Origin of the sequence: Neosynechococcus sphagnicola sy1 (assembly GCF_000775285.1) — a bacterium.
Lineage (GTDB): Bacteria > Cyanobacteriota > Cyanobacteriia > Neosynechococcales > Neosynechococcaceae > Neosynechococcus > Neosynechococcus sphagnicola.
This window is the reverse complement of sequence record NZ_JJML01000021.1, coordinates 1-56,782: the sequence shown is the minus strand read 5'-3', so window position 1 is coordinate 56,782 and position 56,782 is coordinate 1. Positions and strand designations below refer to the sequence as shown.

Sequence of the window (56,782 nt, the reverse complement as noted above, 5' to 3'; positions counted from 1 at the left end):
CCTCATCAATTAGTCCTAAGTTCGAGAGACACAGAGCAAGATGGTAATGAGCAAATAGAAAGTTTGGCTGTAGCTCGACTACCCGACGAAAAGTCTCAATTGCCTGATCTAAATGGCCTTGCTCTGCCAATACCTGTCCTACGCCGAATTTAGCCCAATATAAATCTGGTTGTAGCTCAATTGCTTGATTAAAATACTGGATTGCCTCTTCCCATCGATTCTGTTTAAGACTTAGCTCGCCTAGTTTATAGTAAACTACTGCAGAGGACGGATCAATTCGTAGTGCCTCGATATAGGCTGTAGCCGCCTGTGGATATTTTAAATCGACTAGAAGTTGGTCACCTCTTAAAATTAACCTGGCCAATAGTTCCTGATTTTTAGAGGTTGTCATCTGGATTTCTTGGTCTTTAATGGAATGACTCATTTCCCCTCCTTTAATCTCTATAATCTCCCTTAAGTCTTGCTATTTGATAATAGGTGTCCTTCTCCTAAACAGGTAATTATTTTCATTGTGAGTTGTGATTATTTGTAACTATCATTTTTTGTTTTTATCTAAAGTCATCTCACCGTTAAGTTACTACTCATCCAAACCGCATATTAGTAGGCTTGAAACCCTTATAGTAAGGTGATCAGATTGGAAAAGCGAATGCCAATTAGCTTCGTCGATTAGGGGTGTTTTGAATGTATTTCCTCTCTGACAAACTGAGAAAGTCTCTCTTCTTCTTTGAACAACGTGGTATTGAAATAATTTTGCCCTTTTTAAGGAGTCTCTAGGTGTTTCATCGAGGCATTATTTCACGAACTAAACCTGATCGATCTTCCACTATGGGTTGTCTTAAAATAATATCTCCCCTATTTTTTCCCCTTAGTTTTAGTCTTGATTTAAATTTCGTAAGACCAGATTTCCTGCTCTGGCAAAATAATTAGGTGGCTTGGAAGACGTTTAATCAGACCCTCCTGTTCAAATTGATTTAATGCCCTCGTGACAGTGACACGGGTAGTTCCCAATAGTTCAGCCAAATGTTGGTGAGTCAGTCGCAGATCAATTAACCGCCCCTCTTCCACAGCTCGACCAAACTTTTGTCCCAGCCATAGTAATATCTTAAGGATCATTTCATCAACTCGTTTGCTACTCCGAATTAACATTAATTCTTCTGTTTGCTGATGATGTGAAATCAGTCCCCCAATTTCCTGTGACCAATAATCGACGGTGAGTAATTCGACCTCAACAGCCGTCAAACATTCAATTTGATAGGGGTCAATTCTGGATAAGACATCGCCCACAATATCTCCAGCCGTCCATAACCCTAAGGTGATCACCGTACCGTCTTCTAACCATGTCAGTGTCCTGACCACTCCGACCTCGATTTTCCATAGTAAATTTGAGGGTAAAGCAGGTAATAAAGAACGACGAGCAAATCGACGATGCACCTTGCGATGCTCAGCCGCCAACAGGTTGGGCTGTCTTTCAGTCAGGGTGCTAGATTTAAATTCACCAACCATCTGTTTCAGTACCCTCGTGCCAAAGTTCTAGGTCTAGTTCATTTAGATAGATCAGTGCGTTTTTTAGTTGAGCTGATGTTCCTTGCAGGAGTAAGTCAAACCAGCCATCACCCCTCGCATTTGCACCTAATAATGCAGCTGTAATTGTTACTGTCAGATGGTAATCAGAAATCAGGCGTGATATCACGGGTTCGTGATGATATTCTTCTGCAATTCTCAGCCGAATCCGCTGTTGTGTTGGCCGCTGATCTTGTGCCTCAGTGAGGATAGATTCCCTGGGGGTAGAATACCGTTGCCAGTTGATAATTACATCGGGATGCTCCGCTTCAATCATGATAGACCTCCAGTCTTACATAACTTTTGTTTTTATCTGTGTGCGCCGTTCAATCACTTCTTTGATTGCCAAGGTAATGACAGCTAGCAATGCCAGGAGCACAGACGCAGAATAGGCCGCTTCAGTTTGATATTGTTTATAGGACTCTTCCACAAACAGGGGAAGACTTTGGGTTGTACCCGCAATGTTGCCCGATACAACGGAAACCGCTCCAAATTCCCCCATGGCTCTGGCATTGGTGAGAATAATTCCATACAGTAACCCCCAACGAATATTTGGAACGGTAACTCGCCAAAAAATTTGCCAGTCATTTGCCCCCAGGGTTTTAGCAGCTTCCTCTTGATCGGTACCCACTTCTTCTAGAACAGGGATCACCTCTCTGGCAACAAAGGGCATACTGACAAAGGCGGTTGCCAACAACATCCCTGGAAAGGCAAACACAATATTGATGTCATGGGCTTGCAACCACCCGCCAAACCAACCATTGCGACCGTAAAGCAACACAATCATTAATCCCGCAACCACAGGGGAAATCGAGAATGGCAGATCAATCAGGCTTAAGACAAACGTCTTCCCAGGAAATTGGTTACGGGCGATCGCCCAAGCGGCGCATAATCCAAAGATGGTATTGATGGGAACTGCAATTAACGCCAGTAGTAACGTTAACTTGACTGCGTGCAAGAAATCTGGCTCCGTTAGATTTTGGAAAAATGGCCCAACCCCTTTGTGAAAGGCTTGCACAAACACATTTAATGCCGGGATTAATAACACAACTCCGAGATATAGAACCCCAACCCCAATGAGTATCGTAGGCACCCAATTAGCTTGAACCTTTTCACCCTGCTGCTTTGGGCGATCTGTTGTGGTTTCCACCTTTAATTCAGTGCTCATCGTATCGTCTCCCCCAGGCTTGTAACAGGTTAATCACGAGTAGCATCAGAAGCGAAATTCCCAAGAGAACCACCCCAATGGTTGTGGCTCCCGCGTAGTCATACTGTTCCAACCGCTGGAAAATTAATACCGGAGCAATCAAATCTTCAAAGGGAATATTAGAGGCAATAATCACCGTTGAGCCATATTCCCCAACCGCCCGGGCAAAGCCGAGGGCAACCCCTGTCAAGATCGCTGGCATCAGGGGCGGGAAAATCACCCGCCAAAAGGTTTGCCACTGGGAGGCGCCTAAACACCAAGAGGCTTCTTCAATCTCCCGCTCCATCTCGGAAAGGACGGGTTGCACGGTTCTGACGACAAACGGCAGGGAGATAAATACCATTGCCACCCCAACTCCTAGGCGGGTAAAGGCAACTTTGATCCCTAAGGGAGCCAAGAGGGAGCCAATCCAGCCATTGTCGCTGTAGACCGTTGCCAGCGTTAAACCTGCAACGGCGGTGGGCAAGGCAAAGGGCAAATCAATAATTGCATCCATCAATCGTTTAAAGGGGAAGTCATAGCGCACCAAAATCCAAGCGAGGAGTGTGCCAAAGACACCATTAATCAGGGCGGCAATCAGGGAGGTGACAAAGGTAACGTCATAGGTTGATAGGGCCACGGGATCCGTTGCGATTTCCCAGAACTTATCCCAACCTTCAGTACTGGCTTTCAGCAGCATGGCTGCTAAGGGGAGGAGGAGCATGAAAGTGAGGTATCCCCAGGTAATGCGCCATGGCCAGGTAAATTTAGCCAGCCAGCGTTCTTGGGCTTGCAGCCGAGAAGCCTTTGGGGAATTGAGTGGAGTCGATGGAGACATATAAAACCGTCGGTTGCAATGGGAAAAGCAAGGGAGCCAAGGTCAGTCCCCCTTGCAGAGGAACTCTTCAGTCAGATGTCAGCCGGGCACAACGTTAACCCTTGCCCATTAAAATACAGTATACACATCAAGATACCGTATTTTGTCTTTATGGCTACGCATTTTTTCGAGATTACAGCGGATTCTCAGGTTAAATATATAAAAAAGCATCGGGATACCGTAGTTTAAATATCCCCATACCCTGTCCCCTTGACAGGATGCTGAACGTAGAAATAGAGTCCAGGAAACCAAAAACCTGTCTGGCGGTTTCTGGAAAACACCCTAGAAAATCAACCTTAGCCCCATTGAGAGGGCAACTCACGGAATTTCAATCAAAGAACTGGGGCGCTAGGATTCGAACCTAGGGATGGCGGGACCAAAACCCGCTGCCTTACCACTTGGCTACGCCCCAACAACTGAACGGTTACTATAGTAGCAGTTTCTAGCCCTAGACTGTCAAGAATCGAGTCCAGGAGAAATCCTTCACCTTGCTGGGCAATCATTCCCAGTAAAGTGAGCGGGGGGATTCAGTCTGTCGTAGGATGCAGCTAAACCTTTCTTTTACAAGTTGACTGTGGATTTGCTGTATCGGCTTGACCAAGTTCAACCCCAAGATCACCTGCTAATTGGAGATCATGCATACTATCTTAGCCAGGTAAAACAGCAGGGCTATCCAGTGGTGCCGGGATGGATTGTGCCCGCAACTGCCTTCCGGGAGTTTTTGGCCACCAGTCACTGGATCGAACCACTCTTTGCCGATCTCCCAGATTCTTCCTTACATTTAGATGTAAATAATTCCCGCCAACTACAGGCGATCGCGCAGCGGATGCGTCAAGAAATCACCGCAGCTCCCTTGATGGAGTTCTGGAGCCAGACCTTGATGGCGGAGGCTGAAGCAATGCCGACCGCGGCGCTGCTGCTGCAACCTTCCTTGACCCTCCCGGATGTGGATGCCACCCTTGGCCTTCAGATTTGCGAACTTTTGGCACCCCAGGTCTGTGCCTTGGAACCGATGGCAATCGCCCTGGCCATCAAACGGGTGTGGGCGGAGCTATTTCGGGCTCGGTGCCTCCTCTACTGGCAGCGGACTCAAACCCAGATGCAACAAATTCATCTGGCAATTTTGGTTCAACCCTTGCTACCAACCCTTGCGGCTGGGTCTGCCTGGGTGGATGGGAGAGGTTTAACCATCCACGGAACCTGGGGATTAGAACTCGCGATCGCTTGGGGCGAGGTAATTCCCGACCGATATCACTTTAACCCTCAGGGAGGGGTGGAGTCGCAGCAATTGGGGCACAAACCCATCGCCTACGAACTGGCAATGGTGCACTCCCAACCGCCCGACCTACCAAACACCCCCTCCCCTCAGGGACTGCACATTTACCAGCTTAGTGAGGCTCAGCAAAGTCAATATGCCCTTCAGTCCCCCTATCTGGAACAACTCGTGGAGATGGCGCAGGCCCTCTGGGTGGGTCAAAATCATCCCTGGCGATTGATGTGGACGCTGGTAGCTGGGCAGCCAACCCCTCCCCAACTATTATTGATGGGGACATATCCCACCACAGCCCTATCACCCAGGTTAGGGGGGCAGGATCGGAGTGTCACGGGTTCGTTCTCCCCAAAACCACCGCTCCAGACCACCGCTCCAGTGGCTAGGGGGGCGATCGCCCCCCCAACAGTGGCAGGGGCTCGCCGCTGCGGCAGGTCGCGTGGTGGCGAGAGCGAGTGTTACCCACCAGAGTCAAGTCATGCCCTCCCTGTTGTCTGCGGGAACTATCTTAGTGGCTCCCCAAATTGCCCCGGATTGGTTGCCATTGCTACGACAGGTCGTGGGGGTGGTCACGGAACAGGGCGGTATGACCAGCCACAGTGCAATCCTGGCAAGGGAATTGGGTATTCCTGCGGTGGTGGGGGTGACCGAGGCCACCCAAGATATTGAGTCAGGGGATTGGCTGTGTCTCGATGGTGATCGCGGTGAAGTTCGCCGCTTAGAAGCTGATCCTCAGCCAGACATCCCGGCAGATGCAGGAGCGACCGCTCCTCCCCAGAGCCAAACTCTACCCCATGCTTTCGAGGAGATAGTAATGGTTCCCAACGATGCCGTGGATCTGGTATCCACCCTGCCGCTGATTGCTACCCAACTCTGGGTCAACCTCAGCCAGCCGGAGGCCCTAGCCCGTGCCCTCACCATGCCTGTGGATGGCATCGGTCTGCTCCGGTCGGAGTTTATGCTGCTAGAGGTGTTGGAGCGTCAACACCCCCTGGTTTGGTTGCAACAGGGACGTCGTGAGGAATTGATTGAGCGGATGGCCGATTGTCTGACGCAGTTTGTCAGTGCCTTTCAGCCCCGTCCTGTCTGGTATCGTTCCCTGGACTTTCGCGCCCACGAACTGCAAAGCTTAGTGGGTGCTCCCACCGCCATTGGTCACCCGATGTTAGGAATGCGGGGAACCTTTAGCTATCAACAAGACGTCTCCTGGTTTGATCTGGAGCTAGCGGCGGTGCAGCGAGTGTGCCAGGCGGGCTACCAGAATCTGCATTTACTGCTGCCCTTTGTCCGCACCGTTGAGGAATTTATCTTCTGTCGTCAACGTCTAGAACAGATCGGCCTCACCCAGCAGCGATCGCTACAACTGTGGATCATGGCAGAAGTGCCGTCGGTGTTGTTTCTGCTGCCGGAGTACGTGCGAGCTGGAGTGCAGGGAATTGCCATTGGCACCAATGACTTGATTCAACTGCTCCTGGGGGTCGATCGCGACCATCCCCAATTGGCCGCTGCGTTCAATGAGCGCCACCCTGTGGTGATGCAAGCGATCGCTCACCTGATCCAGCAGGCACAACAGTTAGGGATTCCCTGCTCCATCTGTGGTCATGCCCCGGCGCAATCTCCGGAGTTGATTGATGCGCTGATTGCTGGGGGAATTACCGCCATCTCCGTTGATGTCAACGCGGTCGCCAGTACGTATCGAGCGATCGCCCGTGCGGAGCAGCGCCTGTTGCTGCGAGCTAGCCAAGATCAACTCAGTAAGTCGCTCCTGTCCCGGCTGTAGCCAGAGAGATTGGGCGTCGCTACTGTCCGATGCCGGACTGGCAAGCTATCTTTGATCCATAATCTGAATTCAGGGGCTGGGCGATGAAGATGCATCCGCTGCCAACGACCATCTTGATGCTGCTGACAGTGCTCTTGGGGTCGCAGTCCGTCAACGCTGAATCTACCAATGTCCAGCGGGTACGTCAGACCCTCTCTGAAACTGTGGCGGAGTCAGAGGGAGCGATCGCCCAATTACGTGCCCAAGGTGCGACGGGATTAACAGCATTTCTCCAGGTTTATGGCGGAGAACTCGCAACCCACAACCCTCACCTGCTCAGGGTTTTAGATGCTATTTGCCAACAGCGAGATTGTGAGGCTTCTCGGCTGTTCTGGTATACCGATTTTGCCCAGGCACGGGCAGCGGCGCAGGCGAGTGGTAAACCCATCCTCTCCCTGCGGCTCTTGGGTCAACTGGATGCAGACTTGAGTTGTGCCAATAGCCGCTTTTTTCGGGTGGCATTGTATCCCAATGTGCAGGTGGCTCAACTCCTGCGCGATCGCTTTATTCTCCACTGGCAGTCCCTGCGCCCGGTTCCCAAAGTCACCATTGATTTTGGCGATGGCCGCAAACTAGAGCGCACCCTCACTGGCAACAGTATTCATTACATTCTGGACTCCGATGGTAACCCCGTGGATGCCCTACCGGGACTCTACGGCCCCCAAGCTTTTTTGCGCCATCTGCAACGGGCTGAACAACTGGTACAGCACCTTCAGTCTCTGAGCGCAGCAGATCGGGTGACGGCTTTAGGCCAATTCCATCAAGCCCAACTGGCTACGATCCAAAATCAATGGGCAACGGACCTCGCCCAACTGGGGATTCCCAATCCGCCCCGCCTCGTGGGTACGCCCATCCGCCAAACTACCCCACCAACGGCGATCGCCGCTGCCCCCATTGCCTATGCTAAAGCACGGGTTGAAACACCTTTACTATCTGCAATCACCCCCAGTTCCAGCCCCCCGAGTAACGGTGACAGATGAGGCGACCTGGTTGGCGATCGCCCGCCTCCATGGCACCGATGCCCACCTCGATCGTCAAAGTCAAGCCCTGATGCGACGGAAGCTGCCCCCATCTCAGCCAACCGGAACCACCACCGATCCCTTGACGCCGATCCTGCGGCAGTTTGAAACTGCAATGGCCGTGGATACGGTACGCAATGAATACTTGCTGCACACCCAGATCCATCAGTGGTTTGTGAAGGTGCCGCTCCAAGACTTAACTGCCCTCAACGAGCGGATTTACGCCCAACTGTTTCTAACCCCCAGCTCCGATCCCTGGTTGGGGCTGTCTAACCAAGACGCTTTCTCTGCCTTGGATCGTACTGGTCGTCCCTAGCCAAGGGTGGTTAGGCACTCTTAATCTAATTTTCCAGCTCGATTTTGGAGGATCGGGCTACTCTGTAAAGGAACATGCAGCCCCCCGCATTCTTGCAGAGTGAGCAGAAATCCTATGGCACAACAAAGCTTTGGTGTAATCGGTCTAGCAGTCATGGGCGAAAATCTGGCGCTCAACGTCGAGCGCAATGGGTTCCCCATCTCCGTGTATAACCGCTCTCCCGAAAAAACCGATGCCTTTATGGCCGAACGCGCCCAGGGCAAGCAAGTCTATGCAGCTTATTCCATTCAAGATTTTGTCGCCTCCCTAGAGCGGCCCCGGAAAATCCTGATCATGGTGAAAGCTGGAGCCCCCGTGGATGCCATGATTGAGCAATTGAAACCCCTGCTGGATGAGGGTGACATTCTGATTGACGGTGGCAACTCTCTCTACACCGATACCGCTCGTCGGGCTCACGATCTGGAGTCGGCTCAGTTTACCTTTATTGGCATGGGTGTCAGCGGCGGCGAAGAAGGGGCACTGAACGGCCCCAGCCTCATGCCCGGAGGAACCAAGGTTGCCTACGAAGCCCTGGAACCCATTCTCACCAAGATAGCGGCGCAGGTCGATGACGGCCCCTGTGTGACCTATGTCGGCCCAGGGGGAGCCGGTCACTACGTCAAAATGGTACACAACGGCATTGAATACGGTGACATGCAGTTGATTGCTGAAGCCTATGACCTGTTGAACAATGTTTTGGGGCTGACGAGTTCTCAACTCCACGAAGTCTTTGCGGAGTGGAATACCACGGATGAACTCAATTCCTATTTGATTGAAATCACCGCTGATATCTTCAAGGTCATGGATCCCCCAACGGGCATCCCCCTGGTTGATCTGATTCTGGATGCCGCGGGACAAAAGGGGACGGGCCGTTGGACGGTGACTGATGCCCTGGATCTGGGGGTTGCCATCCCCACGATCACGGCGGCGGTGAACGCCCGGATTATGTCCTCGATTAAAGAAGAGCGGGTGGCCGCGTCTCAAACTCTGACGGGGCCTGGGACAACGTTTAACGGCGACTCAAAAGCCTTTATTACCCAAGTTCGGGATGCCCTCTACTGCTCCAAAATGTGTTCCTATGCCCAAGGGATGGCGTTGTTAAGTGCGGCTTCTAAGTTGTATGACTTCAATCTAAATTTGGGTGAATGTGCCCGCATCTGGAAAGGGGGGTGTATTATTCGGGCTGGCTTCTTAAACAAGATCAAGCACGCCTTTGATGAGAATCCTCATCTGGCAAACCTGCTCTTGGCTCCTGAGTTTAAGCAAACCATTCTCGATCGCCAGGGGGCTTGGCGGGAAGTGATCGCCCAAGCAGCCTACCTAGGAATTCCGGTCCCGGCCTTTAGTGCCTCCCTGGATTACTTCGACAGCTACCGTCGCGATCGCCTGCCCCAGAACCTCACCCAAGCACAGCGAGATTACTTTGGTGCCCACACCTATGAGCGCACGGATCAACCTCGTGGCAAGTTCTTCCACACCGAATGGATGGCCTAGGAGCTTTGACCATCGCCGCAGTTGGGGCTAGGGGATGAAACCCTATCAAAAAGTTCCCATTGAGGAGTGCGGGGAACCGATGATAGCGATTCTCCCTGATTTATTTGCCGTGGTGTCCCCCCATCCTTATCAAGTGTTGGGGGCACCCTACGGTGAGCAATCTCCCTATTTTTTACGGCAGCGGGTAGTGACCCAGTTGCTGGCAGCCCAGGAAGCTCTCCAGCAGGACTATCCAGGTTGGCGGCTGCAAATCTTTGATGCCTATCGCCCGGTTGCGGTGCAACAGTTTATGGTTGATCAAACCTTGGCTGACTTGGCGCGATCGCAAGGGTTGACGGTGGCTGCCTTAACACCTGACCAGCAGCAAACCTTGCGAGAGCAAGTCTACACATTCTGGGCACCGCCGAGTCTTGATCCAACGATGCCTCCCCCCCATAGCACCGGAGCGGCCCTGGATTTGACTTTGGTGGATGGCACCGGGCAGGTCGTCGACATGGGGTCTCCCATTGATGAATGTTCCCCCCGTTCCTACCCCGATTACTTTCAGATCAGCGATCGCCCCCTAGAGCGTCAATACCACCACCACCGCCAATTGCTGGCACGGGTGATGATTGCCGCTGGCTTTCAACGCCATCCCCAGGAATGGTGGCACTTTTCCTGGGGAGATCAACTGTGGGCTTGGTTAAGTCAGCAATCCGGAACCCCCGTAACTTCTGCCCATTATGGGCGTTACGAACTGATTCACGGAAACTGACTTGCAACCTCAATCTGGCCATTCGTGATGAAAAGGACACCCAGGGGACTGGGCTACCCGTTGCCAAGGTAAGGGGGCATAGAAAAAGTTCGGTTTCAGGATGCGATTGCCGTCAAACTGAGTGTGGAACACCGGTGTGGTTGAAGCCGAGAGGGGGGGAACCAAACAGCCCCAATCAGCTTGGACAAGACGGCCTGCCTGGTGCTCACTGTCGGCAAACTGCATAAAGGATTCGGTGAGGGTATGGTGATCGAGTAGTCTCACCTCCTGCTGGTGATAGGAAAAGAGCACTGCAATATTCAACTCCACTAGGGCGAGATCTCGCCAAAGGGTACTATTTTGGCTGCAATCTAAGCCCATCCGCTCCGCGATCACCGGGAGCATGTTGTAACGATGATGATCCCCAAAGTTGCGAGCCCCAATCTCAGCCCCCATATAAAACCCATTAAAGGGTGCAGCTGTATATTGAATGCCGCCGACATCAAAGACCATATTCGACACTGCCGGTAAGCCATACCATTTCAGCCGCAAGTCTCCGAACCAGTCATAGCGGGGATGGGTCAGTGGCACTTCCAGAATTAGCTGTGGGGGAATCTCAAACCACCGGGGTTCCTGTCCTGGAAGCTGAATGATCAGCGGCAGGTAGTCAAAGCGGGTCTGGGATTCTGGGTGCCAGCCCAGTCTCATTGCTTGATCCGTCAACTCCACATTGCCCGGATCTCCTAAGATCGAGCGATCGGGTTGGCGATAGCCAGCGTACTGAAAATATTGCGGATTCCAGAAGCGTCTGCCATCTGGCTTGAAGATGGTAATGGTAGCGCGGATCTCCCCACCATTGGTGGCAAATTGTATATGTTCCAGAATCGCTTGGAACATTTCAACTTCTGTTTCCAGATGCCGCATATCCCGAACATGCAAATTGTGCCAGAAGTTACGCCCTAAACAACGATTGCTGTTGCGCCATGCTAGCTTGGCTCCATAGACCAACTCATCGTAAGTTTGCTGATAGGTGCCCGTCTCCGCAATTTCTTCCTCCACGTCTTCCCAGCGATAGGGAAAAATTGGGGCAATGCCTTCATCGATGTAGCACTGTTTGAGAAAAACTTCGGCTTCAGCCTTGATTGAACCAATGGGTTGCACCTCAAACCCATCCTGCTCGATGGGGATAATGCCGCTTGCTAACTGAATCACAGGCTTCACGGGGCGTTTTTTTGCACCGTTCCGTCTTGGTTCAGGTGGGAGCCGAAGCGTTCCTGCCGAATTGCCGCCGCTGTCCACCCAGCCTGCAAGAGAGCCTCCTGGATCGCTGCCATGAAACTCTCGGGGCCGCAGAGCATGGCGATGGTTCCAGGACTGGGACGATAGTGTTGTTGAAGGTCTGCTGGCTGAAGTTTTCCCACCCGTCGAGTCGGCCGCAGGGTGATCCTCAACTGCGGGTGTTGTGCCGTCAACTGCTCTAATTCGGGCTGAAACACAAAGGATTCAGGGTAAGGAGCCGACCAGTCAAGGTGAAAGGTACGGTTATCGCCTCGCTGGGCTAGGGTGCGCATCATGGCGATCGCTGGGGTAACTCCAATGCCGCCCGCGAAGAAGACCACTGCTGGGAACCTCTCCTCCAGAACAAACTCACCCTGAGGCTCTGAAATCCGAAACAGAGATTCCTCATCGGCGCGATCGCACAACCAGCGAGAAAATTCCCCCGTTTCCTCGCGCTTGACCGTAATCTCATAGGCGTCAGTTTGGGCAGCGGGGGAGGTTAAGGTATAGGCACGGGTGACCCAATGATTGTGGATGCGTCCCTGCAACAAAATATGCTGCCCCGGCAAGGAAGCAGTCACCGGCTGGTTAACTGGACGAAATTGGAAGCGGGTGATCCCCAATCCCAAGGACTCTTTCTTGACCAGTTCCGCTACGGCTAAACTCGCAGAACCCAAAAGCTCTTCAATCAGAGGTTTGCAGCCCCCACACACCATCGTTACATGGGTGCGATCGGCTAACTGCTCCAGAGTCGTACATCCCTGACCCATCAGAGCTTGCAGCCGAGCACAGGTTGTTTGGGTGCAATTGCAGACAATATCGTCGGGGGCTCCAATGGCAGTGTTTTCAATTTGCAGTTCCCCCAGTTCTCGAAACAAGGCAACTTGCCAGCGGGGGTAGAGGCTGTTGACTCAATAACAGCAGACTGGCTAAGCGCAGCCCACTCCAGAGCCCACGCACTGATACCCCCACAAGGTGGCCGTTGCACAGGTGCAGTGCCCGTTGCCCCCGATCCTGAGCCGGGGCGTGGACAATTTGCACCGACGCAGGGTCGACATCCGCCCAGTGAATTTCCACAATTTGAAAATCCAAGGTGCGCTGACTGAGCAGGCGGCGACCATCGATATGTAAAATCCGAGAAAATAACGCTGGCCGACCCTCCAGGAGCCCTTCTTGACCCATGGTAATGCCGTATCCCGGCAAGACATGCACATTGATCCAATCCAGGGCATATTGCGATGCCCAATCGGCCAAAGAGAGGTTGCCCAACTCCCACCGATCTAGGGTTTCCTGGGGAGGCTGCGGCATGCCTTCGACGTTGAGGGACACTAGCAGTTCCATCCAAGCTCGGGCTGCCGACTCCGTCATGCCCTTGGCCATGGAATCATGCAGACCAGCTGAGGGAGAGAGGGGGACAAATTCCACGGTGGTGGGAACCTCCGTCAGCACAGTTGCCAGACGGTCTTCCAGTTTCTCGATAAATTCTGTGTAGTCAAGCCGCCCATCTGCATTGGTGTCCGCCTTTTGCAGTATTTCCTCGGCTTCCTCTCGGCTACAGCCAATCTGGATCAGGTAAGGCATCAACTCCTGAAGGTCTAGCTGCCCACTCCCATCGAGGTCAATACTGGTAAAGCGACGTTGGGCAAAGGTGCGACCATTTACCGTCTGATGTAGCACCTCCGAGAGGGTAGCAGCGATATCCGCTCCTGTTAAGGGAGCCGGCCCCACCAACAAGGACGGCACAGGCCCTTGGTTAGATAACCATTGGTAACACGCAGCAGCGATCGCTTCAGGAGCAAGCCAGGGCAAGGGGCGATGATCCAGGGGTAAAGAAAGGGTGCGGCGAAACTTGATCTCTGATTTGTGCCGGAGTAATTCTGAAAATAGGGGTGCATGGTGCAACCGTAGCGTTTCTTTGGGCACAGCACCGATGGAAGCTTCAGCCTCCTTTAACTGTCTGCCCACCTCACTGTCGCCAGCCGCAGCAGGAGCAATCCAGCCCAGTTTTTCGATGCCCATTTGGTTTGTCACCGCTACAAATCCCCGAGTCAGCGCCAGGGTCTGCGCCAAATCCGTGGGTTGGATAAATAACAGTGCTGCCTCATATCCTTGCAGGTGTTGAGTGCTGTCCTGAACCGCCATCCAATCCATTTGCACCCAATCGGCAGTCTGGAAGTGGCTGAGGGTGGTTGCAGGGTTGAGATAGCGAATTCCTTTGACCTGAAAGGATTCTGAGGAATTCGCCAGGATTCTCAGCAGCTGTTGCACCGGGGCATAGTCCGGCAAGGATGCAAAGATAGCGACTTTACGCTCTACCATGGTTGCCTTCATGCTGTGGATGGATGGGAGAAGTCTACGTCCCAGGAACAGGCACAATTGCAATCTAAATTCTAATGGACGATCGCCATCAGCCCTAGAATCTGGCTTCAGTAAACTTTCACCTTAGTGGGATTGCTTGACTGACAGATCTTTTCCCCTCATCCCTAAGTCCCTTCTCCCACAAGGGGAGAAGGGACTTCAGACCCAGAACTGGTTCAAAAGCCCCTCTCCCGCTCTGGGAGAGGGGTTGGGGTGAGGGCGGATTGAGTTCTGTCAGTCAATCAGTTAGTGGGATGAGCATTGAAGGAAAGACATTTCATCCTGATTTTATTTTTATGTGAAACACTCAAGTTGATGAAATACCCAAAAAATGGGCTACATCAGGTGTCATTTCTGATCTTGATGGGCTTGATGCTCGAGTTCGCTAGAGCCTTGAGAATCAGTTAGTTCGTCCTCTTATCAGTGCTTAGGATAAAATTATGAAGCGAATTGCTTTAAAACTAAAGCTTTTGGGGTTCATAGCGTTAGCTGTCACTGCCTGTGGACTTGCAATGCCCGCTAACTCTGCCAAAAATCAAGGAATTTTTCAGCGGCAAACCCCTAGCCCGACCGCAACCATCGCCGGAAACCCATTGATGGATCACGGCAATATGGGTAGCATGAACCACACGATGGGTATGGACTTAGGGCCAGGGGATGCAGAATTTGACCTCCGCTTCATTGATGCCATGATTCCCCACCATCAAGGAGGCGTGGAGATGGCAATACAAGCGCAACAGAAATCTCGACGACCCGAAATTCTCAAGTTGGCAGCGGCGATCATTAAAGCTCAGGACAAAGAAATTGTTCAGATGCAGCGGTGGCGTCAAGCGTGGTACTCGACAGTCAGTTCAATTCCGATTGCTTATAACGCCCAAATGGGCCACGCGATGCCGATGTCCCAAGAACAACGGGCAAGCATGATGATGACCATGGATTTAGGCGCAGCCGACGCAGAATTTGACCTCCGCTTCATGGATGCCATGATTCCCCACCATGAGGGTGCCGTGGTAATGGCAAAGGATGCCTTGCAGAAGTCGAAGCGGCCTGAAATTCAAACACTGGCGCGGGACATTATTCGTTCTCAGACAACCGAAATCAATCAGATGAAACAGTGGCAACAAGCCTGGTACAAGCAGTAGAGAGGCTACCATTGGCCTTTTGCTTGCATTGGTTCGCACCATCACGATTAGATCACTGCCCTCATCAAGGAATCCCCCGATGACTCGGACTCGAAAGCAGTTCTGCTCTCCCACGATCGTTCGTCGCCTCTTTGGAAGTCTCCTCAGCCTGTTACTACTCACCCTGCCCTTCCGAAGCATGGCTCATGGGGGACATGGCAATGAGTTCGGTGGTCAAGCGACTCAAGCGGCGGGAGCAGTTCAGGTTGATGCAGAGACGGCAAAACGCATGGGCTTGAAGGTGGAGCCTGTGGCTCGTCAGCGGTTAGCGTTTGGCATCAAAACGACTGGCAAGATTGAGGCACTACCCAACCAGCAAGTCGAAGTCACAACGCCGGTAACGGGCACGGTGATTAAGCTGCTGGTGAATCCGGGCGATCGCGTTAAGGCAGGGCAGCCTGTAGCAGTCATGACCACACCAGAGTTAGCTGACTTACGCACCACCGCACTGGATCGTCGGGCTGATGCGATCGGATCGGTGCAGCAAGCCGACGCTGATTTGCGCTTGGCGCAGCAAAATCTGACCCAACAACGCACGATCGTTGCAGCAGGCATTAAGGCAGCTCGCACCGAAGTCAGCTTCGCACAAGAGCGTTACGACAAAGACCGGGAACTGATGATGCAGGGAGCCATTCCCCGCCGCACTTTTTTGGAATCGGAGACCAAGCTGGCAGAGGCAAAGGCAACCTTATCAAAAGCGGAAAGTGCCCTGGAGATCGCTCAAGCGCAGGCGCAACTGCAACGTGCCCATTCTGCGGTATCGGTCGCTCAGGCAAAGGTGTCTCTGAGCGGTGAGACTTATCAAGCGCGCCTGCGGCAACTGGGCGCTAGCCCCAATGCCGATGGCACCATCACCTTAACGGCTCCGATCGCAGGCGTGGTTACTGATCGGGAGACGACGCAAGGCGAATCGGGTCAAGATGCCGGCAAAAAAGTGATGTCAATCGTCAATAGCCGCATTGTGCAAGTGTCAGGAAATATTTATGAGAAAGACCTCGATCGCGTGCAAACAGGGCAAGGCGTACGAGTGAACGCCAATGAAAAGGTATTCAAAGGGCGCATCGGCGTGATTGGCGCAGTGGTGGAAGGGGAAACCCGTGTGGTGCCGATCAAAGCGGAGTTGGATAATCCCAATGGATCACTGAAACCAGGGATGTTTGTGGATTTGGAAGTGTTGACAGATCGGACACCTGCTGCCGTTTTAGCGATTCCTAAATCGGCACTGGTAGAAACGAACGACAAAAAGACGATCGTCTTTGTCCAAAATGGCAGTGCGTTCCAGCCCTCTGATATCACCCTCGGCAGGGAGTCGGGCGAATTTGTCGAAGTCAAAGATGGATTGTTTGATGGGGATATGGTTGTAACTCAGCGAGCCACTCAACTCTATGCCCAGTCGCTCAGAGGTGGAGCGAAGCCGGAAGATGATCATGGGGCAACAACTCCAACCGCTACAGTGAGTCAGAATGGGCAGTTACTGTGGTGGATTGCGATTCCCACTGGGGGAGTAATTGCCTCTGGCACCTTCTGGGCTGGAACATACTGGGCTAACCGTCGGCATCGGAAAGTCTTGATCTCGCTGAGGACTGGGAATGGGTTCGATGGGCAAAACCGACTCCAATGGCTCTTCTGCCAACCTAACAGCCCATCACAGTTCGATCGAGGCTTCAGCCCAACACGATTCATTGGAAGCTGAATCCCGATCTCCTCATCAACCGCATTAAGGTGAATAGTCATGCTTGATGCCATTATTAAATGGGCGATCGCCCGTCGCTGGTTGGTGATTTCTGGTGCCTTGATTTTGACCGTCTGGATACTCCAAGCTGTCAGCCAAATGCCACTGGATGTCTTCCCCAGTTTCGCTCCCCCACAAGTTGAGATTCAAACCGAAGCCCCAGGACTGGCACCGGAAGAAGTTGAATCCCTGGTCACCCTACCCATTGAGAGCGGCATTAACGGCACGCCAGGAGTCACGACCGTGAGATCGTCCTCGGCGGCTGGGTTGTCCGTCGTCAAAGTAATTTTCAGATGGGATACAGAGATTTATCGAGCACGCCAACTGGTAACGGAACGCTTGCAGCAGGCGCGGAGTAAGCTACCTGAAGGGGTTGAAACGCCTCAACTTTCACCCATTACCTCACCCATTAGTACCGTTTTGATGGTTGGGCTGACGGTCGGAGATCAGAAGACTGTGGGCAGTACTTCCTTGATGGATTTGCGGCGGATGGTGGACTGGCAAATCACGAACCGTCTGTTAGCGGTTCCGGGTGTGGCTCAGGTGGTGGCTTATGGGGGAGATGTCTGGCAGTATCAAGTTCTCGTTAATCCGGCCAAGCTACAAGCCTTTAATGTCACATTACAGCAAGTTACAGAAGCAGTGGAAGCTGCCAACGTGAATGCACCAGGGGGCTTCTTAATTACCCCCGATCGCGAACGTTTAATTCGGGGTGTGGGGCGTATTGAATCGATCGCAGATTTGGGGCATTCGGTCATTACAGCACGAGACGGCAAACCTGTTCGGCTGGCTGATGTGGCTGACATAAAAATTGGAGCCGCGATTAAACGAGGGGATGGCAGTCTAGACGGCAAAGCCGCGATCGTTCTACTCATTAACAAACAACCTCAAGCAGATACCCCAACAGTGACTCGGGCTATTGAAGCCGCGCTGGAAGAGGTTAAAACAGGGCTGCCCAAAGATGTCGCAACAACCGTGACCTTCCGTCAAGAAGACTACATTGATGCGTCGATCGAGAATGTTCGCGAGGCTTTAGTGGAAGGCAGCATTATCGTTGCACTGATCCTGATTCCATTTTTAATGAACTGGCGCAACCTGATGATTTGTTTGGTTGCTCTGCCATTGTCACTGTTGATTGGAGTGGCAATGCTCAATTGGATGGGGCAGGGGTTGAACACCATGACCTTAGGCGGGCTGGCTGTAGCCATCGGTTCTGCGGTAGACGATGCGATCGTCGATGCCGAAAACGTCTATCGTTCCCTACGAGAAAATAAACATTCTGCTCATCCTCGCCCGTTATTAGAAGTCGTGTATGACGGCTGTCAGGAAGTGCGGGATTCTGTGTTTGGGGCAACTGTGATTACGATCGTCGTCTTTGCCCCGATTTTTGCCCTCAGTGGGGTTGAAGGTAGCATCTTCATCCCCATGGGACTCGGTTACATGGCAGCCGTCATTGCCTCTAGTTTGACGGCTCTCACCATCACTCCAGCCCTTTGTGCAATTTTGCTTCCCCAGGGTCATCTGCCAGAAACGGAACCCTGGGTGGCACGTTTCTTCAAGCGGCTTTATCTGCCCTGGTTAAATTTCTCGATGCAGCGTTCTGGCATTATCTTAGCGGCATCCGCTGCCATGCTCATTGCCACCCTGATCATCGTGCCCTCCTTTGGACGCATCTTTCTCCCAGAGTTTCAGGAGCGATCGCTGGTCAATGCCATGATGCTCTATCCGGGTGTCTCTCTTGAATCCACAAACGCTGCTGGGTTTGTGATGCAGGATGCCTTAAAGGGTGACAAGCGCTTTCAACATGTGCAGATGAGATCGGGACGAGCACCCGGAGATGCGGATGCGGCGGGCGTGAATGGTGCCCATCTGGATGTGGAACTGAGCGAAGCAGGTATGCAAGACCGCAAAGGCAGTATTGCCAAATTGCGACAGGAGTTTTCCAGATTACCAGGGGTGGCACCCAATATTGGTGGTTTTATTTCTCACCGCATGGATGAAGTACTGTCGGGAGTGCGGAGCGCGATCGCCGTCAAGGTGTTTGGGCCTGACTTGGCAGAACTGCGTCATATCGGAGCAGAAGTCACCACTGCCATGCAATCTGTGAATGGGATTGTGGATTTACAACCAGAACTCCAGGTTCCTGTGCCTCAAGTCCAAATCATTTTTGATCGTGTGGCGGCCAGTCGTTACGGTTTGACCGTCGGAGAACTAGCCAAAACGATTCAAACAGCTCTGAATGGGCGGGTTGTATCGCAGGTGCTAGAACAACAGCAAACCTTTGATCTGCTGGTCTGGTTGCAGCCAGAAGCTCGCAATAGTGCAACCACGATCGCCAACCTGTTAGTTGATACTCCCAACGGCCAGAAAGTTCCCTTGGCACAGGTGGCACAAATCCGAGAGGCGACAGGTCCAAACACGATTAGTCGAGAAAACGTCTCTCGTTTGCTGGCAGTGTCTGCCAACGTGAGTGGGCGAGATTTGCGGTCGGTTGTCAATGAAATTCAGGCGAAAGTCAAACAGCAAGTCCAACTGCCATCAGGGTACTTCATTCAATATGGTGGACAGTTTGAGGCTGAAGAACGATCCACCCAAAGCATCTTGCTCTATAGTGCGATCGCCTTTGTCGTCATCACCGTCATCATGTATCTGTCCGTCAAATCCATCCCCTCCACCGCGATGATCATGATTAATTTGCCTCTGGCATTAGTCGGAGGTGCGATCGCAGTGGCACTCACAGGAGGCATCTTATCGATTGCTTCGCTGGTGGGATTTGTCACCTTATTTGGCGTTGCGACCCGGAATGGCTTGCTCCTAGTAGACAACTACAACACCAAGTTTGCCGAAGGCATGCTACTGCAAGATTTACTCGTCAAAGGCTCCATGGAACGGCTGAATGCCATTTTAATGACTGCCTTTACTTCAGCCTTGGGGTTAGCGCCATTAGTCATTGCCGGTGGAGCCGGAAAGGAAATTCTGCAACCTCTGTCGATCGTTGTGTTGGGTGGACTTGTCACTTCCACAGCCCTGACCTTGATTGTGTTACCGGCTCTCTATGCCCGCTTTGGTAAGTACCTGTTCCCGCAGCAGCGAGGGAGTAAAGCCAGAAGTGGCAAGGTTTCCAGCTTGAGTATGACAAAGGAGCACAGCAATGTTTAATTGGCTCAACACGCTTGTTAAATGGTCGATCGCCCAACGCTGGCTCGTGGTCATTGCTTCGCTTCTGATTAGCCTTTGGGGCATTCGCGTGATTACCCAAATGCCGCTGGATGTGTTTCCATCGTTTGCGCCACCGCAGGTGGAAATTCAAACCGAAGCACCGGGGCTGGCACCGGAAGAAGTAGAAGCGCTCGTGACCCGTCCCATTGAAAGCGCCATGAACGGCACTCCTGGCGCAGAAACGGTGCGATCGTCCTCAGCCGTGGGCATTTCGGTGATCAGAATGACCTTTAACTGGGGCACCGACATTTATCGCGCCCGTCAGCTTGTCACCGAACGCTTGCAGCAAGCTCAAGGTCAGCTTCCCAGTAGCGTTTTAACACCCCAAATTACCCCGACCAGTTCTCCCATCGGCGAAATCGTCAAATATGCGTTCACAGTAGAGCAGCAGAATGCCAGAGAGGCAACCCAATCCAAAATCGACCTGATGGAGGTGCGGCGGATTGTAGACTGGCAAGTCAAAAACCGTCTGTTAGCTGTTCCTGGAATTGCTCAAGTTGTGATTTTTGGTGGGGATGTCCGTCAGTATCAAGTACTGGTAGACCCGAATAAGTTGAGCGCCTTAGATGTCACTTTAAAGGATGTCACAGAGGCGGCGGAGAAGGCAAATGTGCAAACGGCGATCTCTCCCCTCAACAAGCCAAGTCAGGCCAAAATTGCCACAGCTTGAGGACTTTTTTCAACGTCTTTTCCAGGAGAAATAGTCATGCGTTCATACCAGACCCTTTTGATCTCCGTAAGCAGTGTCGGACTCCTATTTTTAGTGGCTTGTAGCAGTGGGAAGCAAACTGCAAACACGGCGAGCAGCCCTGCTGCAAGTCCATCAGTTACAGCTTCTATACCTACTAATCAAACCATCGGGAAATTAGATGCAGATAGAGAAGATAAGGATCATGGCGAAGCTAGACATAACGGACAGGTAATTGAGACTGGGGATTACCATCTAGAGTTTGTGCCAGAGAAAGAAGACAACGCCATACACCTTGACTTTTATCTACTCCAGGATGAAAACCACGACCCGATCAAAAATGCCAAGGTGACAGCTCAAGTTCAACTCCCTGATGGCAGCCAAAAGGCAATTGATCTCAAATACGATGCCCAGGACAAGCACTACACCGGAATTCTACCGGAAACTGCATCCGGAGATTACAAAGTAACCATTCTGTCAGATATCAATGGTGAGAAGGTCAACGGTCGGTTTAGCTTTAAGCGGTAAGGGTTACATCGCTGTAGAGCAGCATTTCATCTTAGTTTTATAATCGCTTGCCACTCTGTTAATAGAGGACTCTTTGAGTTCGATATTAACAGAGAACATGAAATGAAACGCTTACTGACTGCCGTTGCCATTCTACTGATTGCCACCGCCCTGCCTATAAATGCGAAGGAGGTAACCTGCCGAGGGGAAATTTATCGTTCTACTCCCCCCGTTCCCAATCACCCGGCCAACGTTCGCAACGTGATTTGGCGAAATGCCCAGACACGGCGAGATGCTTGCAGGAAAAACGCAGAGACAAGTAAAAAAACGCTGCTTCAAGAATAAAGTATATCACCTCAATCAGTTTCTCTCGAAGGGGCTAAAAATGGTGATATCCAAGAAACAGTTTTGAGCAGGACTGTAATGGCACATTCAATAAGGCTCAAATCAACGACTTTGCATTACGTTCTATAACGGGTTTATAGAAATCATCTCAATAGCTAAAACATACTCATGTAAGGCCAAAATAGTATATGTATCTAATCAATCGTCGTAAGTTTATCTTTCTGAGTGCAGCTACAGCGGGAGCTATATTGCTGCCCCAGTGTGCTAATGGAACCCTTTCAACCCCATCCAAGATTGCAACTACCCAAACAACCAGCATCAACGGTCACCTCGATATCGACTTAGAAGCACGGCCTGCTACCCTCAACCTAGGGCAGCAGCAAGCGCACCTGATCACCTACAACGGGCAAATTCCTGGACCGCGATTGGAAGCTAAACCTGGAGATACGGTACGCATCCGCTTCACGAACCGTCTGACCCAGGCAACCAATCTTCACTTTCATGGTCTGCATATCCCCCCTACGGGCACTGCTGACAACATCTTTCTCAGGGTTCCGCCCGGTGGAACTCAGACCTACGAATTTACCCTGCCCAAAAATCATCCTGCCGGAACTTTTTATTACCATCCCCATTTGCATGAACTGGTTGCAGCACAGGTGTTTGGTGGCTTAGGCGGTATTTTTGTTGTTCGCGGCGCATTGGACGACATTCCAGAAATCCGCGCCGCTCAAGAAGAGTTCCTGTTTTTGAAAGACTTTGCCCTCAATGCCAATGGGCAAATTCCGGTGCCTGGGCACATGGATTTGATGCGGGGGCGAGAAGGGTCAATTCTGACGGTCAATGGGCAGGTGAATCCCACTTTTGCCTTACCATCGGGAGGCCTGTTGCGGTTTCGGATTGTCAATGCTTCCACCTCACGGTTTTACCGACTGACCTTGGAGGATCATCCCTTTTACTTGATGGCTACGGATGGGGGTGCGATCGCCGCCCCCGTGGAACTGCAAGAACTGTTACTCTCTCCCGGTGAACGGGCAGAGGTACTGATCCAGGGAAATCGCCCCCCTGGAGAGTACCGCTTGCTGAGCCTGCCCTACGATCGCGGAGGCATGGGCAGTGGCATGATGCATGGCGGCAGGATGGGGGGTGGGATGATGGGGGGAATCACTCATTCATCCAACACAACTCAGCCGATCGCGATCGTCACCTACCAGGATGCAGTAGCTCAACCATTGCCCCTCCCTCACACGCTAATTCCGGTTGAGACCTTACCCCAACCAAGTCAAACTCGTCGCATCGAGATGTCAATGGCCATGGGGATGGGAAATGGCATGGGCATGGAACTGGCATTTCTGTTCAATAATCAAACCTTTGATATGAATCGAGTGGATGCGGTGGTGAAACTGGGAACGGTAGAAGATTGGGAGCTGGTAAACCTTGACCCCGATGGCATGGAACATTCCTTTCACCTGCACACCAACCCTTTTCAAGTCATCAGCCGCAATGGCAAGCCCGATCCCTACCAGGCATGGGAAGACACCCTCCGAGTTCGTGCCAATGAAACGGTGCGGATTCGCATTCCCTTCCGCGACTTTGCCGGGAAAACCGTCTATCACTGCCATGTACTCGACCATGAAGATCTCGGCATGATGGGAATGGTAGAAATACAAGGTTAGGCGCATGCGCATTCTGCTCGTCGAGGATGAACCTGATCTGGGAGTGGCAATTCAGCAGAGTTTGAGTCGTGAGAAGTACATTGTGGACTGGTTTCAGGATGGCGCAGTAGCCTGGGATTATCTGGATAGTCGGCAGATCCATTACACTGTGGCAATCTTCGACTGGTTGTTGCCGGGGGTGTCGGGTCTGGAACTCTGCCAGCGAGTCCGATCCCGAAATGACGCGCTACCGATTTTGATCTTGACTGCAAAAGATCGGATCGAAGATCGGGTGACGGGATTGGATGCTGGTGCCGATGATTACCTGATCAAACCCTTTGGCATCGCCGAATTAAAGGCACGACTCCGGGCACTGAATCGGCGATCGCCCCATCTCCAACCCCAACAGCTACAGGTCGGTAACCTGAGACTCGATTATGGAACTTCCACGATCTCCGTGCAAACCCCAAAAGGTGAGCAATTGGTTCAATTGACGGCTAAGGAATTTCAACTGCTGGAGTATTTTATGCAGCACCCTAACCAGCTTTTAAGCCGCGATCAACTGATGACGCAAGTCTGGGAAATTGAGTCTGATCCAATCAGTAATGTTGTTCCTGCCCAAATTCGACTGCTGCGTCGCAAGCTTGCTGACTACGGCTGTGATGAGTTGTTGGAAACCGTTTATGGGTTAGGATACCGCCTCTCCCTGGCCCATGCATCAAAGTAAGCTCTTTAATCTCACCCGCTGGCGTCTGACGAGTTGTTATGTCGGCGTTATGGGAATCATTCTGACTCTTTGTGGAGCCGCCTTCTATGGCATGATGGCTCAGGCTCACTGGCATGCCCTCCACCGAGAGCTAGAATCGGTTGCCGGAACCTTACATGATGGCTTGGAACCCAATCTCAGAGAACCGGGACAGATTGAGGCACGGGTACAGCAGATTGTTCCAGGACTTTGTTGGGTAGGCTCTTCCTGTCCCAATCAACCAGCGCAACGACACATTTTAGGTACGGTTCAACAGGCAGGATATTATGCTCGTTTCCTCACGCGATCAGGACAATTGATCGCTACCATTGGCCAGCAACCAGAGCACCTGATCTTTGTGAATGACAACGAACTCTGGCAAACCTTACAGGATCACAACGGTCAGCGGTATCACCATATTTCCTTACTGCTGACAACAGCCAATCATCAGCCCTGGGGCTATATGCAGGTTGGGCGATCGCTGAAAGAATTTGACCACCACCTCTCAACAACCCGTTGGCTACTTTTAGCTGCCCTGACAATCACCATGCTGCTGGTAACGGTTGCCAGTTGGGGGTTAGCAGGGGTAGCCATGGAGCCAGTTTATCAGTCCTACCGACAAATTCAACAGTTCACAGCGGATGTTGCTCACGAACTCCGAACCCCTTTAGCTGCAACCAAAGCCACCATTGAGTCGGCTCTAGAAATAGCACCCTTAACAACCGCTGAGGCTCACAGTACCTTACAGACAATTGAACGACAAAGTAATCGCTTGATCCAACTGGTTCAGGATTTGCTACTCCTCTCCCGTATGGATCTGCAAGTGCTGCCCCTCAAGCGTCAAGCTGTGAAGCTCAATTCCCTGATTGCAGATGTAGTGGATGAGTTTGAAGCCCTAGCGATCGCGGCAAATTTGCAATTACACACAGAGATTGTCAGTCATCAACCCGTTACTGTTTTAGGCGATGAAGAGCAGATCTATCGTCTGGTTGCCAATCTGGTGACCAATGCCATTCAATACACCCCCAAGGGGGGGAAGGTGACCATCCGGCTCCATAGGGAGGAACGGCAGGCTTTGATTCAAGTTCAAGATACCGGGATCGGAATTCCTGAGCAGGAGCAACTTTGGATCTTTGATCGCTTTTACCGCGTCAACAGCGATCGCTCTCGTCAAACTGGCGGTGCAGGCTTAGGTTTGGCAATTGCCAGAGCGATTACCCAGACACTCTGTGGTTCCCTCGAAGTTCATAGCGAGGTGGGTAAAGGGAGTATTTTTACCCTTCATCTGCCCTTAGAACTTGTTTGAAAAATTAGAGTCACTCTACCCAGCTTGAGTTTTGGATTTTAATCGACGAATTCATATTTCACCCTCCCCAGCCTTCCCTCATACGCGGCTGCTCATCTTTTCAAACAGTTTCTGAGAACGAACGCTGGCTCCCGTTTACTTCACGCAAGTACTGCTATTGCCATCCTGGCAAGCATTTCACCGATCTTGAATCAACCTTTTGTCAGTCAATCAGCCCGGTTTCTCTCCTGGCCTGGTTTATCGGTAAACTACGGAAGGACTGTCAAGGAGTAGGGATAGTGATATGGCTCAGGCAACAATTGGCATCATTGGCGGTAGCGGTCTGTATAAAATGGAAGCGCTGCAAGATGTCCAGGAGATTCAAGTTGACACTCCGTTTGGCAAGCCGTCCGATGCCTTGATATTAGGAACCCTGGAAGGCACACAGGTGGCCTTTCTGGCGCGTCATGGTCGCCACCACCACCTATTACCCACGGAACTCCCCTTTCGCGCCAATGTCTATGCCATGAAAAGCCTCGGGGTTCAGTATTTGATCTCCGCCTCCGCTGTCGGCTCTTTAAAGGCAGAAGTTAAACCTTTAGATATGGTCGTACCGGATCAGTTTATTGACCGAACTCGGAATCGAGTTTCTAGCTTTTTTGGCGAGGGAATTGCTGCCCACATTGCCTTTGGTGATCCGATCTGCCCAAAACTAGCAGCTATTTTAGCTGAGAGCGTTGCCAGTCTGAACCTTCCAGAGGTGACACTCCACCATGGTGGCACCTACATTTGTATGGAAGGGCCTGCCTTTTCAACTAAGGCAGAATCCCATCTGTACCGTAGTTGGGGCGCAACCATCATTGGGATGACGAACTTACCAGAAGCTAAATTAGCACGGGAAGCCGAGATGGCCTACGCAACCCTGGCGTTGGTTACAGACTATGACTGCTGGCACCCGGATCACGACCAGGTGTCCGTCGAGATGGTGGTGGGGAATTTGCACCGCAATGCCAGCAACGCCCAGAAAGTCATTCAGGAGGCTGTGCGGCGACTTAGCCAAAATCCCCCTAGCTCCGATGCCCACTCGGCGCTGAAGTATGCTATTTTAACCCCCCGTCGCCCATGTCCCTGATACGGCAAAAGCAAAACTAAAACTGTTGCTGAGCAAGTATCTTTAACCCCCGATGGGTTCACGATCCGATGGAAAACTTTGACCGCCATTCACCGTCACTGCCACGAACGGATACACGGTGGAATAGGCAAACCCTCGACTCAGCTTAGTACCCATGTCAAGGGTCAATCTGGAGACGAGCCGGATGAGCGGCAACTCTCACGTCCGGTTCTGAAGCCGAGCATGGGGGGCGACCTCCATGCTTAGGTTAACGGCTTTAGCTCGTTATTCGGTAAGCCATGCCGTTGCCGACATATTGGTGAGCCACAGAGCCATCATAGTAGTGGGCAGGAATCCAGCGGCCAGAAGCTGCGTAGTGGCCAGGAATCAAGATCAGAGCAGCGGCGATACCCGCGAAGACCGTTGCTTTGGCAGTTAGTTGAGTGTTCATGATCGCCTCCCATTGAGTTGATAGTTTCACTTTAGGGGGCGCAAATGACAGACTTGGGGAGCAACTGTGAATCTTCTGTAACAACCTGTGGGGTTGAGTTCAGGGGGGGCAACGGGGGTATGATAATTAACCTGTGTCCTACCCAACCTGTGAATTCTGACCTATGACCCAGCAGCATTACCGGATCACCGTTATTACCGGGGGATGGCATTGGCCCGGAAATCATGGCCGTTGCCGTAGACGTGCTACAGGGGCTAGGTCAACAGCTACATCTCCAGTTTGAATTTCAAGAAGCCTTGATTCGGGGGGGCGGCCATTGATGCCATGGGGGAACCGCTACCTGCTGCTACCTTGGAAGCCTGTCGCCAAAGCGATGCGGTGCTGTTAGCGGCCATCGGGGGATATCAGTGGGATACCCTTCCCCGTCACCTGCGACCTGAGACAGGGTTGTTAGGGTTGAGATCGGGGTTAGGCTTGTTTGCGAATTTGCGCCCCGCCAAAATCTTGCCCCAATTAATTGATGCCTCCACCCTGAAGCGGGAGGTGATTGAGGGGGTGGACATTATGGTGGTGCGGGAACTGACAGGAGGTGTCTACTTCGGCAAGCCCAAGGGGATTTTTACCACCGAATTAGGAGAGCAACGGGGTGTAAACACAATGGCCTACACGGTATCGGAGATTGATCGCATTGGTCGGGTGGCCTTTGAGGTTGCCCAAAAACGCCGGGGGCAGTTGTGTTCGGTGGACAAGGCCAATGTGCTGGAGGTGTCACAACTCTGGCGCGATCGCATCACTCTGTTGGCCGCAGACTACCCGGAGGTGCAGTTGTCACACCTGTATGTCGATAATGCCGCCATGCAACTGGTGCGGGCTCCCAAACAGTTCGATACAATTGTTACCAGTAACTTATTTGGGGATATCCTCTCCGACGAAGCGGCGATGCTCACAGGCAGCATTGGCATGTTGCCCTCGGCCAGTCTTGGATCGGATGGCCTTGGAGTGTTTGAGCCAGTCCACGGTTCGGCTCCTGATATTGCGGGACAGGACAAAGCCAATCCCCTTGCCCACGTCTTGAGCGCTGCCATGATGTTGCGCTATGGGTTGCATCAGCCCCAGGCGGCTGATCGTTTGGAGCAAGCGGTGCTGACGGTTTTAGATCAGGGTTTCCGGACTGGCGATATTATGTCCGATGGCATGACCCTGGTGGGATGTCGAGAGATGGGAGCAGCACTGATGCAGGCTTTAGCTACTGCCCAGGGGTAAGGGTTCTCTGCACTGATGACTGCCCGATCTAGCTGGTGGTTTTTGGCAATAATGTCCGGCTGGATGAATTAACCTAGTTATAGCCAAAAGTCTTAGGAATCGAATCGCCCAATTTGAGAACTGAGAGGTCCCAGCGATGTCCGCGGAACAGCCCCCCGATAAAGATCATTTTTTATATCCTCGCAGTCGCTATCGTGGCGAGTTTACCCCTGAGAATCTGGCATTCAATGCCAACTTGCAGGAGTTTGCCCAAAAGATTGGCTACATTTGTGCCCTGGAAACCGGAGGTAAAATGCCCTCCAAAGAAGCATATCAACGGATTAAAGAGCTGTGGAAGGAATTGAAGTTAAGTAAGCATGGACTGGGAATTGGGGAGAATCAGCCGGATGGGGATTCCCCTTGATTGATACCTGGATGATGGCTAGAAAATCTGGTGCGATAGGGACTTCGCCACAACCGTAATCCGACTTTTTCCGACCCATCACTCTAGAACCGCCGACTTTGACCGACTGACCTCTGCCAGAAGTGCCGATTATGGTCATGGATGATCCTTCATCCTCACCTTGGCAGCCATGGAACTCACAAAGCTTGATGATCTCGCTGGACGGCTTTACCTCCGTCCCCAACCCTGGCAGACGCGATCGCGCCTCCATGTTTTGGTGAACCATTACCTGGACTTTGCCCAACTCCGCGATCGCCTGGAAGATCTACCCACCCAGTTTGATCATCCCCGCCCCCGCCCCTGGGCTGAGATTAATTTGCAACAGATTCACCCCAACCAGGTAATTGGGTTACGGCTAGAGGTATTTCTGGGGGCAATTTCAGGGGCGATCGCCGTTGAATCTCCGATCCGGGGCTATACCGGGGTCAGTTGGCAGTACCTGCAACAACTCCATCCCCCCATGGCAACCTTTGTCGGGGGGGAGCTTTGATCGGCAGGGGAATCTGCTGGAGCTAGGACTGTGGGAAAAGGAAGAACGGCGACATACCCCCGCCCTGGGGAAAATCTATCAACAGCTGAGCGGCCATAAATGGGAGGGAAGGGTCAAACCTGTCAAACCCTACCAACCCTCGGAGAACCCCCGAGAAGATCTTTACCGCCACGGGCTGCATCGGGTGATCACCGAGTACGGAGCTGCGGGACTCTATCTCTGGTTAATGGCCCATGCCACCGGAGCTTTACAGCAAGTCCTGCACGAACTCTTGCAGGATGAAATTAATCACATGGCCAAGTTCTGGGGATTTGGCCTCTGGGCATTTCCTGACCACTACGGCCACCGCCTCCAGCGATCGCTACGCCAATGGCTAGAACCCAATAGCCCCGCCAAGGAAGCGAGTCACCTTCGCTCCACTCAGGACTTGGTGCGTACCTTCCGGCATTTCATGGATTTGGTGGACTGGTCGAGTTGGTCTTGGCTCAACCGTGGGGAAATATTCTACACCTTTGGGCTGATGCTGGTGCAACTCCTGCGCTGGAGCCAAACCCTGAGTCCCGCATACCTGGAGGAACTCCTCGGTAGCGATCGGGGGCCACTATCCCCCCCACCCATCACCCACCGCTAGGACTCTGTGAATCTTTCGTTGATGGCTAAAGAGTTTATGGCGGGAGAAGAATTTCACCCATCTAAACATTCTGAACAGACCACGAGTACGCTTGACCTTGATGGCAATCACTATGAATGTTTTACAGCCGCAGATCCCGCTTTCAGACTGGCAATTGCTGCCGCCCGATCTAGATCCTCAACGGCTGCCCAACCATGTCGCCGTGATTATGGATGGTAACGGACGCTGGGCACAGCAGCGGGGATTCCCTCGGATGATGGGACATCGCCGGGGGGTCAGAACCCTGAAGGCACTGGTGCGTTGTTGCCAGGATTGGGGGATTCCCTCCCTGACGGTCTATGCCTTTTCCACGGAGAACTGGCAACGCCCCTTAGAGGAAGTCAATTTTCTGATGCAACTGTTTGAGCAAATGCTCTGGCAGGAACTGGCAGTGATGCATCAGCAGGGGGTGCACTTGCAATTCATCGGCGATAATTCCAGCCTCCCCCCGTCCCTCCAGGCAATTATGGACTACGCCCGTCAAACCACCGCCGGGAACCGCTCGTTCTATCTGAATGTGGCTCTCAACTATGGGAGTCGCCAGGAAATTGTTCGCGCCTGTCAGGCAATGGGTCGCCAGATTCAGGGAGGGCAGTTGAACCCAGACGAAATTACTGAAAACTCTTTTGCCCAACATCTAGATACCGCTGCGATTGCTGACCCTGATCTGCTGATCCGCACCAGTGGGGAGCTGCGATTGAGTAATTTTCTGCTCTGGCAGTTGGCCTACGCTGAAATCTACAGCACACCAATACTCTGGCCTGACTTTGACCGGGTAGAATTTTATCGAGCTTTGCTGGCTTACCAACGCCGCGATCGCCGCTTTGGCAGACTCTCATCAAGCTGAGGATGGAGCGGGACACAGCGTCAATCCCAGTGACATCATCCCCAGCTTCGCCGCTATCCTCGGCGGCGATTGTTGAAGCGGTGTAAGATCGACTGAAAAGTGACGACTAAGGCTGCCATTTTCAGGATTTACTGAGCGTGCTGCGGGTGCCAGGATAGTTGGCTGGGGAACCCGCAGCAAATCTTCCATGAAATTCTTGATTGTTCTCTAATGCAGTTAGAGAGGGTGGCCTGAGAAGCAGATGCTTTGGGATCACAGAACTCACTGAGGCGGCTACTGAAGATGCGAAACTCCATAGACGCTAGGGGATCGCTTCTCTTTAACATCCCCCTCAGATGGGTACTCATGGTGCCGTTTTTGGTGCAAGTGATCGCAGCCGTAGGCCTGGTTGGGTATCTGTCATACCGGAGTGGGCACCAGGCAGTGCAGGCACTAGCCAGTCGGCTGATGGTAGAAACTGGCGATCGCGTTGAACAACATCTCAATAGTTATTTACAGGCTCCCCAACGTCTCAATCAAATTAATTTAGCAGCCATTAAGGTTGGATTCATCAATCCCAACGACTTTCAACGGTTGGGGAAATATTTTTGGCAGCAATTAAAAACCTATGATTTCACCTACATGACCTATGGGAATCTTCAGAATGATTTCTTGGGGGCGGGTTATGCCTATGGTCAGTTGGAAATCGCTGAAGTCACCCAGCAGACGGGTGGAACTATTTACAGCTATATTCCAGACGCCCAGGGAAATCGCACCTATCCCCCGAAAATTTTCAAAGAACCGAATCCAAACACCGATGACTGGTTCACAAAGACGATCGTTGCAGGCAAACCAATCTGGACTCCTATTTACATCTGGGCAGGGAATACGGGGGAAATTTCGATCTCCGCCAGTGCCCCCATTTTTGACGACTCCCACCGGCTGACAGGTGTGATTGGCATCGATCTGAGTCTGACTAAAATTAGTAATTTTTTAGAGAGTCTCAGAGTCGGTAATTCAGGAAAAATTTTCATCGTTGACCGTTCTGGATTGCTCGTGGCTGACTCCAGTTCTCGGCCTGCTTACAAGCTGATTCACGGGAAACCCCAGCGACTGCGACCGCAGGAACTTTCTGATCCCATGATTCAGTCAACGGCTCAACAATTAATTGCCAACTTTGGTAGTTTTAAGCAGATCCAAGCCCGTCAACAACTGCATGTTGAGATCACCGATGAAGCCGTATTTATTCAAGTCATTCCCTATCGGGATCAATATGGCATTGATTGGCTGATTGTCGTCACCGTGCCAGAGTCTGACTTTATGGCAGAAATCCAAGCGAATGCCCACTGGACAATTCTGTTATGCGGCCTTACCTTGCTGGTGGCGACGGGGATAGGCATCCTCACTACTAGTTGGATTATTCGCCCAATTTTGCGCATCCATCATGCCAGTCAGGCGATCGCGCGGGGGGAGTGGCAGGGGACCTTATCAGAGGAAACGGCGATCGCCGAACTCAAGACCCTGGCGGCCTCCTTTAACTGGATGTCCATGCAATTGAGGCAATCCTTTGATCGAGTCAAAGCATCGCTACAAGAGTCAAAAGAGAAATATCAAACCCTCTTTCAAACGTTGCCCCTGGGGGTGGCGATCACAGATCCCCATGGCAGGATCATTGAAGCTAATCCGGCTGCCGAACAGATCTTAGAAATTCATGCCCAAACTCAAACTGAACGGAGCTACTTTACACCTGACTGGCAGGGGGTGAAAAAACCCGGATGGTTCCCCTCTGGCCGCCGATGAATATCCGAGTGTGCGGGCCTTACAAGAACATCGCTTTATCCATGATGTCGAAATGGGGGTGGTGAGATCGGATGGTACGATTCGCTGGCTGAGTGTCAGTGCGGCTCCCATGCCTTTAGTGCAGTATGGTGTGGTCATTGCCTATATCGATATTAGCGATCGCAAGCACGCCGAAGCGGAAGCGAAAGAAAGTGAAGAACGCTTTCGCTTACTAGCAGAAATTAGCCCGGTGGGAATTTTTCACAATGACGCTCAAGGAAATTGCAATTATGCCAACGAGAAAATTCAGCAAATTACCGGACTGCCCCTCGAACAGATTTTAGGCGATGGTTGGGGCAGGTATTTACATCCAGATGATTTGGAATGGATGTATACAGTTTGGTCTAATTTTGTTGAAGCATCAAAGCGAGGTCATGAGGCAACCTACAAAGTTGAACATCGTTATCTTCATCCCGACGGTACGCTGATCTGGGGGTTGGCTCAGGCAGTGACAGAGCGGAACGAAGCCGGGGAAGTCATTGGATTTATTGGCTCGGTAACCGATATCACCGAAGCGAAGCGAGAGGAAATTGTTCGCAAGCAAACCGAAGCCGTCCTCCGTCAGTATGAGCGGATTATTGCTACCACCCCCGATGGAATTTTGCTACTAGATCGCAACTATATTTATCAGGTCGTCAACCAATCCTATCTGGCATGGCATCAAAAGTCCTTAGCGGATTTTATCGGACAATCCTGTGCTCAGCATGTCGATGCCGATGTGTTTGAGTCTGAGGTAAAACCGGGTTTAGATCGATGCCTCAATGGAGAGATTGTCCATTACGAGCGCTGGTACGACTATCAGAGTGGTGGGCGCTTTGTCAGCGTCACCTATGTCCCCTATACCGAGCTTGATGGCACCATATCTGGGGTGGTTGTCAATGTACGTGATATTAGCGAACGTAAACGCAGCGAAGCTGAACGCAAGCAAGCAGAAATAGCCTTACAAGAAAGTGAAAAGAATTTGCAGATTGCTCAGCGGGTCGCCCATCTGGGTAGTTGGCAATACGATCCGGCCACTCAGAAAATCAATTGGTCAGAGGAACTATTCAGGATTTATGGACTTGACCCCAGCCAACCTGAACCCAGTTATGAAGACTATCTACAGCTAATTTATCCTCAGGATCTGGCTCAACTAACTCAGATGGTTGAACAGGCAATCATCACAGGAACTCCCTACGAAATCGAGCATCGACTCATCCATCCTGATGGCTACGTGAGGTGGCTTCTCGGGCGAGGAGAGGCCGAACTGGATGACGAGGGACGGGTGATCAAACTTTTTGGAACCGCCTTAGATATCACCGATCGCAAAGAAGCAGAGATCGCCCTCGCTCAGGCAAAGGAAATTGCCGAGGCAGCAACCCGTGCCAAGAGTGAGTTTCTAGCCAACATGAGTCACGAAATTCGTACCCCGATGAATGGGGTGAATGGGATGGCACAATTACTCTCTACCACAACCCTCACAACCGAACAACAGGACTATGTACAAGCGATTCGGGAAAGTGGTGATGCCCTATTGACCATTATTAATGATATTCTTGACTTCTCTAAAATTGAGTCTGGGAATTTAGAGCTAGAAGCAAGCACTTTTGTGCTGGAAGATATGATCAAATCCGTGTGTAATCTCCTGAGAAAGCAAGCCTTAGACAAGGAAATTGATCTCCAATATTTTAATTCTCCTGACACCCCTGCTGTGGTAGTTGGAGATAGTTCTCGGCTACGACAAATACTTCTAAACCTCGTTGGCAATGCAATTAAATTTACTGAAAATGGCCGTGTTTTAGTCTCAGTGAGTCATCGCGTTATCGCCGATGAACAGCCGCAAAAATATGAATTCATATTTGCGATTAAAGATACAGGGATTGGGATTCGGAGCGATCAGCTGCATAAGTTATTTCAACCCTTCACTCAAGCCGATGCTTCCATTAGTCGCAAGTATGGTGGTACCGGCCTGGGTTTAACGATTTGCAAGCGGTTGGTAGCGTTAATGGGAGGCACCATCTGGGTTGAAAGCCTCGGACATCTAGGGGGTGATCCGCCTGTGGATTGGGTTTCTGAGCCAGACTGTGGGTTTCTTCAAGGTTCCAGCTTTTACTTCACCCTGACCATGGCCGCCGCTTCTGTCAATGAACTCAGCCCACAAACTTCTTCCTATTCAGGGACTCAAGCCACAACTTTGCTTGCCAGGGAATCGTCCCTGCGAATTCTGCTGGCGGAAGATAATCGCGTCAATCAAAAAGTTGCCATTCAAGTTCTCAAGCGGTTGGGATATGGGGCAGATATTGCCACCAATGGAGTAGAAGTCTTAGCAGCGTTGGAACGTCAACCCTATGAACTGATTCTCATGGATGTGCAGATGCCACAAATGGATGGCATGGAAGCCACCGCTCGAATTTGTAGGCTCTACCCGGAAAATATTCGCCCTTACATCATTGCTATGACAGCGAATGCCATGGTGAGCGATCGCGAAGCCTGTCTCGCCGTGGGCATGAATGATTTCGTCAGCAAGCCGATTCAGATCGCAGAACTGATTGCGGCATTGAAAAAATGCAGCGCTTTTATTGCTAGGAGAGCCTTTTGCTCAAACCACTAGGGGACGGCCACTGTCCCCAACTCCAGGGGAGAGAGATGGGAATGGACAATTTCACCATCCCGAAACCAAACCACGCGGCGGGTACAACGAGCCACATCCACTTCATGGGTAACAATAATCACCGTGATGCCGCTGGCATTTAACTCCCCAAAGATATCCATGACTTCTTGTGTGGTGTGGGAATCCAAGGCTCCAGTCGGTTCATCGGCTAACAGGACGACGGGACGATTGACAATGGCGCGGGCGATCGCCACCCGTTGTTGTTGTCCTCCCGACAGTTGATTTGGGCGATTGGAGAGACGATGCCCCAACCCCACACGCTTCAGAGCCGACAGCGCCCGTTGCTGGCGTTCATCGGCGGCAACATTGGCATAGACCATGGGCAGCATGACATTTTCCAGGGCCGTCAGCTGCGGCAGGAGATGGAATTGCTGGAACACAAACCCAAGTTTGAGGTTACGGATATGGGCGAGGTCGCGATCTCCCAACTGAGCCACATCCATGCCATCCAGGTAATAGTGACCACTGGTGGGGCGATCAAGGCAGCCAATCATGTTCATCAACGTTGACTTACCGGAACCAGAGGCTCCCATAATGGCGCAGTATTCCCCTTGCTCAATCGTGAGGTTGATCTCACTTAACGCCCGTACCTGGGTTTCGCCCTCGCCATAGACTTTCGATAGATCCTCCAGGCGAATGATGGTGGATTGTGTCATTGGATCTGCTCTCGCTTGTGGTCTATCACGAATTTTGTGAACGGTTAAAACCTAAAAAAACTATCTCCTTGAATACGCTTAAGGATCTAAAAAATTGCCAGGGTCTTAATTACTCCGTAAGGCCACGATGGGATCAAGTTGTGCTGCTTGACGAGCGGGTACGACTCCAAAGAACAGGCCAATGCCCCCTGAGACTCCCACTGCTAGAGCCACCGCCACCGGAGCGATCGTCGCTTTTAAGGGGGTGATGGCTGCCACCAACAGCACTCCACCAGAGCCGATGAGGGTTCCAATCAACCCACCCGCCGCCGAGAGAATCACGGCTTCGATCATGAACTGCACCAAAATATCCTGCTGAGAAGCGCCAATAGCCTTGCGGAGACCAATTTCCTGGGTGCGTTCCGTCACCGATACCAGCATGATGTTCATAATCCCAATGCCGCCCACGAGGAGGGAAATTCCAGCGATCGCCGCTAGCATCAGAGTTAGCGCCCCGGTGATGGTACCGACAATGCTGAGGATGTCTTTTTGAGTATCGACGGCAAAATCGTCTTCATTCGTGATTTTATGGCGCTGCCGTAGCAGGTTAGAAATCTGAAACACAGCAGCACCAATACTCTCAGGATTCTGGGCAGAAACAGAAATAAAGGTTAACTCTAAACCGTAGGGAGAGGTACGACCCACCACCCGGTTCGCCATGGTGGAAATCGGTACGTAGGCAACATCATCCTGGTTACTGCCCAAAAAGGCTCCTTTAGGACGCATCACCCCAATTACATTAAAGGCAACATTTTTAATCCGAATTGTCTGGCCGATGGGATTAGCCCCTCGAAATAAACTGGTGGCTAAATCCGGGCCTAAGATCACCACCTGGTTATTGCGTTCAATATCTAGATTCGTAATAAACCGACCCCTGGCAACATCGAAGCTGCGAACTGGCAGAAATTGTGGCGTCGTCCCGACTACCAAGTTGGTAATATTTCGCCCCCGATAGGTAATAGTCAGTTGACTTTGCAGTTGGGGGGCAACGCCTTTGACTGAGGGCACCTGAGCGGCGATCGCCTCAGCATCGGCCAGCACCAAGGTCTTTGGGATTTCAAAGGTGCGATTGCGCGCCTGACGGGTGCCAGGAACCACAAACAGCACATTGGGGCCAAGGGCTTCAAACTGTTCGGCTGCCAAACGCTGGGCACCCTGACCAATGCCAATCACGGCGATCACCGAGGCATTGCCAATGATCATCCCCAGCATGGTGAGGGAACTGCGAAGTTTGTTGGCGGTCAAGGTTTTGACTGCCATGCGGATGCTTTCAACTGTATCCATGCCCTTGCCGCCCCTACTATTCCAGTTGTTTGGTTTTGGTGAAATCTTCCAGTTTCTTGCCCGCAGGTAATTCAACAAACACCCGCTCTCCCGCTTGAATTCCCCCCAATAGTTGAATTTGGTTGCCAATGTTGGGGCCAGTGGTGACGGGCTTGAACTCAGGTTGATCATCCCGACCCGGCACCAGGACGCCGAGTTGCCCCGCCTGGGTAACTACGGCTACGGTCGGCACTACCAAAGCATTTTTTAGGCGATCGCCCAAAAAGCTCATGTCCACATTCATCCCGGAACGCAACTGTTGCCGCCCAGTTTGAATGTCGATGCGCACTTGAAAGGAGGTGACATTCTGCTCAACAACTGCCTCCGGTGCAATCAGCCGCACCACGCCCTTAAACACCTGGGTGGGATAGGCATCTGCTGAAATTTCGACAGGTTGGCCGACGCGAATTTGACTGATGTCTACTTCCGGCACTTTGGCTAACACTTCTAGACCACTGGCTAAGGCCACGATCGAGGAGGAGGTAGCCGATGCGGTACTAGAGGCTGAGGTGGTGGGAGTGACAAAATCACCGGGGTCTGCATAGCGTTGGGTAATCACACCGTCAAAGGGGGCGCGGATCACCGTATCTTCCATTTGCACTTCAATGGCCTGTAAGCGGCCTCTGGCTTCTGCAACCAGGGCTTGAGCTTGGTCGATCTGTTCCCGGCGGTTGCCTACCTCTGTCTGGTCTAGGCGCTCTTGGGTTTCCTTGACCCGTGCTTGGGCCAAATCGAGACCCGCCTGGGCATTGCGCGATTCATTTAATACTTCATCTAAGCGATCGCGGGCGATCGCCCCTTCAGCGGCTAATAGTTTATTTCGTCGCACCCGCTCCATGGCTAAATTTAGACGAGAGGCGGCCTCTCGTACCTGGGCTTGGGCTTGCTGCACCGCGGCCTGGGCTTGGGCAATTTCCTCGGAACGGCTCCCGGCTTTGATCTCGGCTAAATGGGCCATGGCATTGGCAAAGCTACCTTTGGTTTGAGCCAGCAGCGCTGCCGCATCTTCATTGTCCATCTGGGCAATGATCTGCCCCTGGCGGACACTATCGCCTTGCTCCACATACAGTTTCGCCAGCCGTCCCGACGTTTTGGGGCTGAGATTCACCGTCTGTCGCGGCACGACGGTACCGCTGGCTGAGATCCGTACTGTCAGATCTTGGGCGACAACGGGCACTGTCAGTTTGGCGAGGTCAAGTTTCGGCGCACTGTGGCGGAAAATTACGAGTCCCATCACTCCCACTGAAATCACCCCAGCTGCTACCAACCCAGCAACCCAGGGAAGCGGATGATTCACTTTGCCAATCAGGGGAAGTTGCATCTGCTTTACCTATCACTAGCGTCAACGTATATAGACGGTCTACCCCTTGGCTTAGAAACTTTTACGTTTCTTTACTTTAACAAATCAAGCCGTGGCTGAGGAGGTTGATCAGAGAGGGGGAGATGTCATGGCGGCGATCGCAGGTAACCTTGATGCTGATCAGCGACAGATCAGGTTCACGGATTGCCCACATTGAGGGCGATGAAGGTGAAATCTTGGTAAACCTGGGATCTCTGCCCATCCATTTTTTACACTTTAGGCATAACTTGAAGATAGTAGGATCAACATGATCTAACTCGTTAAAACTGCAACCTGCTGCCATCGGTATGGAGCCATCAAGGTATCGTCACCGACTCCAGGTGAAGCGACTTGGATAGCGATGGCCAAAGGTCGGTCGAAGACCATCGGTTCTCCTACTCAGAGAGTTGGTTCCCGGAATGCCGAGGTTCAGGGGGGCGGTTGTGCAGAGGCAGACTTGGGATTGGCTGAGAGGGACAGCCTCAGCATGGGTAAGCAGAGTCAGCATCATCACTAGCACTGGCTGATATATATGAACCAAAGACAGGTCAGCAGACTCTTGCTACCGATTTTAGTCGGTTGTGGCATCGGGGCAGCCTCCTCAGCCATGTGGTGGGAATTGGAGCACCAAGAAACGAATCGATTGCACAGCTTGGTGCGCTTGGAAACCACTACCCTCAAGAATGATATATCCGTACATATCTCCAATCGGATTCTGGCCTTGGCGCGCATGGGTAAGCGTTGGGAGGCGAGAGGTGGCATGCCTAGGGATCTGTGGAAATTAGAAGCAGCCTCTTTTATCAAAGATCTAGGAGGCTATCAGGCAATCCTGTGGGCCGATGGCAGTCGGCAGGTGCGTTGGGTGCATCCCCTTGTAGGGAATGAAAAACTCAACAACCTGAACCTGAATTGGCAGGGGCACCGCCGTACTCAATTGGACACCATTCAAAAGACCCGACAGATTACTGTCTTCGAAGCGATGGATTTTGTGCCAGAGGGGTGGGGATTTCTAGCGCTGGTTCCCCTGTTTCAAGATCGGACATCCCAGGGGTTTATTGTTGGCGTCTTCCGCATCGAAGCTTTAATCAATGGGTTGCTCGACTCGACAACCCTGCAAGACTATCAGATTCTGCTTTTAGAGGATCAGCAGATCATCTATAGCTACAATTTGGGGCGACAAACCCGACGGATAGGCTGGCAGGAAATTAGCCCGATTGCTCTCTATGGGGCGCAATGGCAACTGCGCGTCTCACCGACGGATCACTTCTTTGCCCACAATCACTCCCCACTGCCCACCGTTGTGTTGGCCAGTGGTTGGTTAATCGCTGGGGTGTTGGCGATCGCCGTCTACTTTGCCCAAACCGCCCGCTTACGAACGCGCCAACTAGAAGCTGAAATGGTTGAGCGTCAACAGGCAGAACTTGCCCTGCAATGGATTGCTAACTTTCAGCAACTGCTCCTCGACAGTGCCACCTATAGCATCATTGCCGTTACAGAAGATGGGATCATCTGTGTTTTTAATGCTGCGGCTGAACGGCTTTTAGGCTATAAAGCCACCGAAGTCATCGGTCAAGTGACCCCCGCCATTATCCATGACCCCGCTGAAATTCAGCAGCGGGCACGGGAGTTATCGGCAGAATTAGGGGTAGACGTGACACCCGGATTCGAGGTCTTCGTGGCTAAAGCCCGACAGGGCATCGTTGATGAACGGGAATGGACCTACGTGCGCAAGGATGGGTCTCGATTCCCCGTACTGTTGACGATCACAGCCCAACGCGATGCCAGTGGAACCATTGTGGGCTACATGGGCATTGCCAATGATATTACGGAGCGTAAACAAGCAGAGGAAGCCCTCCGCCTCAGAGACCGGGCGATCGCAGGGAGCAGTAACGGCATTGTCATTGTCGATCTGCGACAACCCCATCATCCGATCACCTACGTCAACCCAGCGTTTGAGCAGATCACGGGTTATGCCGCCGCCGACGTGATTGGGCGTAACTGTCGGTTTCTTCAGGGAACAGACACAAGCCAACCCGCATTAGAGGAACTGCGAGCAGCCCTGCGCCAGGGGAAAAGTTGTCAAGTCACGCTGCGAAACTATCGTCAAGACGGGACACCGTTTTGGAATCAGCTCAATATCTCGCCGATTTATGATGCCGGCGGCACCTTGACCCACTACGTGGGGATTCAAACGGATATTAGCGAGTCTAAACAACGCGAAGCCGAGCGCCTGCAAGCTGAAGCCACCTTGAAGCTGCAATTTCAACAGGCGTTGCTGCAGCGGCAGATCACCGAAGCGATTCGCGGCAGTCTCAATTCTCAGCGGATTTTTACCACTGCTGCTACCCAGATTGGTCAGGCATTGGCCACCAGTCGTTGCCTGATCCATACCTACATCGCCGAGCCACACCCCAGCATTCCGTTGGCCGCCGAGTATCTGGCAGATGGTTCTACGTCGATCAGCGATCTCGAAATCCCTGTTTTTCAGAACCCCCACGCCCTCAAAGTCCTCAGCCAGGACCAGGCGGTGGTCTCCCCTGATGTCTATCGGGAACCGCTGTTAGAAAAGGCTCAGACCCTCTGTGAGCAGATGGGGTTGAAATCCATGCTGACGGTGCGTACCTCTTACCAGGGGATTCCCAATGGCATCATTGGCTTGCATCAGTGCGATCGCTACCGTCAGTGGTCAGGCGACGAGATCAACCTCCTGGAGATGATTGCTGCCCAGATGGGCATTGCCCTCGCCCAAGCGCAGCTCTTAGAGCAAGAAACGCGCCGTCAGCAGGAACTCCTAGAAAAAACCATCGCCCTAGAGCAGGCCAAGCAGGAGGCGGAAGCTGCCAATCGTGCTAAAAGTGACTTTCTGGCGATGATGAGCCATGAAATCCGCACTCCCATGAACGCAGTGATCGGCATGACCGGGTTACTGCTGGATATGGAGCTGACACCCCAGCAACAGGACTTTGTGGAGACGATTCGCAGTAGTGGCGATGCCCTCTTGGCGATTATCAACGACATCCTTGACTTCTCAAAAATTGAGTCTGGGAAGCTGGATCTAGAGGAGCAGCCCTTTGATTTGCGACTCTGCCTTGAAGCAGCCATTGATCTTTTGGTTCCCCAGGCCGCTACCAAAGGCATTGAGTTGGCCTATTTGATCCATCCCCAGGTGCCAGCGTCCTTGATGGGGGATGCCACCCGGCTGCGGCAAATTCTGGTGAATCTGATCAGCAATGCCGTCAAATTTACGTCGGTGGGGGAAGTGGTGATTACGGTAGATGCGACTCCCTTAGGGGATGCTGCCGACCTACCGCACTACAAACTGCAATTTATCGTCCGAGATACGGGAATTGGCATTTCCCCCGATCGCCTGCATCGGCTCTTCAAACCCTTCAGTCAGGCTGACTCCTCCACTACTCGCCAGTACGGAGGCACGGGACTCGGACTGGCAATTAGTACACGCCTCAGTCAAATGATGGGGGGGCATTTGTGGGTGATCAGTCAAGGACAGGTTGGCGGTAACCCTCCCCCAGATTGGGTGGCAGACCAGAGCGAGACCCCCCTCGTCTCAGAGGGGGGGAGTGGCTCCACGTTTTATTTCACCGTGGTGCTCAGATCGCCCACCGATGGCGTGACCACGATTCATAGCCAATACCTCCCCCAACTGACTGGTAAACGGCTGTTAATTGTGGATGACAATGCCACCAATCGCCGGATTCTGCGTTTACAAGCGCAATCCTGGGAGATGCAAGCCCAGGTGGTAGCCTCAGGGAGTGAAGCGCTGGAGTGCCTCCACCAAGGGGAACGATTTGATCTGGCAATTCTCGACATGCAGATGCCAGAAATGGATGGCTTGACCCTGGCAGCCCAGATCCGTCAGTACTCTGGTTATCAGCAATTACCCTTGGTGCTCCTGAGTTCTCTGGGGAAACCGGAGATGACGACCGCCGCCCTAGACTACTTTGCAGCCTGCTTAACCAAACCCGTTAAACAGTCCCATCTTTATGAAGTGTTGACGCGGGTGTTAGGCTCACAACCGATCAAAGCCCGGTTGGAGCGTGCCAATAAGGGGCTGCTGGACGCGGATTTAGCAGATCGACTGCCCCTGCGAATTTTGCTGGCAGAAGATAATGTTGTCAACCAGAAGGTTGCCCTTTCCATGTTTCAGCGGTTGGGGTATCGAGCTGATGTTGTCGGCAATGGGCTAGAGGTTCTAGATGCCTTACATCGTCAAACCTATGATGTGGTGTTGATGGATGTCCAAATGCCCGAGATGGATGGACTGACTGCCACCCGCCAGGTTTGTCAGACTTGGGCTGCGGCCTCTCGCCCCCGGATTATTGCCATGACTGCAAATGCAATGCAGGGCGATCGGGAAGAATGTTTGGCCGCTGGCATGGATGATTACCTCAGCAAACCAATTCGGATGGAGGAACTAGCCGCGGCTCTGAGACAGTGTCAACCCAGTCAGCCTCCAACGATGATGGGCATTATCGCTCCTGCGGCCAACACGCTACCCACTAACCTAGCCACAGTTCCGGAGCGACCGCAGCCCAGGGTTGCTGTTTTAGACCCACAGGTACTGGAGGAAATGCGCAGTTTGGATGGTACGAATCCCGATGGATTTCTCCTCGAACTGCTCGATACTTACCAAGAAAATGCACCGGAATTACTCCAAACCCTGCAAACAGCCCTGAAAAATCAGGATGCCAAGCAGCTCCACTATGCTGCCCACACCTTCAAATCTACCAGTGCCTCCGTGGGGGCAACCCTGCTGTCATCGTTGTGTCAACAATTAGAGATCATTGCCCTATCGGGGAATTTGCTCGTTGATCCTCAACTGATGGAGCAGTTAGAGACAGCCTATGAATCAACCAGCGTTGCTGTGGAGGAAGTACGTGCCTCCGCTCTGGCAGCGATCGCGGGAGAGGAGATTCTATGAAGCCGCCGGATGATCAGGCTCCGCTGATTCTGATTGCGGATGACGAGCCGATGATCCGACTCCAACTCCGGCGAGCAATGGAGCAAGAGGGCTATCGGGTTGCAGAAGCTAAAAATGGTGAAGAATGTCTGGCAGCCTATCTCCAATTCCATCCTGACATTGTGCTCCTCGATGCGATCATGCCCTCCATGGACGGATTTACCTGTTGCCACCAGCTCCAGCAACTATCAACAGCCCAACCTGTTCCCGTACTGATGATCACAGGACTGGAAGACAAGCAGTCGGTTGACCGCGCCTTTGCCGTCGGAGCGGTCGATTATGTCACCAAGCCAATTCATTGGGCTGTCCTCTTGCAGCGAGTGCGGCGCTTAATTCATCAATCCCATCTCTATGAACAACTAGCCCTAGCGAACCAAGAACTTCAGTGTCTGGCAAATCTGGATGGGTTAACAGGAGTGGCGAATCGGCGGCGCTTTGATGAATACCTGAACAAAGAATGGCGACGCCTGACACGAGAGCAACGTCCTCTCTCTTTAATTCTGTGTGACATTGACTTTTTTAAGAGCTACAACGATGCCTATGGTCATCAAGCCGGAGATCTCTGTCTGCAACAGGTAGCGCGAACCATTGCCCAAACAGTCAAACGCCCATCAGATTTAGTGTGTCGCTATGGTGGGGAAGAGTTTGTCGTCATCCTTCCCTGTACCGATGCAGCAGGAGCCAGCCACATTGCCCAAGAGATTCAATCACAACTGCGATCGCTACAACTATTACATAATCAATCTTCGGTTGATGCCTTTGTCACATTGAGTCTGGGGATTGCCACCACTATCCCCGATTTTCAATTGAGTCCGAAGGATTTAATTCGCACCGCCGATCAGGCACTTTACGCAGCCAAGGCCGGAGGTCGTAATCGTATTGAGATGTTACCTGTGATTGTCAAGGATTAAGATTTCCCATCGACATCTGGAGTGATTCATTTTGGAAAACCTCTCCAAACCGATTCTTGTCTGACTTCATACCTTGCTACTTCTGCCAATGAGTAAGTCCTAATACCAGCATTCAAAAAAATCTGCAAAGTTGTTGCTACCCGGAAGCATTTTTGCAGGGGTGGTTGCTTAAGCTGTAGCTACATCAACCTGATAAATCCTATGTCACGCCACCTGGAAAGGCTACTGCAACTAGATGCCCTCCTGAGATTGCCCCTTCGTCAAACAGCGGAGAATCTAGCGGAAGCACTGGAAGTCAGCGAACGAACAGTTCGGAATGACTTGAATTTCCTGCGCGATCGTTACTTTGCTCCTTTGGAGTGGAGTAAGGCTAAGGGCTATCACTACACGGATTCGGATTGGCGGTTGCCGACCATTACGCTGAGCAAGGGGGAACTGTTTGCCCTAACGCTGGGAGCCAGGATGTTGGAGGCGTATGCTGGTTCAGCCTATGTGGGGGAGTTGCGCTCGGCGATCGCCCGTCTGGGGGAACGATTGCCTGAACAGACCTGGGTGGATCTGCAACAAATTGCGGATGAGCGGATTTTGTTTCGATCCGGGGCAGAAATCAATCTAGACCCCAATGTCTGGCATCAGCTAGAGGATGCCTGTCAAACCCATAAGACAGTTCAAATGACCTACTACACGGCAGGTCGTAATGCTACCTCTGATCGCCAGATCGACCCCTATGTGCTTCATATTTACCGGGGTACCAATCCTTATGTCATTGGCTATTGCCACACCCGCAAAGAGGTGCGCTGGTTTCGCGTCGATCGGATTACGCAACTTCAGGTGTTGAAGGAAACGTTTGTACCTGACCCAACCTTTGATGCCAAGGATCATCTGGAGATGATTTTTCAGCATGAAGCAGGCGGCTTGCCGCAGCCTGTGGCGATTTGGTTTGATGCGAAAACTTCACCCTATATTCGGGAGCGCCGATGGCACGCTACCCAGGAAATTCAAGAACATGCCGATGGTTCGCTGACGCTCTGCATGACGGTCAGGGGTTTGCAGGATTTGAAGCGGTGGGTGTTGGGCTATGGAAAGGGCGCGATCGTGCGGGAGCCACTGGAGCTGGTGCAGTTGGTTAGGGATGAGGTATCGATGATGAAGTGTCACTATCAGGAGGCAAAGTCATGATTCAAGCAATTCAGAAGGGGACGACGTTTGAAGCGTTTTTGAGCGGGTATCCAGCAGACGGTGGACGCTATGAGCTGATTAATGGAGAGGTGATAGAGGTGCGACCTAGCGGCGACCATGAGGATGTGGCAAGTCAAATCATTCGAGCCATTGATCGAGAAATTGAACGGCTGAATCTGAATTGGTTTATTCCGAATACCTGTTGTGTCAAGCCAGCGGGTAATTTGGATGCCTATATCCCAGATGTAATTGTGCTTGATCGTGCTCAACTTGGGGCTGAACTTTTGTGGAAGACAGCTTCGACGATTACCAGCGGCAAATCTGCCCAATTGATTGTGGAGGTAGTGAGTACGAACTGGCACGATGACTATGCCCGCAAGCTTGAGGATTATGAGGCGTTGGAAATTGCAGAATATTGGATTGTGGATTTTCGAGCATTGGGTGGACGGCGGTTTATTGGTTCCCCAAAGCAACCGACAGTGAGTGTCTACACTTTGGTAGATGGGTTGTATCAGCTTCAGCAGTTTCGAGTTGGGGAAATACTGCGATCGCACATCTTCCCAGAACTGCAACTCAGCACAGACAAGATTTTACAAACAGGCGATCGCTAACACAAGCTAGATTGAAAGATTATGGTAACCACAGAATTTTCTAAAATTGAACAAGGCTCTCTGTTTCAGCCTTACGTTGAGCTAAGTTTTGCAGTGATTGGGGAAACGTTGCCTGCGGATCATGGCTATGGGCTGTATAGCGCGATCGCGCTGAATGACAAGGTAAATCTGCAAGCCTTGATTCAAGGCTCAGGGAGGATGCCTAATGAACAACGATCGACATAACTATCCACACCTACACACCCACGATGGGGAATCCGCTCACCTGATCAGCCATCCCCGTATCCGTGTTGCCCACATTGTTATGGATTACTTAGCTTACGGTTGGTCTGTTGATGAAATGTGCCGTCAACATATCTATCTCAAACCTGCGGAAGCCCATGCAGCCATGTGTTACTACTTTGACCACCCATCAGAGATTGATCAAGAAATTCGGGCAGAGCGACAACAGCTACAGAATGATCAGTCCACGGCGCAGCGATCGCCCTTCTATCTCCGGATGAAAGCACAGGGAGTGTTGTAGATAGCGATCGCATCTGCTCTATTCCCTGAGCTAAGACTAATGGCAGCAGAGATTTTGATGTTGGGAGGATGAATTTCGAGTTGAGCTTAGAAAAACTATGAAGTGGAGACCTATGATGAATTTGATGTCACACGGCGTTGAGCACGAGACCCCAAGAACTGTGTTCTGTTGTGCAGTCAGCCTAGCAACCTTAGATGCCTTACGGCGTTCTCACAGATCATTGTACTTTAAGGAGAAGAGCAACTCTACAGTTCTTGGGGTCTCCATTGACAGAAGGTTAGCGATACCTTATCATTAGGATTAACAAGCATATTCCAAGGACACGGCTCCGTGGGCGAAAATGATTTTGTTTCCCTGCTTTTAAAGGCGCAAAGGCTCCAGAAGGTTGCTCAGAAGCTTCAGGAGCAATCTGATTCTCTAGAAGCTGAAGTTAGGTTAAAGATAGAAGCGCTACTTTCAGAGCGAAACGAGCTTCGCTGGCGAGTTGATCCTTTTTCCGCAAATGCAAATTCGCTGGCTGACGTAGATTTTTAAATTTGAAATAGTTCCCCATTAAAGTTTGGGAACTGAGTCTTAGATGCCTTCGGGCGTTGAGCAATTAAAAAAATTCTTTGGCTCAGAGTTATAAGTTGAGCTATCTCTTCAGAAATCTTGTAGAGACTAATTTCAGGAGCAACTAATTATGCTAGCAGTGGAATCCCAAAAATCTGGGGTGGATTTGTTGGTGCCGCCTTATGTGGAGTTGAGTTTTGGAGTAATTGGCGAAACGTTGCCTGCGGATCATGGGTATGGGTTGTATAGTGCTATTTCTAAAATTTGTCCAGCGTTACATGAGCAAGAAGGAGTAAGTATTCAGACAATTACTGGTATTCCAGATCGACGAGGCAGGATCTACTTGACCAAAGATAAATCCTTCTTGCGAATTCGACTGCCTTATGACCCTGACTTGATTTCACGATCTCTCACCTTAGCTGGCAAACAGTTAACTATTGGTAATCATCGTATTAGCCTAGGTATTCCCCAATTTCTTACCCTACAACCAGCAGACATTTTAAAGGCAAGAATTGTGGTTATTAAAGGATTTCAAGATGCAGAAGCTTTTCTGAAAGCTGCGAAATATAAACTTCAATTACTAGATATTAACGGTGTGGCATCCATTCCACTAAATGAAAAGGAAGAACCAGATCGAAAAACAATTAAAATCAAATCCTTTACTGTGGTTGGGTTTGGGGTGGTAGTTGAAAATCTCACAGCAGAAGATTCAATTAAACTTCAAGTCGCTGGAATTGGTGGTAAGCATCGAATGGGATGTGGTGTTTTTGTGCCATTTAGAGGCGAAGCATGAATAACCCCTATCGCTTACTGGCAAAGTCTTATGACCGGAAAAAATATAAGGAACCTCCTGACTATGCATTGTTAACTCAGCACAGCCGTGATGTAGCAGAAGCCTGTAATGCATTAGCAATAATGGTTGGAGCGATCGCACTTGCTAATGCTGGACTCCCTCCATTACGCTTAGATGAGTTCACTAAAACACTCGTAACAAATGGATGGATACAAGATACTGGTAAAGCTAGTAGTCACTTTCAGGAAATGTTGTCTAATCCTGAAATGAGCCAACTGCTAAGGCATGAGGTGATTTCTGGGCTAATGTTTTGCCTAGAACCACGCTTAAAAAAATGGATTGAGCCTTTGGGATCATCTAGACTCCCAGCAATTTGGGGGGCAATGGGACATCACCGTAAATTTGAAAAATCTACAGTTCCTCGGCAAGCAAACACACTTACAGTTTGTGTCTCCCATCCTGACTTCCAAAGCATTTTGCAGGAGATGTCTTTGCATTTTAAATCCTTGGGGCTTGATTTAGGCGAACCTCCACTTTTTAAGGCTGATTTAACCATTGATTTGGATGACGAGGATGCTGATTTCATTGCTGAGCAAGCCTTGCAACAAATTAAGTTAGAGTTCACGAAACAAGAACAAAACTTTGCTAGAGAAGAAGAGCGCCGATTTATCGCCATAGTCAAAGCGTTTGGAATTGCAGCGGATGTTGCTGCCAGTGCTGTAGCTAAAAAGCATCGATCAGCAGACCGATACTCGTTACAGGAATTTGTTACTACTGATCTCTCAAAGGGTCTTCAGTCAAGAGATTTGACACATTTAATTCATGGCTGGGCATGGAAAGCTTGGAAAAAAGCTAATCCAAATAATAATCAGCATCTTGATCTATCTCGCTTACCAGACGGATTTATAGTGCGAGATTTTCAATTAAATGTCGCCAACTCTGGAAAGCGACTCACGTTAGCAGAAGCGGGTTGCGGCTCTGGTAAAAGTCTTGCTGCGTATTTATGGGCACGTAAATGGTGTGAACAATTCCAGCAGGAAGATCGCACAAATTTTCGGTTGTTTTTCTGCTTACCTACCACAGGAACTACAACCGAACATTTCAAAGATTATGCACTAGAGTCTGGAATTCCGGTGGATCAATTGAGCTTAACTCATTCTCGTTCATCGGTTGATTTGGAAACGATGGCAGAAACCGCTGTTCAAGAGGAAGCCATTAATGAGGAGGATACCCATCGAGCAAAAACAAAAGTGGCTCAAAGTGCTCTTGAAGCTGAACGAGACAAGATTGAAGCATTAGCTTTGTGGAGTACCCCGTTAGTGGTTACAACCACTGATACCGTGTTGGGATTGATGGCAAATGCTCGTAAAGCCATCTATAGCTTTCCAAGCATTATGCAGTCAGCGATCGTCTTTGATGAAGTTCATGCATTTGATGATTATTTGTTTGGACACTTGCTGGTCTTTATCAAAAATTTCCCCAATTTACCTGTGCTATTAATGACAGCTTCCTTGCCAGAATCTCGTCGTCAGGCTATTCAAAAGATTCGCCCTGATTTAGAAATTATTCCAGGGCCACCAAAATTGGAAACCCTGGAACGGTATCACATTCAACATCCATCTTCTGATGACGCAATATGGAAAGCTGTTCAAAAATGTCTTGCTGGCAAAGGTAAGGTGCTGTGGGTGCGTAATCGTGTGGATTGGGCAAATGATATTTACCACCAGGCAAAACACAAAGCTAAAACCAATCCAGACTTTGCTGGTGTTTCAATTAATGTTTATCACTCACGTCTACGTTACAAAGATCGTAGCCATCGACATAGACAGGTAATTGATAATTTCAACCAGGATGGTCAAGCTGCATTTTTGGTGGCAACTCAAGTGGCAGAAATGAGCCTGGATTTATCCGCTGATTTGCTGATCACCGATATTGCTCCAGTGCCATCCCTAATTCAGCGAATGGGACGCTTGAATCGCCGCGCAACTCCTGAAAAACCCAGGCGAACCCAAATGGGCAATGATTTGCTCGATCGCTGAATCTGAAGTTTTGCCTTACGACTTAGGAGATTTAGCAATGGCTCAAACCTGGATTGAGCAACTCACTGCACTGAATAAACCACTGCATCAAAAAGATCTGACAAATCAGTTTAATTCAATATGCGAGGTGACTGAATATGACTATGCTAAAGCCGAAGAACGAGCCTGTTTCTTTGGCGTACCCAAAAAATCTGGTCTATGGCGCACCCGACCTGGCATGACTCGTGGCGAAGGCTATACCATGCCAGTCATTCTTCGTCAGGATTTGGACGAGTGGAAGAAAAGTAAGCCTACCCAAGATCCAAATCAAGATTGGATACGCAAACATGAGGTTTCAATTCCTATTCGAGAACAAGCTTTGAAATGGAATGACCGGGTTGGCGGCATTCGAGTAGCAGACGAAGACATCGTATACGACTACAACGAGGAGACACGGGAGGGAACAGGAGCAAAATGGCGTTAACTTACCGACTGAATGACCCAAATTTTACGATTTATCACCGAGCGGCACTGGGGGGATTAGCTGCTACGATTCAGTCTTGGGATAATAACCTTCCAGCAGGAATTCATCAGCCTACTCTTACAGCCGATGGTGTAACAATCACCTGGGATGAAAGCATTTCTGCTCAAGATGCCATACAACGTATTCTTGAAGCTTCTTTCAAGCTAACAGAAGATAAACTAATTCACCTGCCAGGACAGTTTATTGGTGAAGATGCAGTTGATCTCAGATTAGCAGTTCATGAAGGACTTTGCCTGACTTTTTTGCAACATAACAAGATGCGGCCTGGAGAGAAGGGAACACGTACTTTTCCTCTTAAATCCGTCGATGGTGACGGTTGCGATCAAATTTCCTACAAGGCGGTAAATAGCTATGCTCATCAAAAAGCGCAGGGAACAGGATTACTGGATGAATTAAAAAAAGGAGAGAGAGGATTTTTACCTGCTATCGCTACTATTCCTCAGTCAGTTATTCCTGGGGCGATGACGGGGAGAAAATCTCTACAAGCGACTCCAGAAGAAGCATTCCTGCTGCTCTATCTCATGGTCAGTTGTGTGGTATTTCTGCTGCGTCCTAGGACTTACAGAGGGAAAGCTGACAGAACTGCAAAGGAAAAAGCTCAGGCTTGTGTAGTTGTGCCTGAAGTGACAAATCTGCTGGACTTTTCCGATGCCATCCAATTTTTGCCTGCTACTAATGCTGAGAAGCGGAAGGAGTTGTTTAGTTTTACCTATCTGGGACGAGTTGTTGGTGGTGCAGAAGAAGCAGCCTTGAGTTTTTTAGCAGATTTGGAAGCTAGTAAAATTGCCAAAAGCTCAAGCTCTGGCATTGCTGGATGTCAGGCGATCGCAATGGGTAAAGTTGCCTGGGATAAGAACCAAATTAACCGCAGTATTAGCGTCAGGTTACACGGAAGCTATCCAGAAATCAAGATTTTCCGGACGGCTAAGCAATACCTTGGTCGCAGCAAATTGATAAAAACTGCTGATGGTAGAAGCTTTGCTTTACCCAATAGCCCAGTGCCAGAGTTAATTGCAGCAAATCTAGCAGCGGAAAGACACTGGTGTGCTCACTTTCAAGAGCTAGTGAGTGAGAAAAAGGATTTCAATCAAATGTCGTATCACAGAGCAGGACTGAATCAAATGGCAAAAGTTATCAAGGATGACGATGACAAGGCAATTATTCAAGCATTTCAACAAGCTTGGAGGATGACCATGGGACAGATTGGAGAACGAGCAGAGAACAATCATCTCAACTTTGAAAGACTGATGGAGGTGCGTCGGGAAAAAATTCGCAATGAAATCTTGCGGACGAAAACCCCTGCTGCCTTGGCAGGCTGGTTTCTCAGATTTTGTGCTGATGCCACAAAAGGAGCATCCTTAGCTCCAATTCGAGAGGATGCAGATCGCATTCGAGCGTTTATCTTCAGTCCTCGCTACTTTGATCGGTTTCAAAATCTACTGTTGTTTGCCCTGCTCAGCTATGTAGGAGACAACGGATCAAATACTCAATCAACTCAAAAATAAGGAGAACAACCCATGGCAACGCATTATCTCTATGGCACGATTTTGACAGGTGAGGCAGTCGCTGCAAATAACCGAGGGGACAATATTGGCAACACCACCACACTGCAAAAGGTATTTCATCAGGATGACTTACATACTAGCGTTTCGGCTGAGGCGATTAGATTTGCTTTGCGCTACCGTTTTCAGTTAGAAGACACAGGTTCTGTCAATCGCAGCTATGATTCGTCTTCTGGCAAATTAGGTTACATGGATGAAAAACGCAAAGACTGGAATCCTGAAACAGGAAACGTTTTTATTGATGACGACTTAATGGGTTTCATGGATGCTGAAGCAGCGGCCAAGGAAAAAGAAGACGAGGTGGAAGTTGAGGAAGGCAACGAAACACCTAAAAATAAGAAGAAGGAGAAACCAAAGGGCAAGACTACCAAGCGTCAAAGTCCACTGGCTATTGGTCGTGCCATCAGTTTACGTCCTTATCGAGGTGAAGTGTCCTTCAACTGTGTGAGTGGAGAAAAGACAAAGGGACAGCTTTCCCTCTACAGCGCTGAAATGCATACCACTGAGTACCAATACAGCTTTGGATTGAATCTGGGTGATGTTATTAAGAAAACACACATCAGCAGTCTGATTGATGCCATTATCGATCCTCCACCAGTTGCCGGAAACCATAGCCGTTTTGCTTATGACTTTTCTCCAGCATCTGTTGTATTGCGAGTGACCCATGCTCATGCTTCTAAAATCCAAAATTGCTTTGAGCATGATGAGGAAAATCGCACTTACACCATCGAGCGTTTGATTCAGCGAGTTGAAGCAGGTGATATTCCTGCCAATGAGCTAATTATTGGGGGTGCAGTGGCTTTGACGGAAGAGGGCAAAAAGTTAGCAGATTTAAAAGTTACTGTTTTGAAGGGCGTGAATGCTGCCGCAAATGAAGCCCGCAAGCGTATTGCTGCTTTTGGAGAGACATACAAGGATGTAGCTGTCGGTTCTGAAGATAAATCTGGAGACAAGTCAGCATGATTGCATTGCATGTTGAAGTACCCTATGCCAGCTTTCGGAAGTCCTATGCACGATCGCTAGCTGAAACTTACCCCTTTCCTCCACCAGCTACAGTCTACGGAATGCTACTTTCCTTGGTAGGCGAATACTTTCGAGCACGACATGCGGGTGTTCAACTGGCTTTTGCCTATGCTTGTCAACCCAAAATTGCAACAACACTACGAAAACTGAGTCGTTACAAGTATGGGGTGGCAAGTAAACAATCTAAGTTGGGCAATGCTCCCGATTTCATTGAAACATTGTGTGGCATTGAATTTCTCTGCTGGATAGACAGTAGCAAGGAAGAAGGGAATATATCGCTTGAATCTCGCGTGATTGAGGCGATAGATACACCTGAACGAATTGAGCGTACAGGCGTTGTCAGTCTAGGACTCAGTGATGATGCAGTTAACGATATTTCATTAATCGGCGATCTACTAAAACTGAACCAGCAGTACAAACAACATAATGAGGATTTCAGCGGATGGCATTGGCTAATCCCCCAAGAGAATGGGCAAATTGAGTTACCTGTGTGGGTTGATCACGTTGGGTCATTGCACACACGCTGGCAAAGATATCAGTTTGATCACTCTCCTTCTATGATTGATGGAGAGCCAGAAGCGAGTAAATTCACTTTGATTGCCGATCCTCGTTGATGCTATTGACCTCTGATGCCGTTGGCGTTGAACACTTTCTACAAAAACTTAATCAAACTCTGGTGCCCAGAGATCAGCGATCGCCACTTGCCAACCGGGCAGCAAATCTGGCACCGTGAGCACCTCTGTATCTCCCAGAGTGATGACCCCTTGACCGGAGCGGTAAACCTCAACAGTGTGATTTTCTGGATTAATCAGAATTCCAACCTTGGTTCCGAACGATAAAAACTCATCGATTTTGGCTCTGAGTTTCTTCAGGCGATCGCCCGGAGACTTGACTTCGACGATTAAATCAGGGGTTAACTCTGCAAAGGATCGCGGACTGCGGCGCAACCGTTCAGCGAACACAAAGGAAACATCCGGTGCTCTCAAATCCAAATTAGGCAGGGTAAACCCAGCACTAGAGCCAACTACACGCCCTAACTTGCGCGGTTTTACCCACTTCAACAACTCAGCCGCAAATCCTGTCGCCACCTCTTCTGATTCATAACCAGAGGGACTCATGACAATAATTTCCCCATCCACTAACTCCATTCGATAGTCGGGGTGTTCTGACTGTATTTTTTCCAGATCTTGGATGGTTAGAGACATTCTTTCTCCTTTAAACCTTCAACCCTACCGCTAATCTACTATGCCTACCCTAGAAACTCCTGCCATGCAGCAGGACACGATCCGTGTCTCTGCCCTCCATGCCCTTGCTTATTGCCCTCGCCTGTTTTACCTGGAAGAAGTGGAAGAACTTTACACCCAGGATGCTGCCGTATTTGCTGGGCGCAGACTACATGTCGAATTGGAAAAACAAGAAGACGAGGACTGGGAAGACCTGCTCCTAGAAAGCGCAGAACTGGGACTACGGGGGCGGGTGGATGCCCTGCGGACTCGTGATGGCCAGGTGATTCCCTATGAGCACAAGCGAGGACGCTGTTACCGCGATGAGAATAATCAACCCCAAGCTTGGGAGAGCGATCGCCTGCAAATCTTAGCCTATGCATACTTGATTGAATTGGCACTGGGAATCCCGATTCCCGAAGGCCGAATTCGCTATCACGCTGATAACGTATTAGTCCATGTCCCCTTAGATGATCCAGGGCGGTTAGCGGTTCGAACTGCCATTCAACAGGCACAACTGCTGCGGCAGTCTGCTTACCGTCCCCCTGTGACCGAAAATGAGCGGCTCTGTGCTCGGTGTTCCCTGTCTCCTGTCTGTCTGCCTGAAGAATCCCGACTTGCCCATGACCGCGAGTGGCAGCCGATACGCCTGTTCCCAGAAGACGACGATCGCCAGATCCTGCATATTTTGGAGCCAGGAACCTGCATCGGTCGGACGGGGGAGCAACTCAAGATTACCCGCAGAGATCAACCCGTGGAAAACGATCCCGGTGTGTCAGGTCGGTCAGGTGGTACTACACAGCTATTCCCAAATTTCTACCCAGGCGCTGCACTTTTGTGCTGACCAGGGAATTGGGGTACATTTCATTTCTGGTGGGGGTCGCTACCTAGGCAGCTTTGATGGTCGCCAGGGCAGTATTCAGCGCCGGATTCGTCAGTATGATGCCCTGAGTAACCCTGAGATGTGTTTGCACCTCGCCCGCAAACTGGTTATTTGTCGCGGCCAAGGGCAACGTAAGTTCCTGATGCGGGGACAACGGGGGCGGGCAGAAGTACCAGTATTGCTGAAACAGGCAATTTCTCAGATGAAGGCTGTTCTGAAGCAAATCCCTCTGGTGATGTCAGTGGAGTCATTGCTGGGAGTAGAGGGAAATCTGGCAGCCCTCTATTTTGGTGCCTTGCCTCACTTAATTGCTGAAGGTGTGTCCCCGCAGCTCAAGTTTGAGCATCGGAATCGTCGTCCACCCCGCGATCGCTTCAATGCGCTGCTGAGTTTTGGCTATGCCCTGCTACTCAAGGATGTGATGAATGCAATTCTCACCGTGGGTCTGGAGCCAGCTCTGGGGTTTTATCATCAACCTCGTTCTCAGGCGGCACCGCTAGCCTTGGATCTAATGGAGATTTTCAGAGTACCGCTCGTGGATATGGTGGTCTTGGCGGCGGTGAATCGTGGCCAGTGGGATGTACAGGCAGATTTTGAAGAGCGAGGTCAGCAGGTCTGGTTAAGTGACACGGGTCGGCGCAAGTTTGTCAGTCTTTACGAACGCCGAAGATCAGAAACCTGGAAACATCCTGTGACGGAATATTCCCTCACCTATCGGCGGCTCATAGAACTAGAAGTACGGCTGCTTGAAAAAGAATGGTCCGACGAAGGAGGACTCTTTGCCCAATTGATTCTGCGATGAGATCAAAATAATGTCTGAATCAAAAAACTGGTACTTGGTTTGCTACGATATCCGCGATCCCAAACGCTGGCGCAATGCCTATAAGCTACTCCAGGGCTATGGAGAGTCGCTGCAATATTCTATTTTTCGCTGTTGGCTAACTCAGCGCGATCGCGAAAAATTGCGGTGGGAGTTAGAGAAAATCCTGGTTGCAGAGGATCGACTGCTGTTGGCTGGGCTTTGCCATCGTTGTGTTGAGCGTATCCAGAAATGTAATCGTCCCGAAGCATGGTGTGATGATGCACCAGGCCATCGAGTGATCTAAATTCAAGCATCGGTGTTTGTATCAGCATCTCACTAGGTTCCGAACCGTGTAATCCTTATCCAGAGAGGCTTTGTACCTCCTCTCTACCCTTGGGAGATACTTGCAAGTTCGGAACCCCTTTCCCAGCAAGCGATCGCGGTACAGCTTATAGTGATAAGACTAGCCGAGAATGTATTTTCCAGGATTTACAGCAACCTACTTGTTAAACTTGCTGAGAAAGCCCTCCCAGCAGGGATTTCAAGGATCGGACTGCTAAACCTCTGATGCCGTAAGGCGTTGAGCACCCCCTGGAAGCCCGCCTATTGACAATTCAGCCTGCCTGCTAAACCTCTGATGCCGTAAGGCGTTGAGCACAATACTTTTCCCGCCCGTATCGACTTGGAAGGTTGGCTGCTAAACCTCTGATGCCGTAAGGCGTTGAGCACGGTTGCCTCAATTAACACCACCGTAGTGGTGCGACTGCTAAACCTCTGA

Annotated in this window: 47 protein-coding genes, 1 tRNA gene and 5 pseudogenes; 38 read left to right on the top strand and 15 right to left on the bottom strand. The window is 50.9% G+C overall.

Annotated features, from left to right (window positions below):
* The 6 genes from DO97_RS10770 to DO97_RS10740 form a co-directional block, all read right to left on the bottom strand.
* On the bottom strand, positions 1-424 hold a 424-nt coding region (locus DO97_RS10770), incomplete at its 3' end, for a tetratricopeptide repeat protein (protein ID WP_036533255.1).
* 458 nt (positions 425-882) lie between these two features.
* On the bottom strand, positions 883-1,503 hold the full coding sequence (locus tag DO97_RS10765) for a Crp/Fnr family transcriptional regulator (RefSeq protein ID WP_081980718.1): 621 nt from the start codon (positions 1,501-1,503) through the stop codon (positions 883-885).
* On the bottom strand, positions 1,493-1,837 hold the full coding sequence (locus DO97_RS10760) for an NIL domain-containing protein (protein ID WP_081980717.1): 345 nt from the start codon (positions 1,835-1,837) through the stop codon (positions 1,493-1,495). Before DO97_RS10760 ends, DO97_RS10765 begins: the two co-directional genes overlap by 11 nt.
* Positions 1,838-1,852: 15 nt before the next feature.
* Complete coding sequence (gene cysW, locus DO97_RS10755; protein ID WP_052128625.1) at positions 1,853-2,728, bottom strand: sulfate ABC transporter permease subunit CysW; 876 nt, start codon at positions 2,726-2,728, stop codon at positions 1,853-1,855.
* The gene (gene cysT / locus DO97_RS10750) at positions 2,718-3,584 is read right to left on the bottom strand and encodes a sulfate ABC transporter permease subunit CysT (protein ID WP_036533251.1); all 867 of its coding nucleotides are present in this window, start codon (positions 3,582-3,584) and stop codon (positions 2,718-2,720) included. Before cysT ends, cysW begins: the two co-directional genes overlap by 11 nt.
* Positions 3,585-3,963: 379 nt before the next feature.
* A tRNA-Gln gene (locus DO97_RS10740) sits at positions 3,964-4,035 on the bottom strand.
* A 162-nt stretch (positions 4,036-4,197) separates the two neighbouring features.
* Here DO97_RS10740 and DO97_RS26395 point away from each other — a divergent pair.
* The 6 genes and pseudogenes from DO97_RS26395 to DO97_RS10720 form a co-directional block, all read left to right on the top strand.
* Positions 4,198-5,127: pseudogene (locus DO97_RS26395) on the top strand (PEP/pyruvate-binding domain-containing protein); the annotation flags it as partial.
* 94 nt (positions 5,128-5,221) lie between these two features.
* Complete coding sequence (locus DO97_RS23130; protein ID WP_204368573.1) at positions 5,222-6,673, top strand: putative PEP-binding protein; 1,452 nt, start codon at positions 5,222-5,224, stop codon at positions 6,671-6,673.
* Positions 6,674-6,756: 83 nt separating this feature from the next.
* Positions 6,757-7,692, top strand: coding sequence for a hypothetical protein (locus DO97_RS10730; protein WP_239651643.1), 936 nt, complete (start codon positions 6,757-6,759; stop codon positions 7,690-7,692).
* The gene (locus tag DO97_RS26390) at positions 7,682-8,047 is read left to right on the top strand and encodes a hypothetical protein (protein WP_239651642.1); all 366 of its coding nucleotides are present in this window, start codon (positions 7,682-7,684) and stop codon (positions 8,045-8,047) included. The genes DO97_RS10730 and DO97_RS26390 overlap by 11 nt, the downstream gene beginning before the upstream one ends.
* Before the next feature lie 114 nt (positions 8,048-8,161).
* Positions 8,162-9,580 (top strand): decarboxylating NADP(+)-dependent phosphogluconate dehydrogenase, encoded by a 1,419-nt coding sequence (gnd, locus tag DO97_RS10725; protein ID WP_036533247.1) that lies wholly within the window; start codon positions 8,162-8,164, stop codon positions 9,578-9,580.
* 34 nt (positions 9,581-9,614) lie between these two features.
* The gene (locus tag DO97_RS10720) at positions 9,615-10,334 is read left to right on the top strand and encodes a M15 family metallopeptidase (RefSeq protein ID WP_036533245.1); all 720 of its coding nucleotides are present in this window, start codon (positions 9,615-9,617) and stop codon (positions 10,332-10,334) included.
* Positions 10,335-10,343: 9 nt separating this feature from the next.
* Here DO97_RS10720 and DO97_RS10715 read toward each other — a convergent pair whose 3' ends face one another.
* The 3 genes from DO97_RS10715 to DO97_RS10705 are packed head-to-tail and all read right to left on the bottom strand — an operon-like array spanning position 10,344 to position 13,922.
* On the bottom strand, positions 10,344-11,534 hold the full coding sequence (locus DO97_RS10715; protein ID WP_204368572.1) for a nitric oxide synthase oxygenase: 1,191 nt from the start codon (positions 11,532-11,534) through the stop codon (positions 10,344-10,346).
* On the bottom strand, positions 11,531-12,469 hold the full coding sequence (locus DO97_RS10710; protein WP_036533243.1) for an FAD-binding oxidoreductase: 939 nt from the start codon (positions 12,467-12,469) through the stop codon (positions 11,531-11,533). Before DO97_RS10710 ends, DO97_RS10715 begins: the two co-directional genes overlap by 4 nt.
* Positions 12,438-13,922 (bottom strand): EF-hand domain-containing protein, encoded by a 1,485-nt coding sequence (locus DO97_RS10705; RefSeq protein ID WP_036533241.1) that lies wholly within the window; start codon positions 13,920-13,922, stop codon positions 12,438-12,440. The genes DO97_RS10710 and DO97_RS10705 overlap by 32 nt, the downstream gene beginning before the upstream one ends.
* 467 nt (positions 13,923-14,389) lie before the next feature.
* Between DO97_RS10705 and DO97_RS10700 the strand changes: the two genes are divergently transcribed.
* The 10 genes and pseudogenes from DO97_RS10700 to DO97_RS10655 all read left to right on the top strand — a co-directional run bounded on the left by DO97_RS10700 (position 14,390) and on the right by DO97_RS10655 (position 26,481).
* A complete protein-coding gene (locus DO97_RS10700) occupies positions 14,390-15,091 on the top strand; it encodes a DUF305 domain-containing protein (RefSeq protein ID WP_036533239.1) in 702 nt (233 codons plus the stop codon).
* 79 nt (positions 15,092-15,170) lie between these two features.
* Positions 15,171-16,823, top strand: coding sequence for an efflux RND transporter periplasmic adaptor subunit (locus DO97_RS10695; protein WP_052128622.1), 1,653 nt, complete (start codon positions 15,171-15,173; stop codon positions 16,821-16,823).
* 39 nt (positions 16,824-16,862) lie between these two features.
* Positions 16,863-20,021, top strand: coding sequence for an efflux RND transporter permease subunit (locus tag DO97_RS10690; RefSeq protein WP_036533237.1), 3,159 nt, complete (start codon positions 16,863-16,865; stop codon positions 20,019-20,021).
* Positions 20,014-20,730, top strand: a pseudogene (locus DO97_RS10685) (efflux RND transporter permease subunit); the annotation flags it as partial. The gene DO97_RS10690 and the pseudogene DO97_RS10685, both read left to right, overlap by 8 nt.
* A gap of 57 nt (positions 20,731-20,787) precedes the next feature.
* Complete coding sequence (locus tag DO97_RS10680) at positions 20,788-21,297, top strand: hypothetical protein (RefSeq protein WP_036533234.1); 510 nt, start codon at positions 20,788-20,790, stop codon at positions 21,295-21,297.
* Between the two features lie 102 nt (positions 21,298-21,399).
* Positions 21,400-21,621 carry a hypothetical protein gene (locus DO97_RS10675; protein ID WP_036533232.1) on the top strand — a complete coding sequence of 74 codons (222 nt, stop codon included), beginning with the start codon at positions 21,400-21,402 and terminating at the stop codon, positions 21,619-21,621.
* A 188-nt stretch (positions 21,622-21,809) separates the two neighbouring features.
* Entirely contained in the window at positions 21,810-23,294 is a 1,485-nt protein-coding gene (locus tag DO97_RS10670) for a multicopper oxidase family protein (RefSeq protein ID WP_156120529.1), read from the top strand.
* 4 nt (positions 23,295-23,298) lie between these two features.
* Positions 23,299-24,000: a two-component system response regulator RppA gene (gene rppA, locus DO97_RS10665; RefSeq protein ID WP_036533230.1), complete on the top strand. Its 702-nt coding sequence runs from the start codon at positions 23,299-23,301 to the stop codon at positions 23,998-24,000.
* A complete protein-coding gene (gene rppB, locus DO97_RS10660; RefSeq protein WP_036533227.1) occupies positions 23,987-25,324 on the top strand; it encodes a two-component system sensor histidine kinase RppB in 1,338 nt (445 codons plus the stop codon). Before rppA ends, rppB begins: the two co-directional genes overlap by 14 nt.
* Positions 25,325-25,607: 283 nt before the next feature.
* Positions 25,608-26,481 (top strand): annotated as a pseudogene (locus DO97_RS10655) (S-methyl-5'-thioadenosine phosphorylase).
* 210 nt (positions 26,482-26,691) lie between these two features.
* Here DO97_RS10655 and DO97_RS23895 read toward each other — a convergent pair.
* A complete protein-coding gene (locus DO97_RS23895) occupies positions 26,692-26,865 on the bottom strand; it encodes a hypothetical protein (protein ID WP_156120528.1) in 174 nt (57 codons plus the stop codon).
* A gap of 163 nt (positions 26,866-27,028) precedes the next feature.
* Between DO97_RS23895 and leuB the strand changes: the two are divergent.
* The 7 genes and pseudogenes from leuB (at position 27,029) to DO97_RS20975 (ending at position 34,985) form a co-directional block, all read left to right on the top strand.
* Positions 27,029-28,128, top strand: a pseudogene (gene leuB / locus DO97_RS10650) (3-isopropylmalate dehydrogenase).
* 136 nt (positions 28,129-28,264) lie between these two features.
* Positions 28,265-28,531, top strand: a complete 267-nt coding sequence (locus DO97_RS10645; RefSeq protein ID WP_036533225.1) for a DUF7219 family protein — start codon at positions 28,265-28,267, stop codon at positions 28,529-28,531.
* 169 nt (positions 28,532-28,700) lie between these two features.
* Complete coding sequence (locus DO97_RS25060; RefSeq protein WP_204368570.1) at positions 28,701-29,060, top strand: hypothetical protein; 360 nt, start codon at positions 28,701-28,703, stop codon at positions 29,058-29,060.
* Entirely contained in the window at positions 29,041-29,691 is a 651-nt protein-coding gene (locus DO97_RS10640; RefSeq protein ID WP_204368569.1) for a ferritin-like domain-containing protein, read from the top strand. The genes DO97_RS25060 and DO97_RS10640 overlap by 20 nt, the downstream gene beginning before the upstream one ends.
* Before the next feature lie 112 nt (positions 29,692-29,803).
* Positions 29,804-30,577 carry an isoprenyl transferase gene (locus DO97_RS10635; RefSeq protein WP_156120527.1) on the top strand — a complete coding sequence of 258 codons (774 nt, stop codon included), beginning with the start codon at positions 29,804-29,806 and terminating at the stop codon, positions 30,575-30,577.
* 345 nt (positions 30,578-30,922) lie between these two features.
* Positions 30,923-32,356, top strand: coding sequence for a cache domain-containing protein (locus tag DO97_RS10630; protein ID WP_052128621.1), 1,434 nt, complete (start codon positions 30,923-30,925; stop codon positions 32,354-32,356).
* Positions 32,357-32,366: 10 nt separating this feature from the next.
* Positions 32,367-34,985 (top strand): PAS domain S-box protein, encoded by a 2,619-nt coding sequence (locus DO97_RS20975; RefSeq protein WP_052128620.1) that lies wholly within the window; start codon positions 32,367-32,369, stop codon positions 34,983-34,985.
* Here the strand turns inward: DO97_RS20975 and DO97_RS10620 are convergent.
* From DO97_RS10620 to DO97_RS23890, 4 genes are all read right to left on the bottom strand, one after another.
* The gene (locus DO97_RS10620; protein WP_036533224.1) at positions 34,982-35,701 is read right to left on the bottom strand and encodes an ABC transporter ATP-binding protein; all 720 of its coding nucleotides are present in this window, start codon (positions 35,699-35,701) and stop codon (positions 34,982-34,984) included. The two genes, DO97_RS20975 and DO97_RS10620, sit on opposite strands and share 4 nt — an antisense overlap.
* A 105-nt stretch (positions 35,702-35,806) precedes the next feature.
* Positions 35,807-37,024 carry an ABC transporter permease gene (locus DO97_RS10615; protein WP_036533222.1) on the bottom strand — a complete coding sequence of 406 codons (1,218 nt, stop codon included), beginning with the start codon at positions 37,022-37,024 and terminating at the stop codon, positions 35,807-35,809.
* A gap of 16 nt (positions 37,025-37,040) precedes the next feature.
* Positions 37,041-38,384 carry an efflux RND transporter periplasmic adaptor subunit gene (locus DO97_RS10610; RefSeq protein WP_036533220.1) on the bottom strand — a complete coding sequence of 448 codons (1,344 nt, stop codon included), beginning with the start codon at positions 38,382-38,384 and terminating at the stop codon, positions 37,041-37,043.
* Positions 38,385-38,730: 346 nt separating this feature from the next.
* Complete coding sequence (locus DO97_RS23890) at positions 38,731-38,913, bottom strand: hypothetical protein (RefSeq protein ID WP_156120526.1); 183 nt, start codon at positions 38,911-38,913, stop codon at positions 38,731-38,733.
* A gap of 21 nt (positions 38,914-38,934) precedes the next feature.
* On the opposite strand from DO97_RS23890, the gene DO97_RS10605 reads away from it, so the two are divergent.
* The 13 genes from DO97_RS10605 (at position 38,935) to cas5 (ending at position 53,710) form a co-directional block, all read left to right on the top strand.
* Positions 38,935-43,341, top strand: a complete 4,407-nt coding sequence (locus tag DO97_RS10605) for a response regulator (RefSeq protein WP_052128619.1) — start codon at positions 38,935-38,937, stop codon at positions 43,339-43,341.
* Entirely contained in the window at positions 43,338-44,291 is a 954-nt protein-coding gene (locus DO97_RS10600; RefSeq protein ID WP_036533217.1) for a response regulator, read from the top strand. Before DO97_RS10605 ends, DO97_RS10600 begins: the two co-directional genes overlap by 4 nt.
* Before the next feature lie 201 nt (positions 44,292-44,492).
* Positions 44,493-45,470, top strand: a complete 978-nt coding sequence (locus DO97_RS10595) for a helix-turn-helix transcriptional regulator (RefSeq protein ID WP_036533215.1) — start codon at positions 44,493-44,495, stop codon at positions 45,468-45,470.
* Positions 45,467-46,081, top strand: a complete 615-nt coding sequence (locus DO97_RS10590; protein ID WP_036533212.1) for a Uma2 family endonuclease — start codon at positions 45,467-45,469, stop codon at positions 46,079-46,081. Before DO97_RS10595 ends, DO97_RS10590 begins: the two co-directional genes overlap by 4 nt.
* Before the next feature lie 21 nt (positions 46,082-46,102).
* Complete coding sequence (locus DO97_RS24635) at positions 46,103-46,306, top strand: hypothetical protein (RefSeq protein WP_036533210.1); 204 nt, start codon at positions 46,103-46,105, stop codon at positions 46,304-46,306.
* On the top strand, positions 46,287-46,604 hold the full coding sequence (locus DO97_RS10580) for a DUF433 domain-containing protein (RefSeq protein ID WP_036533207.1): 318 nt from the start codon (positions 46,287-46,289) through the stop codon (positions 46,602-46,604). Before DO97_RS24635 ends, DO97_RS10580 begins: the two co-directional genes overlap by 20 nt.
* Before the next feature lie 330 nt (positions 46,605-46,934).
* Positions 46,935-47,138, top strand: a complete 204-nt coding sequence (locus DO97_RS10575; protein ID WP_036533205.1) for a hypothetical protein — start codon at positions 46,935-46,937, stop codon at positions 47,136-47,138.
* Positions 47,139-47,322: 184 nt separating this feature from the next.
* On the top strand, positions 47,323-47,949 hold the full coding sequence (gene cas6, locus DO97_RS10570) for a type I-MYXAN CRISPR-associated protein Cas6/Cmx6 (RefSeq protein WP_193365071.1): 627 nt from the start codon (positions 47,323-47,325) through the stop codon (positions 47,947-47,949).
* Positions 47,946-49,988, top strand: coding sequence for a CRISPR-associated helicase Cas3' (gene cas3, locus DO97_RS10565; protein ID WP_204368568.1), 2,043 nt, complete (start codon positions 47,946-47,948; stop codon positions 49,986-49,988). The genes cas6 and cas3 overlap by 4 nt, the downstream gene beginning before the upstream one ends.
* A gap of 37 nt (positions 49,989-50,025) precedes the next feature.
* A complete protein-coding gene (locus DO97_RS25055; RefSeq protein ID WP_204368567.1) occupies positions 50,026-50,451 on the top strand; it encodes a hypothetical protein in 426 nt (141 codons plus the stop codon).
* Positions 50,442-52,016: a type I-MYXAN CRISPR-associated Cas8a1/Cmx1 gene (gene cas8a1 / locus DO97_RS10560; RefSeq protein WP_036533203.1), complete on the top strand. Its 1,575-nt coding sequence runs from the start codon at positions 50,442-50,444 to the stop codon at positions 52,014-52,016. Before DO97_RS25055 ends, cas8a1 begins: the two co-directional genes overlap by 10 nt.
* Positions 52,017-52,028: 12 nt before the next feature.
* Positions 52,029-53,036 (top strand): DevR family CRISPR-associated autoregulator, encoded by a 1,008-nt coding sequence (locus DO97_RS10555; protein WP_036533201.1) that lies wholly within the window; start codon positions 52,029-52,031, stop codon positions 53,034-53,036.
* Positions 53,033-53,710 (top strand): type I-MYXAN CRISPR-associated protein Cas5/Cmx5/DevS, encoded by a 678-nt coding sequence (cas5, locus tag DO97_RS10550; RefSeq protein ID WP_036533198.1) that lies wholly within the window; start codon positions 53,033-53,035, stop codon positions 53,708-53,710. Before DO97_RS10555 ends, cas5 begins: the two co-directional genes overlap by 4 nt.
* Before the next feature lie 48 nt (positions 53,711-53,758).
* On the opposite strand, the gene DO97_RS10545 is transcribed toward cas5, so the two are convergent.
* Positions 53,759-54,301 carry a Uma2 family endonuclease gene (locus DO97_RS10545; protein ID WP_036533196.1) on the bottom strand — a complete coding sequence of 181 codons (543 nt, stop codon included), beginning with the start codon at positions 54,299-54,301 and terminating at the stop codon, positions 53,759-53,761.
* A gap of 40 nt (positions 54,302-54,341) precedes the next feature.
* On the opposite strand from DO97_RS10545, the pseudogene cas1 reads away from it, so the two are divergent.
* Positions 54,342-56,004 (top strand): annotated as a pseudogene (gene cas1, locus DO97_RS31085) (type I-MYXAN CRISPR-associated endonuclease Cas1).
* A gap of 10 nt (positions 56,005-56,014) precedes the next feature.
* Positions 56,015-56,308, top strand: coding sequence for a CRISPR-associated endonuclease Cas2 (gene cas2 / locus DO97_RS10535; protein WP_036533193.1), 294 nt, complete (start codon positions 56,015-56,017; stop codon positions 56,306-56,308).
* Positions 56,309-56,782 lie beyond the last annotated feature (474 nt).

What these genes read in the sequence shown, in the direction of transcription:
- DO97_RS10765 (WP_081980718.1), bottom strand. Translation starts at nt 1,503, where the DNA reads ATGGTTGGTGAATTTAAATCTAGCACCCTGACTGAAAGACAGCCCAAC.
- DO97_RS10760 (WP_081980717.1), bottom strand. Translation starts at nt 1,837, where the DNA reads ATGATTGAAGCGGAGCATCCCGATGTAATTATCAACTGGCAACGGTAT.
- cysW (WP_052128625.1), bottom strand. Translation starts at nt 2,728, where the DNA reads ATGAGCACTGAATTAAAGGTGGAAACCACAACAGATCGCCCAAAGCAG.
- cysT (WP_036533251.1), bottom strand. Translation starts at nt 3,584, where the DNA reads ATGTCTCCATCGACTCCACTCAATTCCCCAAAGGCTTCTCGGCTGCAA.
- DO97_RS10730 (WP_239651643.1), top strand. Translation starts at nt 6,757, where the DNA reads ATGAAGATGCATCCGCTGCCAACGACCATCTTGATGCTGCTGACAGTG.
- gnd (WP_036533247.1), top strand. Translation starts at nt 8,162, where the DNA reads ATGGCACAACAAAGCTTTGGTGTAATCGGTCTAGCAGTCATGGGCGAA.
- DO97_RS10720 (WP_036533245.1), top strand. Translation starts at nt 9,615, where the DNA reads ATGAAACCCTATCAAAAAGTTCCCATTGAGGAGTGCGGGGAACCGATG.
- DO97_RS10705 (WP_036533241.1), bottom strand. Translation starts at nt 13,922, where the DNA reads ATGAAGGCAACCATGGTAGAGCGTAAAGTCGCTATCTTTGCATCCTTG.
- DO97_RS10700 (WP_036533239.1), top strand. Translation starts at nt 14,390, where the DNA reads ATGAAGCGAATTGCTTTAAAACTAAAGCTTTTGGGGTTCATAGCGTTA.
- DO97_RS10695 (WP_052128622.1), top strand. Translation starts at nt 15,171, where the DNA reads ATGACTCGGACTCGAAAGCAGTTCTGCTCTCCCACGATCGTTCGTCGC.
- DO97_RS10690 (WP_036533237.1), top strand. Translation starts at nt 16,863, where the DNA reads ATGCTTGATGCCATTATTAAATGGGCGATCGCCCGTCGCTGGTTGGTG.
- DO97_RS10680 (WP_036533234.1), top strand. Translation starts at nt 20,788, where the DNA reads ATGCGTTCATACCAGACCCTTTTGATCTCCGTAAGCAGTGTCGGACTC.
- DO97_RS10675 (WP_036533232.1), top strand. Translation starts at nt 21,400, where the DNA reads ATGAAACGCTTACTGACTGCCGTTGCCATTCTACTGATTGCCACCGCC.
- DO97_RS10670 (WP_156120529.1), top strand. Translation starts at nt 21,810, where the DNA reads ATGTATCTAATCAATCGTCGTAAGTTTATCTTTCTGAGTGCAGCTACA.
- rppA (WP_036533230.1), top strand. Translation starts at nt 23,299, where the DNA reads ATGCGCATTCTGCTCGTCGAGGATGAACCTGATCTGGGAGTGGCAATT.
- rppB (WP_036533227.1), top strand. Translation starts at nt 23,987, where the DNA reads ATGCATCAAAGTAAGCTCTTTAATCTCACCCGCTGGCGTCTGACGAGT.
- DO97_RS23895 (WP_156120528.1), bottom strand. Translation starts at nt 26,865, where the DNA reads ATGAACACTCAACTAACTGCCAAAGCAACGGTCTTCGCGGGTATCGCC.
- DO97_RS10645 (WP_036533225.1), top strand. Translation starts at nt 28,265, where the DNA reads ATGTCCGCGGAACAGCCCCCCGATAAAGATCATTTTTTATATCCTCGC.
- DO97_RS25060 (WP_204368570.1), top strand. Translation starts at nt 28,701, where the DNA reads ATGGAACTCACAAAGCTTGATGATCTCGCTGGACGGCTTTACCTCCGT.
- DO97_RS10635 (WP_156120527.1), top strand. Translation starts at nt 29,804, where the DNA reads ATGAATGTTTTACAGCCGCAGATCCCGCTTTCAGACTGGCAATTGCTG.
- DO97_RS10630 (WP_052128621.1), top strand. Translation starts at nt 30,923, where the DNA reads ATGGTGCCGTTTTTGGTGCAAGTGATCGCAGCCGTAGGCCTGGTTGGG.
- DO97_RS10620 (WP_036533224.1), bottom strand. Translation starts at nt 35,701, where the DNA reads ATGACACAATCCACCATCATTCGCCTGGAGGATCTATCGAAAGTCTAT.
- DO97_RS10615 (WP_036533222.1), bottom strand. Translation starts at nt 37,024, where the DNA reads ATGGATACAGTTGAAAGCATCCGCATGGCAGTCAAAACCTTGACCGCC.
- DO97_RS10610 (WP_036533220.1), bottom strand. Translation starts at nt 38,384, where the DNA reads ATGCAACTTCCCCTGATTGGCAAAGTGAATCATCCGCTTCCCTGGGTT.
- DO97_RS23890 (WP_156120526.1), bottom strand. Translation starts at nt 38,913, where the DNA reads ATGATGCTGACTCTGCTTACCCATGCTGAGGCTGTCCCTCTCAGCCAA.
- DO97_RS10605 (WP_052128619.1), top strand. Translation starts at nt 38,935, where the DNA reads ATGAACCAAAGACAGGTCAGCAGACTCTTGCTACCGATTTTAGTCGGT.
- DO97_RS10600 (WP_036533217.1), top strand. Translation starts at nt 43,338, where the DNA reads ATGAAGCCGCCGGATGATCAGGCTCCGCTGATTCTGATTGCGGATGAC.
- DO97_RS10595 (WP_036533215.1), top strand. Translation starts at nt 44,493, where the DNA reads ATGTCACGCCACCTGGAAAGGCTACTGCAACTAGATGCCCTCCTGAGA.
- DO97_RS10590 (WP_036533212.1), top strand. Translation starts at nt 45,467, where the DNA reads ATGATTCAAGCAATTCAGAAGGGGACGACGTTTGAAGCGTTTTTGAGC.
- DO97_RS24635 (WP_036533210.1), top strand. Translation starts at nt 46,103, where the DNA reads ATGGTAACCACAGAATTTTCTAAAATTGAACAAGGCTCTCTGTTTCAG.
- DO97_RS10580 (WP_036533207.1), top strand. Translation starts at nt 46,287, where the DNA reads ATGAACAACGATCGACATAACTATCCACACCTACACACCCACGATGGG.
- cas3 (WP_204368568.1), top strand. Translation starts at nt 47,946, where the DNA reads ATGAATAACCCCTATCGCTTACTGGCAAAGTCTTATGACCGGAAAAAA.
- DO97_RS25055 (WP_204368567.1), top strand. Translation starts at nt 50,026, where the DNA reads ATGGCTCAAACCTGGATTGAGCAACTCACTGCACTGAATAAACCACTG.
- cas8a1 (WP_036533203.1), top strand. Translation starts at nt 50,442, where the DNA reads ATGGCGTTAACTTACCGACTGAATGACCCAAATTTTACGATTTATCAC.
- DO97_RS10555 (WP_036533201.1), top strand. Translation starts at nt 52,029, where the DNA reads ATGGCAACGCATTATCTCTATGGCACGATTTTGACAGGTGAGGCAGTC.
- cas5 (WP_036533198.1), top strand. Translation starts at nt 53,033, where the DNA reads ATGATTGCATTGCATGTTGAAGTACCCTATGCCAGCTTTCGGAAGTCC.
- DO97_RS10545 (WP_036533196.1), bottom strand. Translation starts at nt 54,301, where the DNA reads ATGTCTCTAACCATCCAAGATCTGGAAAAAATACAGTCAGAACACCCC.
- cas2 (WP_036533193.1), top strand. Translation starts at nt 56,015, where the DNA reads ATGTCTGAATCAAAAAACTGGTACTTGGTTTGCTACGATATCCGCGAT.